We start from the raw sequence: 57,671 nt of genomic DNA on the forward strand, positions 1-57,671 counted from the left end.
GCCATTATTATGGATGGTAATGGTAGATGGGCAAAAGGTAAAGGAATGAGTAGGATTTTTGGCCATAGAAATGCATTAACAGCAGTTAGAGAATCTGTAAAAGCAGCATCTCAAATAAATGTAGAAGCTATTACTTTATATGCTTTTTCTACAGAAAACTGGAACAGGCCTAAGTTAGAAGTAGATGCTTTAATGAGTCTATTAATAAACTCACTCAAAAAAGAACTTCCTGACTTTCAAAAGAATGGCGTAAAAGTAAACGCTATTGGAGACGTAGAAAGTCTGCCGAAAAACGCACAAAAAGTATTAACGGATGTTATTTTTCAGACAAGAACTAACACTGAAATCACTTTAACTTTTGCTTTAAGTTATGGTTCTAGAGAAGAAATTGTTAATGCAATCAAAAACATATCTAAAAAAGTTGTTAATAAAGAGCTTGATTTAGAAAAAATTGATGAAAATACTATAAATAACCATTTATATACGTTTAATTTGCCCAACGTTGATTTAATTATAAGAACTAGTGGAGAACAACGCATTAGTAATTTCTTATTATGGCAAATGGCGTATGCCGAGTTATATTTTACAGATATTCTTTGGCCAGATTTTAGACAAGAACATTTCTATGATGCAATCATAGATTACCAGAATAGAGAAAGACGATTTGGAAAAACAAGCGAACAACTTACAGAATAAAATTTCTATGAAATTTCTTTCTACAACTTTAGTGCTTTTTGCACTTTTTTTTAATTTTAGCACGATAGCTCAAATAAAAAAAGACACTATTACCACCAACAAAAATACTTCCTTCGAAAAAGGAAAAGAATATATTTTGGGTGGAATTTCTGTTACTGGTTTAAAAAAATTTAGCGAAGAAACTGTAAAAATTTTTACTGGTTTAAGAAATGGACAAGCTATAAAACTACCTGGAGACAAGCTTACAAGTGCTATAAAAAAATTATATGAAAGCAAGCAATTTAGTAATGTAGATGTATACCTAGCAAAAGTAGATAGCAACACCGTTTACCTACAATTTGATGTGCAAGAATTACCACAATTAAATCAAGTAAAAATTACTGGTGTTAAAAAATCTAAAGCAAAAGAACTTGTTAAAGAGGCTGAATTAAATTCTGGGGCAATGCTTACCGATAATTTAATTGTAACCACAAAAAATTATATTACAAAGAAATACACAGACAAAGGATATCTGAAAACAAAAGTAAACCTAGTTGTAAAAAAAGACACTGCAGACCTAAATACGGTGAATATAAATGTCTTTGTAGATAAAGGTGTTCGAATAAAAATTAAAGAAATTGTTTTTACTGGAAATAAAAAATTTACAGATAAAAAGCTGAAAAAGGCAATGTCTAACACCAAAAGTAAGTTTGTTGGTCGTTTCTGGAAAGCATCAAAATATATAGAAGAAGATTATCAAGAAGATTTAGAAAATATTTTAGATAAATACAGCCGATTAGGCTTTAGAGATGCTCGTATTTTAAGTGATAAAATTTCTTGGAATGACGACAATACAATTAATCTAAATATAACATTAGAAGAAGGAAAACAGTACAAATTTGCTGATATTTTATTTGTTGGAAATAAAGAATACACCGATGATGAATTAAGAGCAGTGTTAAGAATTGATAAAGGTGATGTTTATAACGGCGCTGTGCTTAAAGAGCGCGTAAAAGGTGATGGATCTCCTAATTCTGAAGATATTTCTACCTTATACCAAGATAATGGTTTCTTATTCTCTCAAGTAAATGCTATTGAAACAAGGGTGAAAAATGACTCTATTACCGTTGAAATTAGAATTAGAGAAGATGAAAAAGCACGTATTAAAAAAGTTACAGTAACGGGTAATGATAAAACAAATGACCATGTTATTTTTAGAGAATTACGTGTTAAACCGGGAGATTTATTTAGTAGAAGTGCTATTATTAGGTCTATTAGAGAAATAGGTCAATTGGGTTTCTTTGATCAAAATGTATCACCAGATGTTGTGCCAAATTATCAAAATAAAACAGCTGATATAGACTTTACAGTAGTAGAAAAAGGTGGAAGTCAGATAGAACTGCAAGGGGGTTATGGAGGTGGTTCTTTTATAGGTACTCTTGGTTTATCTTTTAATAATTTCTCTATTCGAAATTTATTCAATAAAGAATCGTACAATCCTTTACCAATGGGAGATGGTCAAAAACTATCTTTACGTCTACAAACGAGTAGAACATTTAATACTTATAGTTTTTCATTTACAGAACCTTGGTTGGGAGGCAGAAAACCACAATCTTTATCGTTTTCTATTTACTCATCAAATCAGTATCAATTTAACTTTCAAACAGGAGATGTAGATAGAAATCAAAGTTTAGGTATTATTGGTGCCTCTTTAGGTTTAGGTCAACGTTTAAAATGGCCAGATGATTTCTTTCAATTATCGCAAACTATTTCTTATCAAAGTTTTAATTTAAATAACTATGGATTTAGAGTTGGTAGTGATATTTTAAATAATGGAACTTTAAATAACTTGTCGTATAACGCAGTTATTAGCAGAAACTCTGCAGGACCAAGTTTAATTTTTCCTACTTATGGTTCTGAATTTTCTCTTGCCGTAAAAGCAACTTTGCCTTACTCTCTATTCAGTGATAAAGATTACGCAAATTTAGACACTCAAGAAAAATACAAATGGTTAGAATACTATAAAATAACAGCAAAAGGTAAATGGTATACTTCATTTACAGATAAATTAGTATTGATGACCAACGCAGAAATGGGTTATTTAGGATTTTATAATTCAGAATTAGGTCAAAATCCATTTGAAAGATATTTTGTTGGAGGAGATGGAATTGCACAATTTCAGTTAGATGGTAGAGAAACAGTTGGATTAAGAGGATATGAAAATAATAGATTATCATCTGCTGAAGGAGGAACAATTTTTAATAAGTTTCAAATGGAATTAAGATTTTCTATAACAGATTCTCCTTCTGCCTCTATATATACACTAGGATTTTTAGAAGCGGGTAATTCTTATGACAATTTTGAAACATTTAATCCGTTTGAATTAAAACGTTCAGCAGGATTAGGTGTAAGAATTTTTATGCCGGCCTTTGGTTTATTAGGTATAGACTTTGCACATGGCTTTGACCCTTTACCTGGATTAAGGGAAAAATCTGGCTGGCAAACACATTTTATTATTGGAAGACAATTCTAGAAAAACTGTACATTTGTAATGTCAATGGGTTTTTTTGGCACGGTTTTTTCTAAATACATTATACAAATGAAAAAAATATTTTTATTAGTTTTTCTGTTATTTACAGCCACAAACTTTTGGTCCCAAAGAAATCAAATTATTGCATATATAGATATGGAGTACATTCTAGAAAATGTTCCAGAATATATGCAAGCGCAAAATACATTAGATGCTAAAATTGGAAAATGGAGAAAAAAATTAGACAAGCAAGCACGTCATATAGAAGTGCTAAAATCTGACTTAGCGAACGAAAAAGTAATTTTAACGAAAGATTTAATCGAAGAAAAAGAAGAGGAAATTACTTTAAAACAATTTGAATTAAGACGTTTAGAATCTTTATACTTTGGTCCTAAAGGAGATATGTTTTTGGTAAGAAAACAATTGGTAAAGCCTATTCAAGATCAAGTTTTTAATGCGATACAAGGGATTGCAAAAAGAAAGAAGTACGATTTTGTATTTGAAAAATCTAGTGATTTGATTATGTTGTATTCAAATAAAAAATACGATATTAGCGAACTTGTTTTATCTACAATAGATAGAACAAGATTAGCAAGCGAAAAAAAGGAGCAAAAAAGAAAAAAAGCGAATGCTCCTGGCAAAGAGTTAACGGAAGCACAAAAAGAAGTTATTGCTAAAAAAACTGCAGATAAAGAATTAAAGCTAGCAGAAGCGAAGAATAAAAAAGTGCAGGCAGTTGCTAAAAAAGTAGCAGATAAAGAAGCGAAGAAAAAAGCAATTGCAGAAAAAAGAGCCGCTCTTATTAAAAAACGAGAAGAACAAAGAAAAGTTTTAAGAGAAAAGAAAGAAGCCCTCAGAAAGAAAAAAGAGGAAGAACGAAAGAAGAAAGAAAATAATTAAATAAAGTCAAGAATAATAATTAAATTAAAACAAGAATGAAAAATTTAAAAACGTTACTATTAATTGCTGTGTTTACTTTAGGAGTAGGTGGTGTTGCGAATGCACAAAAGACGGGTCATATAGACTTTGAAAAGTTAGTAGCTGAAATGCCTCAAACAAAACAGTTGAAATTAGATATTGAAAAGTTAAGTAAAACTTATCAAGATGAGATTGAGGGAATGGCGCAGAAATTAGACAGTAAAATGAAAAAGTATACTGCAGAACAAAATGCACAGACAAGAGAAATAAACGAGTCTAGAGCTCAAGAAGTACAACAAGAGAGAGCTAGATACGAACAATTAAGACAAACTGCGTTACAAGAAATGCAGAAAAAACAGGCAGAAGGCTTAAACCCAATTATAGAAAAAGCGCAGAAAGCTATTGAAGAAGTAGCAGCTTCTAAAGGTATTTTATACATTTTAGACGCTTCTGTCGGTAAAGGCTTACTAGTTAAAAAAGGTGAAGATATTTTTGCAGCTGTAAAAACGAAATTAGGCTTCTAAAAACAAACTTTTAAATAAGATTCTAAAACCTACTTTTTTAAGTAGGTTTTTTTATTTTTACATATATATGAAATTAACTAGTTTTCCAATTGGTATTTTTGATTCTGGAGTTGGTGGCACTTCTATTTGGAAAGAGATTAAGACACTTTTACCAAATGAAAACACCATTTATCTTTCTGACAGCAAAAATGCTCCTTATGGAGAAAAAAGCAAACAAGAGATTATTGATTTATCTATAAAAAATACAGAATATTTACTTCAAAAAGATTGTAAACTAATTGTTGTAGCGTGCAACACTGCGACCACAAATGCCATAAAAATATTAAGAAAAAAGTATGCTATTCCTTTTATTGGTATTGAGCCTGCTATAAAACCTGCAGCGATTCAAACTAAAACAAATAATATTGGAATACTGGCCACCAAAGGAACCTTGAACAGCGCGTTATTTGAAAAAACGACAAACACTATTACTAAAAAAATAACAACTATAGAAACAATAGGAAAAGGCTTAGTTGAATTGATTGAAAACGGGAAAATAAATTCTTCAGAAATGAATGAATTACTTTCTTCTTATATCACACCAATGCTAGAGGAGGATATTGACTGTTTGGTTTTAGGATGTACACACTACCCCTATTTAATCCCTCAAATTAGAGAAATCACTGGAGAGAAGATTCAGATTATAGATTCTGGAGAAGCAGTTGCAAAACAAACCAAAGCGATCTTAGAAAAACATCATCTTTTAAATAATAATGCAAGAAAAGGAAAGCATCAGTTTTACATCAATAAAAACAAACAAGTTTTAAAAATGCTCATTTCTAATGACAATAATGAGCTAGTGAAAATTGATGAAAGGGAGTTTTAAAATCGTCTAACAGAGGAATTAATGTTTGGACAAGCAGCAGCTCTTTGTTCTCTAGTCCATAAATTTATACCCACAGAAATTTGATGAAATCCAGATGTTGTTAAAACAGTCTCATTCATTTGGTTTGTGTATGTATAAGAAAACATTAAGTTATCATAATTTAAACCAATAATTGGAGATACAAATTGTGCGTTTTCGATAGCGTTAACATCAAAACTTTTTCGATATGAAAGTGCCGCCCAAAGTTGTAATTTTGAAAAATCCTTGTACACTTTCATATTAAAATCTGCAATTCGTTCTCCTGTACTCTCTCTAATTTGGAGCATCAAAGATGGTTCAAATTGAACAAAAAGATCTTGGCCAAAATAATATCCAGTAGAAAAAATATAATTTCTTAAATCTAAAGGTTCCTGAACATTTAAATTATTCTTAGCCGTTAATAATAAATTTTTTACTGTAAAATAGGAAGAAAAACCTCCCAAATGATAAGCAACACTAAAATCTGCGTTATAATAGCTTGTACTTTCTACAACAGCAGCAATTGCTCTATCTCCGGTAAAAGTTCTTTGGTCTGATTGATTTTGAACAAAGGTAAAAGCCAATCCAAAAGAAAGTTGATTAAACAGTCTCCCATCGGACATTGGCAAATGATATGCATAAGAACCTTGTATTCCTTTTTGAGAATGGAAACCGTTTTTATCATTGAATAAAACAAATCCATAACCGGCATTAGATTCTTCACTAATTTTGGTATGAAAACTCAAAGTTTGTAAAGCTGGTGCATTGGGTATTCCCGCCCATTGTTGTCTTGCAGTAAATCTTAATTTACTAGAATTACCAATACCTGCAGCCGATGGGTGCACTAAATATACATTATCAGAAAGATAATCTTGGTATATCGGCAACGTCTCTTGCGAATTAATTTTTAATGAAAAAAAGCATAAAAATAGTACGCAAAATCTAAAGTATAAAAACTTCATTCAAACACTGATTAATTTAAGTTATCAAATATATTCATTTTACAAGAACAAATACTTATCACCTGAAGTTTTAACACTATAATTAAACTAAAAAAAGAAAAATCTATTGCAATATTAATAATCAATGATTTTTAATTTTTACATGTTTGCACCTATACAGTATCCTTAATTTGAAACCCTAAATTAGCTTTTAACCAACTCTAATTCTAACTCTTCTAAAGATTTTCCTTTCGTTTCAGGTAATATTTTCACCAAAACAAAGAATCCTACTAACGCAATTATTCCAAAGATAAAAAAGGTAAGTGCATTTCCTAAATTAGATAACTCCCAAGGAAAAACTAACTGCACTAAAGAACTTATTAACGAATTTATAAAAGCAATAATACCAATTGCTAATCCTCTATATTTTAATGGATATAATTCTGACAATAATACCCACATAACTGGACCCAGTGAAAATGCAAAACAGGCTATAAAACCTAAAATTCCGATTAATATTAAAGTAGCATTAATCGTAGTTGCTGCTTCCAAAATAGCGCCATCATTCTTACTATATATTTTATTCCCTAAAATCGCTTTTACATCGTTCTTAAAATCAATATCATTATCATATACTTTATCTACAAAAGGTAGTAATTTTTGGGATTCAGAAAATTCTAATTGATTAATTTTTTCTGCTGATAATTGATATGTTGCCTGGTTAAAACCATAAGCACACAATAATAAACTAACTGCAATTCCCGCCGTACCGAACAACAATAAAGGCCTTCTGCCTGTTCTATCAATTAAATAAATAGCAACAAAAGTAAATATAACTGAAATCGAACTTAATAAAACTCCGGATGAAAAAGCAGCATCTGTTCCTATTCCTGTTTGTTTAAAAATAGATGTTGCATAGAAATACACTGCATTTATACCTGTAATTTGTTGCAAAACTCCAACAATTAAACCAACAACTAAAATAAAGCGTAATGATGATTTTAATATATCTTTAATTTTTAATGCTTCTTTGTTTTTCTCAGCATGTATATTTTTTTCGATAGCAGCAATTTCTTCCTCTCCTCTTTCAGTACCATGAATTTTATTCAAAACTATTTTCGCTTCCTCGAAATTCCCTTTTAAATATAACCAACGTGGACTTTTAGGGATAAAAAACAAGAAAATAAAATAACCTACTGCAGGAATAAACTCGACCCCTAACATCCATCTCCAAACGTTTTCATCGGTTAAAAAAGTACTTTCTGATGTATTATATTTATTAAAAAAATAATTACTTAAAAATGCCGCAAAAAAACCAAAAACAATGTTTAGTTGCTGCAAAGAAACTAACTTTCCTCTATTTTCTGCTGTTGAAATCTCTGCAATATAGATCGGTGCTAAAACCAACGCTGCACCAAAAGCGATACCGCCAATAATTCTTGCAACATATAGCATTTCATAAGATGATGCCATGGCAGATAAAACAGCAGAAATAGCATATAAAAAAGCTACAAAAATCAATGTTTTTTTTCTTCCAATAACATCACTCAACCTTCCTGAAAATAACATCGCAAACATGGCCGCAAATGAAGGGGCACTTACCACCCATCCAGATTGAATTTCGCTTAAATCAAATTCTGGCCCCGCAAAAGACATGACTCCGGAAATAATGCCGGCATCAAAACCAAAAAGGAATCCGCCTAATGCAACTATAAAACTTATAAAAATGGTGTATGCCTTATTATTCATAATTCATTTTGAATTTTAAAAAAGTAAATTTAGTAAATTATTGTTTGCATTGCACGTGGTGCTATTTCTAATACAGTTTCACTTTCACCAACAATAAGTTTATACCCTATTTTAGTATCTGTTTTATTCATCACTACGGTTACAATTTCCCCGTTTTTATTTTTAAAAGACGTACTTTCAATAGTGGTTCTGCTTGTTGTTGTGCTTACTCGCAAAGCTCCTGGATTTATGAATTTTGAAAAGTGACCAATATAATAATAGGTTGGTGTAAATGTCAATTCTCCTGTTTTTGTATCTGCATGAATTGGTGCAAAGCAAAAATTCTGAACATGATTTGGACCACCTCTTTCATCTAGTAAAATATTCCAATCTGTCCAACCAACAACACCGCTATTAAAATCGTTTATCATAGAATTTCCGTACCGTTCTGCATTTGGCCAAAATTGTAATTTTTCCGAATTAAATCCTTCTGCACAACCTTCTGTAAATAGCATATTCTTAGATGGAAAAGATTCATTTATGTTTTTTAGATTATCATATTTTGGCAAACCTCCAGTCCAAGTTTCATACCAATGAAAACCGATACCCCAAGCATATCTTGACGCCTCTGGATCTTCAAAAATAGTATTTGCTCTTTCAGAAATTAAATCTCTATTATGATCCCAAACAACAATTTTTTTATCTCCTAAACCTTCTTTTTCAAGTGTAGGTCCTAAATAATTTTTTAAGAAATCACGTTCTTCGGTAGCCGTATAAATACAAGACTCCCATCTTTGAACAGCCATCGGTTCATTTTGTATGGTTAAACCCCAAACAGGAATCCCTTCTTTCTCATACGCTTTAATAAACTTCACATAATAATCTGCCCAAGATTGACGAAATTCTGGAAGTAACTTACCTCCTCGTAACATATTTTTATTGCTTTTCATAAAAGCTGGCGGACTCCATGGACTTGCATAAAAAACGACATCATCCTTAATTAGTTCAATCGCTCTTTTTATAAACGGAATTCGTTTCTGTTTGTCTTTTTCAATTGAAAAAGTCTTTAATGCTGCATCACCCTCTTCAATATAGGTATGACTTCCTAAACCAAAATCACTACTATGAATACTCGTTCTAATAATATTATAACCAATACCTTCTTTACCATATAAGGATTGCAATAATTTATTTTGCTGCACATCATTTAACGTTGAAAAAACTTCAGCCGAAGCATCTGTAATAGCGCCACCAATGCCTAAATATTTCTGAAAAGTCTTTTTTGGGTTCACAAAAATAGCCACTTCGGTTTCTAACGGCTGTACCTTATTTTTAAAAGTTTGTTCACTTGTTTTTGTTAGTCTTAGCTCTGTATCTTTTGCTGTTGTATACACTCTCAGCGTTTTATTCTTGTAATTTTCTATAGAAGAAGTGGCCAAGTTTTCAGTTTTATTTACTTCTTTAATTTCTGAATCTGAACAAGATACAATTACTAGTAAAAAAAATAGTATGCTGCAATTTTTTAAGGTCATGTTTATAAAAATTAGAGATAGATGATTTTTCAAATATAATATTTAAATAAGATTAATCTAATAATTTTCGAAATTCATGTTTTACCCAATCAACTTCTAAAACCCATTCCCCTTTCATGGGTGCATCTGTGATTTTGGCGAAGTTTAAGATAGCAAACATCTTTTCGGGGTAAGTATCCCCCTCTCCAATATTTCGGTATATTTCTGTATCATCAACTCTATAAACGAGATCACTAACCTCCCACTCTACAGAATATTCGTGATAATCATTTAAAGTAACATCAAATCCTTTGCGTAAACTCCACCAATCACCTTTATCACATTCTCCTAAATTTTTAATAGCTCCGGCTGTGAAATGATTTTTCTGATGATCTCCATGATGTTCAAAAATATCGATCTCACCAGAACCGGTTAAAGGCCAGCAAATGTTTTCATCAGCTTCTTGAACTGGGGATTCGTTATTCTGCGCACCAAGAATCCACCAAGCAGGAAACATACTTGGTTCTCCATTGCTCTCAAGCTTTAATCTTGCTGTCCATTTTCCCTTTATAAATTCTTTTTTATTTTTTGATACTACTCTACCCGCCACATATTGGGTTTCTGGATGTTGTTTTCCATGTTTGTCAAAATTATCACAAGGACGTTTTGTGCCAATATTTATAACCTTTAACTTTAAGGAGCCATCACTAACTTCTCTAGTTCCGAATTCATTATCAGGAACATAACAATGTGTTTCGTTATTTACCCAAATACGCTGGTCTTGCCAATTTTCGGTATTAAAAACATCAAAATTATCCAAGAAATCTAATTCCCAAACATTAGACCCTACTATTTTTATTGGGTCTTTTTTATCTTTTATTTTACAAGATATTGTAAGAATCCCTATTGCAAAGAAACTTAGTATGTAGTAGAAATATCTATTTTTCATTTGATCTGTTTAATTGAATTATTTTAAATATTTTGATTTATGTTGTCCTAAAAAAACTGTATCCTCCTCTATACTCTGCTGATTCTTTTAGATATCTCAAAAGGAAGTGATAAACTTAAATACAGAATGGTAAAAGAATTAGGTATTTTCTTCCAGTAATTGTCTGTTTAATTTTTTATTAGTTTCTTTTGAAAACTTCCTTGATCCGTCTCTAAAATTAGAAAATAAATCCCAGAATTTAAATTAGATAAATTATAAACATTGTTTATTAAATTAGGTTTTAACTTTTGCACCAAACGTCCATTCACATCAATAATCTTTAGCTTCTTAATATTTTGTTGGTTATTTAATTTTACATAAAACCTCGCTGAAATAGGATTTGGAAAAACTACTACCTTATTATTTTTTGCTCTATCAAGACTTAAACTATTTACAAATTCGAATTCAAACCAGTTCATATTAAAACCAGCTTTTAAAACCTCCATTTTTAAAGTATAAACCCCTGCGTCTAAAACGGTTTTTGTAGATGTTGTTTGCCAAGATTGCCAACCACCTGTAACTGGCAAATCTATTTGAGAGATACTTTTAGTTGTTACATTATTAATTAATTTAAATTCAATTTTTCCTGCATTAGATTGCGCGGCTGTTCGCACATTTAGATTATAATTACCCCTGTCAGAAATATAAATTAAATACTCTGCATAATCACCAATATCTGTATAACCAATATTTTGTCCTGTTCCAATATCCGTTGTATTTTCTGTTTGCAGTCCAACTTGATTGGTGAACTCTTCGGCTTGTATTTTTCCTGGCACTAATAGTCTAGCTATTAAATTATTGTTGACAGTTAGATTTTCAAATACATCTAAATTTGAGTTGTATATTGATGTGATAATAGTACCGTTATAACTTACTTTAATTTGATCTTGATAGAATACATAATCTACCAACTTTATAGTAATTATTCTGGTATTAGAAGCATCTATTTCTGCTGATTCTATGGTTCTCAAAGTATTGTTTACTTTTACTTCAAACAAATCATTTGTGAAGGTAGATTGGCTGGCTGGATGGTTTAAAACAATTTTTATAGATTTTTCATCCTCATTTGTACTCGCACTTAATACATCAAATATTGGAATTGCATCTGATGATTTTAGAAACTCAATACTACTCATATTAAATTCTGAATTCCCATTAATCTGCACTTTTAAAACATGTTTACCAGCTTCTAAATATGAATTTTTTATAGAATGATTTACAAAATTGCTCCAACCTCCGCTATTTCCTAAATTCACATTACCAGAAATATCAACCTCGTTAATAAAAAAATTTACTTTAGCCCCAGATTGCTCAGTTGCATATCTAAAATTCATATTATAGAAGCCCGTTTCTGTTACTTCAAGGGTATATTTTAACCATTCTTTATTTTTCGTATACCCAATATGATAACCATTGCTGTTTATATTATCTGAATTTGTTTGAATGTCTACACCATCATTTCTATAGTTCCAACCAGAATTCCATGGCTGATAATCTTCACCTGTAGACAACGTGTAGTTTGCATAATCAACATCATAATAAGCAATACCATTAGTTCCCAAATCATAATCAGACAAATAAACAATTCCTGGTAAGGTATGATTGGCATATGGAATATGTGTCTCATCTTGAGGCTGTCTTAAAACTGCATCTACAACATCTTTAAAATACACATTATTCTCTAACAATAAATCTGTGGTTAATTGGCTTAAACCCTCCACAGCGTCAGCAACAGATGGTTGTGCACCTTCATTTTTCCAATATTTAATAATCGCTTCGTAATTGGCATTGGAATTTATTGAGTATGGACATACAATCGTAGAAATTCTTTTCCAAGGCCACCAAGCCCAACCAATATCATTATCTTCTAGCAAGTTTATAGCTTCTGTAAACCAAACATTAGAATTTTCACCAGATTCCCCAAGCCAAAGAGGCACATTATGCTGTGCTCTAAGATCAAGCACCCATTGAATGGAAGCGGTGTCATTAAAAGTCCAATATTTATGCGGACTATATACCAAATTTGAATCCCAAGGAGGCGTTAAACCACTAAAATCATTGGCAAATCCATTTCCTTCAATAAAAAGGATATGATAAGAATCTACTGCTCTAATTTCATTTGTAATTCTTATATATAAATCACGAAGTACATTTGTTCCTAAAGGCCAATTCACTTCGTTTAATAAATCATAACCGCCAATCCATTCTTTATCTTTATAACGTTCTGCCAATTTTCTCCACAAAGCAACTGTTTTACTTTTGTTGAATTCGCTTTCCCATAGAGATGGTTTTGTATCGTCATAATCTGAGATTGCTGCATCTTTTCCTTGTCCTCCAGGCGCTGCATGTAAATCTAAAATCAAATAAATTTGATTGGATTCGCACCAAGTTAAAAGCTCATCTACCATGTCAAAACCAGTATTTAGCCAAGTATTTTCTCCTTCTACAGATTCCTGTTCTATAGGCAAGGTAAATAAGTTGTAATGCATTGGCAATCGTATACTATTATATCCCCATTTTGCTATAGAATCCACATCTTGTTTTGTAACAAAGTTCTTTCTCCAATTCGTGTAAAATTCTGCTGTTTTCTGCGCTCCAATTAATCTTGTTAGTTTTTCTATAAACTCATGTTGAGTATCTACTACTCCAGAAGAATTCATCATATACCCTTCTTGCAACATCCAACCACCTAACCCAACTCCTTTTAACAGCACCTCATCACCATTGGAGTTTACTATCTTTTTCCCAAGAGCTCTTAAACCTTGTGAACTTGCAGAAACTGTAAAAATCAGAAGTACATAAAAACAATACTTTTTTATAAAATTCATTTATTACTTGTATTATAGATTATCTAAACCGAATAATGTTATTTCTGAGCCTACCGTTATTTGAGTGCTCCCATAATTAGACGTAATCTCGAATTTGAGGTATCTAAATTCTTCTGACGTATTTGCTAAACTAAATTCGTGACCATCTATTGCTTCTTGAAAAGCTGCTGTTGGTATATTTCCTGAAGCATCTCTTGGATCACCAATATCAAATTGACCAAGTAAATTCCAAGTTTGAGAATCTGAACTAGCATATAGATTAAAAGACTTTATATTTTCTTCTTGATAATGATATGTAATACCACCTCCATTATACCAAAAAGCTCTTTGCCAAACTTTAAACCGTTGAATTTTAACATTCTTATTAAAATCGATAACAATGTCTAAAGGAAAATTTAAACTTCCTCCATTATTCTCTCTGGTAGCAATAAAATAGCTATTATCTGCATCCGTTTCAACAGTATCTACAACATCATCCCAAAAGTTTACGGTTCTTCCTTCATAAGCATCTCCATTTATAGATTGTCCACTTACTAAAGTCCAAGTCGACTTATCAATTTTCTCTTCAAATAAAGGAGTGTATTTTCCTTTTTCTTCTAGTTCCGTGATGTTACCATCAAAATCTTCAACTTTCGTAGAAAATGCCAGTTCTGAAGAGGCTAAACCTCTGATAAAAATACTTTCTTGTGCGTTGTTTGATGATAATATTCTAATGGTTTCATTTGCTCCATCCAAAATATGCACGTAAACAAAAACTGTTTTTGAAGCAATGTTATCCCAAGTAATTTTTACACCTCCTAAATCTGGATTTATTGCGATACTCTCTTGCACTAAAAAAATAAAGGACTTTAGTGGGATGAAATCAATTTCAACAGTCTCTGATCTATTTTCACTTTCATCTACCACATATAATTTCACTTTAACAGCCGAAGTTTGGTTTAATCCGTTTACCTCTAAAAAAGTATTATACTTGCTAGAAACTCTAAAAACCTCTTCATCTTGTGAATTAAAATATACCGCTTTCACATACAATATATCGTCATCAGAAGGAAGTGAATAATTTATGATTCCTCCGCCATTTGTTGGCGTTACAGAAATATTAGATAGTATTCCTGGAGGTGTTGTGTCAAAATCCTCATTATTAGAGCAAGCAATAAGTGTAGCTAAAATAAAGATTGAAAAAAGCAGTACTTTGTTTATTTGTTTTTTCATAATGATATATTTTTTTACCAACCTGGATTTTGGATTAAATTAGGGTTCCTAGACAACTCTGTAAAACTTATAGGTTGTAAATAATCTCTAGGTGAATTAAAGGATCGTTGACTTACATCCTTAATTTGATAATAATTAGCCTCTGTTTCTTCATCTACAGACCATCCTTTAATTGGGGTTGTAAAATACTTTTCTGCTAATTTCCATCTTCTAACATCGTAATATCTGTGACCTTCAAAAGCCAACTCTATCATTCTTTCTTGTTGAATAATTTCTCTTAAACCTTCTTTACTCGTGTGCTTATTTGGTGTTGCGGCAAAAGTTGCATTGCTCCAAGCATCTTGCACCGTTGGTATTCCTGCGCGTTCTCTAATTTTATTTAAAGCTTCATAGACTTCCATAGAAGGTCCACTAAATTCATTTAAAGCTTCTGCATAATTTAAATACAACTCACTTAATCGCATCATTGGCCAAGGATACGTAATTGCTTTATTATATGCATCTCCTTCAGAATCTTGATGCACTAGCTTTTTAAGTGCATACCCTGTTACTAAATAGTCTCCTGTGTTTGCAACTCTGCCATGCAGCTCTCCTTCGCGCATTTTAAGATTCCAAAGACTTCCCCAGGTTCTGTTCAATCCTCTATCAAATCCTAAAGATGCATAAAAACGAGGCTCTCTATTTAAGTTTAGTTTTGCAGTTCTATTTGCAAATTGGGCATAAAAACGTTGATTAAAAGCTATGGTGGTTGTGTTGTATCGATCAACATATTCAAAAGATAAATCTTCGTTAATCGGCAATCCATTTTTAGTGTAATAGGTTTCTACCATTCTTAAACTTGGCGCTAGCCATTGCCAAGAAGCTTCTACAGAAGAAGATGTTGGGTCTTTCATTAATGCTGGTGACTGAATCTGCCAATATTGTCCGTTTGTTACAGGACTAGAATTTCCCCAAATTAATTCAGAATTCCAAGGATCTGTAATTGCAAAACGATTATTATACTGATCTCTTACCAACTCAAATTGAAAATTATTCGTATCAAAAAGTGGAGGTGTTTCTGTATAATAATACATACTAGCACCTTGAGTAATTGCAGCATCTAAAGCTTCTTTTGCTGATTCAGCTGCTAATTCCCATTTAGAATCATCTTTATTTTGATTGAAAAAATGCTCTCCATTCACATTTACAAAACTTCCATATAAAGAAGTATTACCATTAAATAATGGACTTGCACTATACAACAACGCTTTTGCTTTAATAGATTTAGCAATTACCTGATCTATTCTTCCGATATCATTATTTCCAATAATTCTCTCAGGTAAATCAACAATAGCAGCGTCAATTGTTTCAATTATATAACTAAAACATTCATCAACCGTTTTTCTATCTAATCGCACAGCTTCGTCTGAAGCAGAAATTGGCAAATTCTCATCAACAATTGGAATTGGTCCGTAATTACTAACTAATAAAAAATGATAATACGCCTTCAAAAATATCACTTCAGCTTTCCACTGATTTTTCTCTTCCTGAGTCATGTCAACCACTAAATCGATATTTTCAACTAGCGTGTTACAACTTCGTATTCCTTCCCACAAAGAACCTTGCCCTCTTCCTATTGCAGAAAAACCAGACCAATAACCCATTATTGGTGAAGAAACATTTTGTTGGCCTTTCATTAATTTAATAGCGTTCGGTTCTTTAGGAATTGGCACTGCTAATTCATCACTTAGTAAAACATAACTTGCATATGTACCATCATTTTGCGGTAAATAACTATAACAATTTGCTAAAGCATTATAAGCTGTTTCTTTTCTATTAAAAAGTAAACTTAACTCTTGCGTTCCATCTGGCACAATATCTAAATAATCTTCGCAGCTTATAAATAGTGATGCACTACATAAAATAATTGCTAAAAATTTGTTTTTTAAATTCATTTTTTACTTTTTAAAATTTTACTTGAGCCCCAATATTAATAACTCTTTGAGGTGGATACCCTAAACCATTTCCTGCCGATTCTGGATCCCATAAATCGAATTTTGAGAAATGCAGTAAATTTAACCCTGTAATATAGATTCTTGTTTTGGCATTTGCGAAAATTTTTCCTGTAGTTTCTGGGATTGTAAAACCAAATTCTACACTTTTTAATCTTAAAAAATCACCATCTCTTAGCCACCAAGTAGATGGTTTTTGATTGTTTTCTATCTCATAAGTTGATAATCGAGGCCAAAAAGCATTGGGGTCAGGATTGTTTTCTGACCAGTGATTGTCAGCAATAATACTCAATGCGTTTCTTTCATTTACAAAAGGAGAAATATCATTAGGATTTATAAAAAACGACGATCTTGCAGAACCTTGCATAAATATTGAAAGATCGAAATTCTTATAGACCGCAGATACCCCAAATCCATAAACAATTTCAGGTACATTTGGCTTACCTATAGGTGCTTGATCTAATTCGTTTACAACCCCATCTTGATTTATATCTGTATATTTTATGTCTCCAGGCAGATAAGAGTTTGTGGTTGAAAATCCATTAAATTGCTCAGGAGAATTATTGATATCTTCCTCGTCTACAAACAACCGTTCGGCGATGTAACCCCATTGTTGATTAACAGGATGTCCAATTCTACTCAAGTTTTCATTTTGAAATTCTGGCTCTCCATTTACTAGTATCTCGTTTGTTGAATACGTAAAATTACCTCTAGCAGTTATATAAAAATCACTGTTAAAAGCATGATTATAATCAATAGATAAATCAACTCCTTTTGTTTTAACTTCTCCTATATTACTGCTAATTGTGGTTGTTAAACCAGCAGTTTCTGGAATATACTGACGTTCCATATAGATATCTTTACGATGTTCTGTAAAATAATCTGCTTGTAAATTTAATTTATTAAATAGCCCTAATTCTAAACCTATATTAGATTTTGTGGCAACCTCCCAAGTAACACTTTCATTTGCATACCTATTAATAATATATCCATTATAATAGTTGTTATAATTTGAGCCAAAAGAATATCCCGTTCCTCCATTATTGAGATTTACGTCAGATAGATAAAAAAAACGATCACTTGGGCCTGAAATACCATCATTACCAACTAAACCATACGTATATTTTAATTTTAATAAATTAATAGATGGAATATTTTTCTCAAAATAAGCTTCATTAGAAACTATCCAACCTAATCCTACAGAAGGGAAAAACCCAAATCTATTCTTTTCGGCAAATTTTTCTGATCCATTATATCCAAAATTAAATTCACCAAAATATCGACTATCATAACTATAAGAAGTTCTTCCGGATATACCCATATTTCTGGATGGTAATGTGGAAAAAGCAGTATTACCGCCTATTGTATTTAAAGCTTCCTGAAAATAACTTACCAATAAACCACCTACTTCATGTTTCTCTTTGATGGTGCTGTTGTATTCTAAAACAGCTTCATAATAAAAATTACTATTACCGTAGTTATTCACTGTAGGGTTATTTAAAAACTCTGTACCTTCTTGAATTTGATAAAGTTCATTTACAACTCCTTGTGGCGTTAGCGTTTCATTCGCGCCATAGTAAAAAGGTGTAAAACTACGTTCGTTTTGATTCTCTGTAAATGTTCTTACAGAAGCCATAGCTCTTAACTTTAAGCCCTCTGTAATAAAACTTAAATCCTGTTTAATTTGAAATTGAGCTAATGTTGTATTTGCAAAACGATCTTTATAACCTCTTACACTTTCTGCATATGGGTTTGCAAAACTACCATTACCTTTATTTCCAAAAAGAATATGGTTGAAGTTCGCAGTTGCTTCATCTGGTTCATAAGCTTTTGGGAAATTCGCTGGATTTGCTTGTGCTACTTGATAAAAAATATCTGAAGCACCTATAATAGGTCCGTTATAGCGCTCGAATAATGAATAAAATTTAGCAGAAACTTTCGTTGTTTTAGTTAAATTGATATTAATATTCGCTCTTAAATTAGATCTATTAATATCAATATTATTATTAAAATTATTTAGAGGGTCTACTTTTAACAACCCTGTTTCATTTGCACTTGTAACCGATAAATAATATTGAGCAACTTCTCCACCTCCATTGATATTTACATTCAATCTTTTATTGAGGGCAAAATCTTTAAATAATTCATTATACCAATCTACATCCGGATAAATATTTGGATTAAGACCATTTCTTGTTCCTTCTATTTTTTGCTTTGAATATAATAAGGTTGCAGACTGATCTCTAGATCTCTGCGCTCTGTTATACAACTCCATATAATCTACAGCTCCTAAAAAACTATTTATTTTAGAAGGACTTGATAATGAACTTTCATACCGCACAGATACTTTCGCCTTTCCCTTTTTTCCTTCCTTTGTAGTTACTAAAACGACACCATTTGCACCTCTTGCTCCATACAAGGACGTAGCTGTTGCATCTTTCATAATTGAAAAAGAGGCAATATTATCGGGTTCTAAACGTGCTAAATCTGAGGCAGTTATTTGCAGTCCATCTAATAAAATTAAAGGACTATTATTAAACCCAAATGTCGTTACACCTCTAATAAAAAAAGCGGCGTTATCAGCTCCTGGCTCTCCAGATCTTTGATAAGAAATTAAACCAGATATTTTACCTGCCAATGCATTTGTTATATTAGAAGTTGGTTGTTTTAATTCTGCAGCTTTTAATGTAGTAATGGAACCAATAACACTGTTTTTCTTTTGTTTTGAAAATGCAACAACCTGAATTTCATCTAATTGATCTAAACTTTCTTTTAAGATTACATTGATTATCTTATTTGTTAAAACCTTTATCTTTTGTTTTTCAAATCCTAAATAGGCAAATAATAGCGTTGCATTTGGAGTCTTTATATTAAGAACATATTTACCATCAAAATCTGTTGTAGTTCCATTAGTCGTTCCTTCTACTAATACTGAAACTCCAGGGAGGAGATTTCCAAAGCTATCTATAACTTCTCCTGATACTATTGTGGTTTGAGAGAAAGAGATAGTAGGACAAAAAAGGGTAATAATAAGTATTAATTTTAAAAATAATGCCGTTAGTTTGTTCATGCTTATTTTTTGTAAAAAGCATAACAGAAGAAAAATCCTCTGTTACGCTTAGATAAATATTATTCTTTAATTAGCTTTCTAAATTGACCGTTAATTTCTAAAAAATAAAACCCTCGTTTTAAACTACCAATAGACAACTCGTTATTTTCAATAGTCCTTTTAAGAACTTGTTTAGAATTCACATCAAAAATTCTAATTTCTTTTTTCCCGTCTATATTAATAAAGGTTATCAAATCTTTTGTAGGATTTGGGAAAAACTGAAAACTAGTTTTATCAAAATCATTTGTAGAAGCTGTACCTTGTAATTGAGGTCCTTTTACATCATCTATATAAAATGTAGTATCTGTTGTATCTCCCCTGCCTAAGAAAATAAATAAATGATCAAAACTTACATTATCTGCTAATTCAGATGTATTTAAATACACTGTTTGCCACTGATTTTCTACAATAACTTCTTCATCAGTTTCAAATTGAGCGGTAATATCTCCATCCTCTTTTGCATCTGCTAACTTAAATCTTATACCTGTTTTTATTGAAGAATAGACTCTAAAAGAGAATATATCATCTTTAGACGCATCAAAAGGTCCATTTAATTGAAAGTGAATTCTTTCCCAGCCTCCCCATGAGTTTCCTTTATCCCATTTGGCAACCATATTGCTTCCTCCTGCTGGATCTGCAACTGCAGTGTAAGACCCTGCTGGATCTCCCATCGTTTCTGAAACCGTAGTTAAAGATGTACCGTCAAAATCGTTATAAGTGACCATTGTTGTAGCTATAGCCGTCGTGGTAAATGTTGCAGAAACTCCGGTAATAGCGGTATCATTTTCTTTATACTCAATCGTATTATCTTTAATTCCGTACCAATATGTGGTATTTACATTTAATATATCTGAAGGACTTATGACAATCGTAGATTTATCATCACTTAAAAGAGCATTCATAGAAACGACAGTACCCGATGCATCATTTTCTCTTAACTCTACAAAACTGGAAATATCGGTTATCGTAGTATCGTCTAAATTTCTAAATTGAAAATTTGACGAAATAGTTGGTTTTTCAAATTGAGAAACATCTGTAGCTCCGTTTTCAGGTGTAAGCGTATTTTCTATAGCCGGCGCAACATTACTTTTTAAGTAGTCATCAAAATAATATAGGTCTCCTACTGAAGAATTTCCCGCTCCATCTTTATCAAAATAAATTTGAACTCTATCGTAATTTGTTGCGGTAATAGCTCCGTAATTAAAGACCAATTCTACCCATTTATTGGTTTCTGTAACTTCTATTTTTTGCTCCTGTCCCTGTCCCCAATCAGGATAATTTTGAGCTTTAATAGAAACTGCGACAGGCTTATTTACCCATACTTTTACTTTAATAAAAGGTGTTTCAGAAAAATCAAATGGAACTAATGGAGTTGCTCCATTTACTAAGGAATTCTCTAAACCAGCATCATTACCATTATAGGTATATTGAGCTACATTATCTGAAACATTAATTCCAGTCTTGTCAGGGTTATCAATTTTTGCAAAACCAACACCACCCCAAGATTCAAACCCAACATCTTCATTGGTAGTATCAAAATCGAATAAAACTTCGTTAATATCGCCTGTCACTGCTGCTTTTGTTTCAAAGCTTGCAGAAACTTCAGTTACAGCAACACCAGTTGAATATTCTATAGAATTATCTACGACACCATACCAATAGGTTGCAGAATTCTCTAAATCATTTATTGGGTCTATTATAATTTTATTTTTATCACCATTAATCGATGCCGTAAAGGCAACATCCGCACCATTTGAATCGCCTACTTTTAAGGCAACTTTAGCCGTTAAATCTGTAATCTCAGAATCGTCTAAATTTCTAAACGTACCATTAGAAGTAATTTCTAAATTTGTTGCAATAGAAACATCTGTTACACTATTTGCAGGGTTGTATTGCTGTGCAGGACTTGCATATAAAGCTGGTCCTGTAATTTCATCAAAGAAATAGATATCTCCTTGTGATGTATTTGCACCACCAATTTTAATAACAATATTGTTCATATAAATATTAGATGATGCACTGCTAAAATCGAAAGTTAACTCTGTCCATTTGTTTACATCAGCAGCTCCAATAAATGCAGCAACTTCAATATTATTTCCCCAGTCAGGATCATTCTCTAAATGAAAAATAACATCAATTTCTTCGGTAGAAAATACCTTCATTTTAAAAACTGAATTAGATTCTAAATTAAAAGGTGATGCAAATACCGTTTTTGCATCTATAACTCCAATTCCAATCTCATTATCATCACCAACTGTAAACTGACCTACAAAAGAAGATCCGTTTAAAGCATCTGGTGCTGGGTTCGTTATTTTAGTAAAAGTGGAAGAAGTATTCCAGCTGTTAAAAACAATGTTTTCGTTGTTTGTGTCAAAATCAACATGAGTGACTTCTTGAGCGTTTATAGCACTAAAAGTTACTAATAAAAGTAAGAGTAATTTTTGTTTCATAATAAATGATTAATTAAGTTAAAATAACATAGAAACTAGTCAATTATAAGGTTGTTTGATTTGTAACAAATTCTTAATTTTATATAAAAATTGCAGTACTAGAAAAAACAATTATAATTTTAGTTGATAACAAATTTGAAGTAAAATTCCTTATTTAACAATTTTTTAACCTCTACAAAAGTTAATAAAAGTAAAAATACACCTCTACAAAACCTTTGTTAAAAAATATAAGTAATTGATTATTAGAGATAAAATTTTTATTTAAATTTTTTGAATGTAGTTTACAAGATTTACATCTTTACCTAAATTAAATTTTTTACGAAGTCTATAACGACTTTGTTCTATACTTCTAATTGCTACATTCATTAAAGAAGCAATTTCTTTTGAAGAAAGATTTAGTTTTAAATAAGCACATAACTTAATTTCATTGGAAGATAAATCTGGATGTGCTTCTCTTAAATTTTGAAAAAATTGAGAATGAGAATTACGAAAGTGAAGCTGAAAGGATAACCAATCTTCTTTATCTATTAATTGATTATTAATTTTTTTAATTACTTTTTTTAAGGAGTAATGTAATGCGCTATTTACTATCTCTTTGTCAATTTTTTTAAGATCATTTATCAAATCGGTTAGCAATTCATTTTTCTTAATGTTATTTAAGGTAGAAGAGGCTAATGCTGAGTTTTTCTTTTTGATTTCAAGATTTAAATTCTCTTCTTTTAAAATAAATAGCTCCTTATCTGCTGCCATTTTTTGTAATTCAAACCTTTCTTTTTGGCGCACTCTTTTTTGTTTTTCTAACTGTTTTAATCGAATTACATATTTTTCATTTTTCTTTTTTAAATAAGTTCTATACCCAATAAAAAAAAGCAGGAAGGATACTAAATAAATTGTTTTTGCCGTATTATTTATATACCAAGGATATTCCATGTAAAATGGAATTTCTACCATCTTAAACTCACTATCTACCTCTCTTTTTGTTCTTAATTCTAAAACATAACTTCCAGAGGTTAACCCTGGAAATTTAATTTCGGGTTCAAAAACCCAAGATGACCATTCATTATCTAAACCATTTAACCTGTATTGATACTGTCTAGAATTACTTAAAGGAACATTTGGTAAAGCAACTTTAATTTTTAAGAAATTATTATTATGTGGAACTTTTAATTCATTGTTAATATCAATTGGAGCATTTATAGTATCCGTTGAACTTATAAATTCCATTAATTTAACGGTAGGTGCATTTTTTAAAGAAGCTCCTGTTTTAGCACTAATACTATGAAAAACGATACCATTATCTATACCAATAGCATAATTAGCATTGTTAATTTTCTCAACTTTATTAAAGTCTTTTAAGTGTTTGTCCCAAACGGTAAAAAAAGGTTCTTGGTATTTCTGAAAATCGTTTCCATCTCTTAAAATATAGCCTAAAAAATTAGCTGTAGCATACCAGAACACGTTTTCATTTTGGTGCACATAATTTATATTTTTTAAGCCTTTAAATATTTCTGAAGGATATTTTGCTTTTGAAAACGAATTATCTATGGCATCATAATAAAAGAACCCTTTTGGATTGTAAAAAACTAAGTTTCCATCAATCTTACAAATGTATGCGTATGCTTCGATGTTTGAATTTTCTACTCCATAAAACTCTACCTCGTTAATTGTTAATCCATTTTGAGACAATCTTAATCTATAATATCCTTTTGAAGGATGTGCAACCCAAATTTGCCCATATTGGTCAAACTCTATAAACCGTGATGATTCTCCAAAATCATCAAACTTCTTTAGAAATTTCCATTGCTTATTTTTTTTCTGAAAAACAGCTATTCCAGAATAAAAACCTACATACAATAGGTTATTAATCTTTGGGTGTGTTTTAAAAACCCATCCTCCACCTTCAACATGAATCGTTTTCAGAGAATTATTTTCTAACAAGGAAATTCCTTTGTTACTGCCCACTAAAATCTGGTTATCAATTTTATCAATTTCCCAAATTTGCTCTGCACTTTGATCAATTAACTTTGGTTCTGAATTCGCTTTGTTGATGTTTTTATAGAATAATCCTTGGTTGGTGCCTAAATACAATATTGAATCATTTAAAAAACTTGTATAGACCGTCCCAAAATTACTTTTTGTATCTAATAAATATTTTGTCTCACTCTTTACTTCAGCATAGCAAATACCAGATTCTGTAGCCAACCAAATGTTGTTGTTGTTATCTTTAAATACATTACGAATAGCATTGTTCTCGATTCCATTGTTTTTATTAAAATGAGCTACTTTCTTGCCATCCTTAGAAATAATATAAAACCCATTTCTTAAAGTTCCTACAATAAAATTACCTTCCGTATATTTTTTAACATCGGTAATGATATAATTTTCAACTTCCTTGTTAATCTTCCATTCTTTTTTTCGCAGAATTCCGTCTTTAGCATGCCAAAAGCCATTATTTTTTGTGGCTATTAGCAATCCTTTTTTATCCTCTTCAAATACCTCAATAATGTCTAAAGAAGTATCTTCAGTACCTTTAATTATTCTTTGTTCTGAGTTTATTATTTCAAATAAGCCAATAGAAACATCTTGAACAAATGCTCTGTTATTTGAAGAGAAAAGAGCACTAAACCCTTTAGTTGCAGTTATTATATTTATTTTTTTAGTAAGAGGATTGTAACTATGTATTTGCTGAAAAGATTGAAATAAAATCTTTCCATCTACCGCCACTATATTTGAAAAAACAGGCAATAAAGGTGCCGTTTTACTTGGATGTTTAAAAAATAAACTTGAATAGTCTAGAATACCTTTCTTATTTTTAGACCAGTATCCAAAACCACCATGACCAGAAGTGTAAATGTGCTGATCGTCTGCATATAAAACTGATCGAAGATCTGTTTCTTCTTTTAAAGAATAATTCACCCATCTAAAACCATCAAATTCTAATAAAGATCCTGAGGTAGCAAAATACATTTCTCCATTCTTATTTTGAGAAATATCAAAAGTTCTTAAATCTATTTTAACCTGTTTTTTTGAAAAATTTTTAATAAAAGGATTTCCAAATTGGTCGTTTATTTGACTATGGGTATTCTTAAAAAAAAACAAAAACAATATAGAAAGCAAAAATAATTTTGTTCTTTTAAAGTGTTTAAATAAAATGTTGTTTTCCAAGCCCCTTACTTTTCTTACCAATTATTAAAATTATAATTAAAGTAAATTTACATCAAAAATATTATTTATTTTTTTAGGCATCAACTCTTTAGATAATAAAAACTTAAATTATAAAAAATAGCGCCACCACAAATATCAAATCTTTTTAAATTTCATGCAGATGTTTTAAGATTGGCTGCGTTTCTTTAATCAATAACTTTTAAGGGTAAAACCAAAAGACAACATACTATCTTCTTGTTTTTGATTTTCTATAACAATACTCTCGCGTGAATGCAGATAATTTATTTTAAAGTTTAAAAACTTCCAGAGCGGCAGTTCTAATCCAATATCTGCTTGCCAACGAAAATTATTACTATGCCCAAGAGAAGGCTGAAAATAAAGTTCATGATTTACAATTACTTTTTTCTCGAACAATTTATAGGCACCATTTACCCAAAAAGTACTCCGAAATGTATTGATTGATTGTCTTCCATTATACTCAGAAAGGTTAAATCTTGTTTTAGCAAATTTTGTCTGTTCATATTCACTAGAAATCGAAAATTTAAGCCAATGCTCTTTATGATTCAAAATTTGGTAGGTAACTCCTGCGCCCACCAAAGATCGTAATTCGATTTCCCTCCTAAAATTGGTGCTTACAAAACCCAATACCAACGGATATATTTTTCGATCTGGATTAAAATATAAAAAATTAAGACTTAAAATATCTTCATCTGCCTTGTCCTTTCCAAACTCCTGATAAACGTAAGAATTTTTGGTTTTGAAAACCCATTTCTCATGAAGTTTTAAACTCAAATCTGATTTTGCTCTAAAAATTAAGGTTTCCACATTTCCTCCTTGCCAAAAGCCGGTTAAAGAAAGATTTGCCTTTACCTTTAACGTATCACTTTCGTTGATTTGGGCAGAAAGAAAGATAGGGAAAAACAAAAAATAAAATAAAATTTTTTTCATTCTAATTTGCAATTATATTACTCTTATTAAGATGCTCGAAAGATACTTATTTATGAATTAAGAACAAAGAATTTAAAGATTCTCAAATCAATGAGCCTGCAAAAATCGATGCTTCTGATCAATAGAATAGGGCAATAATATCAGTTACAGTATGTTTCCGAAAAAATGACCAACTACAATTTAACAAAATACGAAGTAACACTTTAAAAAAATCTATTTGATGTATCTTGCTGGCCTATCTAAAGGTGAAAATTATGGAAGATACTAAGATGCTCAATTATGTTAAAGATGTATTAGAAAATATGCCAACTGATTGGCTGAATCTAACAACACATCGACTAGATATTTATGATGAAAATTTGGCTAAAACTGAATTCTTAGAACAGTTTGAAACCTTATGTAACACCAATAATTCTGATGTCACTGCGCTCCATGAATTGCAAACTGCTTATGACTATATTCGATTAGGACATCCATTATCTTGTATACTCGAGTGGGCAATTGCTCACTTAAATAATATAAAACCAGAAAATGTAATTAGTTTTTCTTCAAAGACAATTCCTATTCTAGCCATTCTAAGAAAAAACTTATTAGATCATAAAAATACCCAAATTGTCTATACAGGTGAATTACCAACTTTTTTTGATGCTGAATTATTAAGGAATATTTATGGGTATCAATTTGAACTAAAACATATTAAAAAAGTCGCAGATATTTCTGAGTTTAATGGCAGCACCATTTTTGTTTCACAAGAAACTACAATTAATGCGAATGACCTCAACTCAAATATTGACTTTTTTATCAACATATATGAGCACCTTGGAAGTGTTTTACTAGTAAACGGTGAACAAAATGAACGTTATATTTCAGAAATTCAGCATGTAAGAAGAAGAGAAACGATTGCCATGACGCCAGCCAATTCTCTTACTGCATTGCAGTCTTTAGTTAACAAATCTCCTCTTAATATTCCAACAAACGATCTAGAGACCAACAAAAAAATTGTTTTAGATACAATTACAAGCATTACTGGTGCTGATACAAAACCATTAGTGGGTTCTAGTGGCCTCTCCATACAATATGCTATTATGATGGGGCTTATTGATGATGCCCAAGAAAATCATCCCGGAAAGGCTATTAAATTTATTGTTCCGCCAAATTGTTATGGAGGTACAAATGACCAGGCAAGACGCGTTGCTGCTTGTATTGAGAATGTTGAAGTGGTAGATTTACCAGTTGATGGCGACAATGATATGGTGCAAAGTATTGATACCATTTTGGCTAAAATTGCTATCGAAGATGCTGTTCCTTATATTATTGCAGAAATTCCTACAAACCCAAGAGTTGAGGTACCAAACCTGATACAATTAAAAGAAGTTTTAGGTAAAGAACGAACAACTAAAACTGGTAAAATTGCAATGGATCCTGTTTTTATTTTAGATCAAACATTTTGTCCGAATGTTCACTTTTTAGGTGAAGGTGAACTACTCTCAACCGTTAGTGCTATTTCGTATGCTAGTGGGTCTAAATTTCCAAGTGGCGGGCAGTGCACTGCTGGCTATTGTGTGGGAAATAAAAAAACAGGATCTATGATGAATAAAATAGCCAACCATCTAACACTTTGTGACAACGAGGCTACCGAACTACAATATAAAATCCTGGCAAAACAATTGCCTTCTATGAACCAACGCATAAAAGATGCCTATATAAATACACGAGACTTTGTAAACTTTATTAAGGATAATTTGCCAACTGCAAAAATAAATTTTGTGTCTGAAGAGTTAGCTGCAGAGGGCTTTACCCCATCTGTATTTTCATTAGATCTGCCTACTAAAGGAACTACAGATGAAGAAAGAGAAGTCTACAAAAGAGCATTAAATCTTACTTTAATCAATTTAATGATTACAGAAATACCCAACGAAAGTAAGTTCTGTGTGAGTTATGGACAGTTAAAAGGGTGTTATTGGACCATACCTGCTACCTCTACGCAAGGCACCACCAAAGAAGGCGACAAAGATTATATTGTCCGTGCATCTCTATCTCCCAAAATAAATCTTGAACTCCATAAAAAAGTCTTTTTAGATTTTGTGGCAAACATTTAATTTTAAAGAGCTATTAATAAAAACACGAAACTTATTTATACTATCTAGCAAATATATTCGCGCCAATACACGCCTTAAAACCAACGCAACCTTTTTAAAGTTGTGTTGGTTTTTATGTATTGGAATAAACACTTTCAAATAGAGGTATACTTTATTCGAAATTAAAATTTTACACTGACATAGGTCATTTTAATGTAAGCACCTTCTTACTACTTTAGCCTTGCAAATATTGTTTAACTTAATACCACAAAACTATGTCACTCGTAAAATTTAAAAGAAAACCTTGGGGGAATTTAATTACATCAGACTTTTTTGATACTGACGATTTTTTTGAAAACCGTTTATGGAAAAAGAAAATGGATGAGCCCGCTTTGAATGTTAAGGAAACGGATGAAGCCTTTGAAGTTGAACTGGCAGCGCCAGGCTTCGCAAAGAAAGACTTTGAAGTTACTATTGATGATGACTGCTTAAATATTTCAGCAGAAAAATCAGATTCAAAAGAAGAAAAAGAAGAAAACTATACTCGTAAAGAGTTTAGCTATAATTCTTTTGAAAAAAGATTGCAATTGCCAGATTCTGTAATAGATGAAGGTATAAAAGCAAGGTATAAAGATGGTATCCTTAGCTTCAAACTTGCTAAAAAAGAAGAAGCCAAAGCTCAAGAACCAAAATTAATTGAAGTTATGTAGCGGCAAGCTTCCGCAGTATTTCAACCATAACAGCCCTCTTACCCTTATTTTCAAATTCAAAAGATAGGGTAAGAGGGTTGTTTATTTTCACATCTTTAAACAAACTACGATGCCAGAAATAATTGCACATCCTTTTGCTTTAGACCTAAAAACCCTGGTAAAAAGGCTAAAAAGTTCTATTGACAAAGGTTTAACACAAGAGAATGCGGGGTTTCTTATAAATGAATTTGGAAAAAATGATATTACTGTCTCGAATAAAAAACCAACTTGGCACATTCTACTTGATCAATTTATTGATCCAATTATTTTAATTTTATCACTTGCTGCTCTTTTTACTTTTTTATTTACAGACGATTGGCCAGAGTGTATTGCGATACTCGCGGTTATCTTCACTACCATTATCATAGGTTTTGTAATGGAGTTAAAAGGAATACGCTCTCTAGAAGCACTTCAAAAAATGGCTTCCACAGATTGTAATGTGCTGCGCGATGGAAAAATAAAAACCATAAAATCTACATTCCTAGTCCCGGGAGATATCATTTTAATAGAAAAAGGTGATGTTATCACAGCAGATGCTCGATTAATCACCAGCGATAATTTATTAATAAAAGAAGCATCCCTAACAGGAGAAAGCAATGCTATTCAAAAAGAAATAAAGCGCTTACCCAAAAACACCATACTACCCGAAAGAACTAATATGCTCTTTAAAGGAACATCAATGGTTCAAGGCAGTGCCAAAGCAATTGTTGTACATACTGGATTTGAAACGCAGCTCGGTAAAATTCAAAAAATGGGGCTTGACATTGATGAGCAACGCACACCTTTAGAAAAAAAATTAAACGCCTTAAGCAAATGGCTAATTTGGCTTACATTAATCTTTGCAATTCTTATCATTCTTACAGGATACCTTAGAGGTATAGCGCTGCTTATCATTCTTAAAACAGCTATAGCGTTGGCCGTTGCGGCGATACCAGAAGGCCTGCCAATAGTTGCAACAATTGCCTTAGCTAGAGGGATGCTAAAATTATCAAAAAGACAAGTAATTATTAAAAAGATGGAGGCTGTTGAAACGCTGGGTGCAACAAATATTATTTGTACAGACAAAACAGGAACGCTCACCGAAGATAAAATGCAAGTGCATACACTAGCCTTTGAAGATGAAACCATATCGGCTGTTCACAACAAAAACAATCTATACTTTGATAATTTACGAGATCAATATGCATTCAATAAAATGATGATGGTAAGTATTTTATGTAACAATGTACACGTAGATTCAGAGCAAATGCGAGGAGATAGTGTTGAAGTAGCCCTAATTCAGTTTGCTGAAAAATTAAAATTTGATATAAAATCCATTAAAGAAAAGTATCCTGAGGCCATGGAGATTCCTTTTGATGCCCAAAGAAAATTCATGGTTACGCTGAATAAAAATGGCAACAAACGTTTTAATGTCTTTGTTAAAGGAGCCTTTGAAAGCATACTACCGTATTGTGATAAAATCTTGCTTGGAAATGAACAAAAGAAATTTGAAAATAAAGAGGCTTGGTTTCATCGTGTTGATAAATTAGCCTCGCAGGGTCTAAGGGTTTTGGCGTTTGCATATAAAGACCTTGCCGTAAAACCAAAAAAAGAAGCGTTGTCATCTAAACTCACCTTTGTAGGAATTATTGGGTTTTTAGATGCCGCTAGAGATGATATAAAGGCTACAATACAAGTTTATAAGAATGCCGGAATTAAGGTTGTTATGATGACTGGAGATCATGCTGGTACCGCAAGAAAAATAGCTGAAGATGTAGGTTTATTTACTAATCACTTAGAAACTAACGGGGTTATTCACGGACGAGACTTAAAATTTGAAGAAGGACTTGATGCTAATATGAAAGAAAAAGTATTAAATGCTGCTGTTTTTGCCAGAGTATCACCAGAACAAAAATTGAAATTAGTACAATTTTATCAGGAAAACGCGAATACGGTAAGTATGTTTGGAGATGGTATAAATGATATACCTGCGTTACGAAAAGCAGATATTGGCATTGCCATGGGTATTAGAGGAACACAAGCTGCCAGAGAAGCCGCAGATATCATTTTAAAAAATGATAAGTTCACCGCTATGGAATTAGCCATAAAGCAAGGGCGCGCCATTTTTGATCATATTCGTCAATTTGTAGTTTACCTATTATCTTGTAATCTTGCAGAGGTAGTGTCCGTGGGTATTGCGGCATTACTTGCTTTACCAGCACCTTTACTGCCATTACAAATTTTATTTTTGAATCTTGTTACAGATATATTTCCTGCATTAGCATTGGGCATGGGCAAAGGAGAAGTTGATATTATGAAACGTGCGCCTAGAAAACCTAATGAGCCTATTATGACACCTCAGCTTTGGTCTTCCACTATTGTTTACGGATTATGTATTACCGCGGCTGTAGTAGGAATTACAGCCTATGCGCATTTTACATTACAATTATCACCCATTAAAATAAACAATATGGCCTTTTACACCTTGGTACTGGCTCAATTGTTTAATGTATTAAACATGGCTAAAAACAAAGTAGCCTTCTTTAATAATGAAGTTATTAAAAACCCTTGGGTATGGGGTTCTATTGCAATATCATTAGTTATTACCGCAGGTGCATATCGCATTCCGGCGATTGCCGAGGCTCTTTTCCTTACTAGTTTATCTTGGGATCAATTGGGATGGGTATTGGTCTTTGCATTTGGATCGTTAGCTTTAGCACAAATAATTAAAAGAAATGGTGGTACTTTTTAACGTTTTACTTAGCTAATTAACTTCTCTTAAAAATAGAAATTAAGGGTTTTAAAGTCAACACCTTAAAACCCTTAATTTATTAAATATTGTTTTTAAACAGCCTTCTATAATCGTTTTGTATAAATTATTAAACTGCTACAAGAAATTACCTTTTTCATCTGATTTTACTCTAATTGTCTTTTCACCATTCGTTAATTTTAATTTATATATTTTCTTGGCATCCCATTTCTTTTGGTTAAAATTTACCGTATAAATATCTTTTTCTACTTTCCATCGAGGAAATCTTTTTACTAAAGCTCTACTCACTGAAATAGGTAATTTTACATTTTTATAACGCTCAATGGTTTTAAGTATATTTCCGTCTTTGTCATAGACAGCTACCGCATAACCTTCAGGGATGTAAAAAGACACATTATAGCCATCATATTCATCGCTGTAATACTCTTGCTTTGTAACATCAAAATTTGAAACTTCAACTTCTAGTTTCTTTACATTGGAATCAGAATCTTCGTCTACAACTGCAAAAAGATATTTGTATTTAACAGGATGAATAATGACTTCGTCTAGTTCGATTATTTGAGAAAATATGGGTACTGTTAATCCAAAAAGGAATAAAATAAGGAATAAATTTTTCATAATATGATTGTTAAGAATTAATAATACTCAAAATTAACAAGCAGCTGAAACATATAAAATGATCTGTATCATCTTACTTAATTCAATCATAATAGCCTTGGATTACTAGCTTACAAATTGCAATTAAATTTCTCGCTAATTTCTTCAATAATAGAATTTATTCGTTTGTCTTATCTAGCAAATTCATGCTGATAAACCAACTATGTTACCAAATGCACTAACCCCTTTTCTAGTGGAGCGCAATTAAAAATCAATTGTATTTCTAGTGAAATAAAAAATATAAGAACTACATCATCTCTATTTGATATTTGTTGAATTTTAAGACTCCTTTGCATGAGTCAAATCATTTGTTTTTAACCGAAGCTTTTATGAGAAATATCATTTTTAAAGCTAGCTCACCTTTGTATTTTTGGAAATGTATATCTATGAAGTTAAATCATATTCGTTTTTCTTTCTATTTAATACTACTAATTGCATTGAAAGCTAAATACAAGTATGAACAAACATCAAAAACATACAGCACTACTTCAACAAATTTTTGACGCTTCCTCTCAAGCGATACTTGTAATCGATAAATACAAAACTATTATACAAGTAAATAAAGTGGCTTGCGATTTTTTCGCTTTTGAAAAAGCAGCATTAATTGGCCTAAAATTAGATGCTTTATTTCCTGCTATAAATTATAAAGAAGGAAATTATAAGGGTATTTGGATTCATAAAAAAAATGGCTTAAAAGCTTTAGTTGACCTTCGGGTGCAAACTATACATGATAATGATATTGCTGAAGCTGCTTTTTATATTACAAACATTGCAGATAATTTGATATTTCAATCGACTCATAAAATAAACCGAAACAATTTATTGAATATAGAAAGTGATGGTAATATAGGCACTTGGCACTGGATTTTTGATACAGATGAGCAACACTGGTCTGATGAGTTATACAAAATTTGCGGACTATCTCCTGGAGATAATAACCTAAACGCTCGAACAGCAGTATTATTTCTTCACCCAGATGATAGGGAACTCGCCAGAAAAACTATGAACTATGCTATTGAAAATAAAACACCTTACCTCTATGAAAACAGAATTTTAAGGCCAGATGGCACCATAAGATTCATAAGAGCGAAAGGCAAAATGGAATTTGATAGTGCAAGTAAACCCATACAAATTTCTGGAACAGTAAAAGATATTACCGAAATTAAGAAAGCTGAGATTACTATAAAAAAGGAGAAAAATTTACTCTTTAATTATATGGATACTGCATCTTCAATTTTTTTAGTTATCAATGCAAATCATAAAATTGAATTTGCTAATCGGAAAGCGCGTGAAGTGTTAAAAGTTTTAGATTCAGAAATCATTGGTAAAGACTGGTTTAATAGTTTTATACCAAAACACAACAGAAAGCAATTATCAACATTATTTGACCAAGTAATAAAGGGCGAAACTGTGCCTCCAGACACCTATGAAAATATAATCTTGGTTGAAAATGAAGAAAGGCTCATTCAATGGCGAAACGGAATTTTAAGGGATGCTAACAAAAATATTATAAGTATTGTTAGTTCCGGAATAGATATTACGGAGCAAACTTACAATCAAAAAAAATTAAAAGAACAAATTGATAAGAATGCTGCCTTACTCCGTGCTATTCCAGATATGATATTTGTTCAGGATAATGAGGGAACATTTTTAGATTTCCACGCACCAGATCCTACAAAGCTATTAACTTCTAAAAATAAAGTTATTGGAAATAACATGAAAGAAATTCTCCCAGCAAAGGTGCATAAACTCTTTCATCAAGCGCAATTGCGCGTTCTAAAAAAGAAGCAAGTAGAAATGGTTGAATACACAATTGAAGAGCTTGAGAGGACAATCTTTTATGAGGCGCGCATAGTGCCCATGAATGCAAAAAAATTGCTTACCATAATAAGAGATGTTACCGTAGAAAAAAAAAATGAAAAAGAACTGGAAGAGAGTAAGCGAAAACTAAAAATTTACTCCGAAATATTAGAGAAAAAAGTACAAAAGAGTTCAAAAGAGATAAAGGTTGCCAAAGAACAAATTGTTACTTCAAATTTAAACCTAAAAGATCAGATACAAGAAACACAAGTAGCTGAAAAAATTGCACTTGTTAGTAAATCCTTATCTACAGCTATTGCCAAGAACTTTCCTAATGGATTTATTATCGTATTCAGTATAAACTCGGAAATACTACTGAAAGAAGGGGAAGCTATATCTCAATTAAAATTAAATAAATTCATTTCTGAAGGTATGTTTGTCGATGACGTTAGTATCGTTTCCGAAAAACAAAAGAAAAAGATTAAAGTCCAAATCAGAGAGACCATAAATGGTAAACACCTTCGCTTCGAAATAAAATACAAAAAAAAACATTTCTCTGTGAATACAAAGCCTTTATTGGATGAAAATGATACTATTTCAAGCGCGTTATTTGTATACAATGATATTACTTTTCAAAAGAAAATTGAACTTAAAGTCCAAAATGCCTTAAAGAAAGAACAACAACTTAATGAGCTGAAATCACGTTTCATTTCCATGGCGTCGCACGAATTTAGAACTCCACTAAGTGCTATAAATACCTCTGCAATTCTTATTGATAAACAAAACGAACCTGGCAAGGAAGAAAAACGCGAAAAATATGTTGGAAAAATCAAGAAAAATGTAAAAAACCTGGTAGTTATTTTAAATGACTTCTTATCACTTAGTAAATTGGAAGAAGGAAATATTACAGTCCATGGAGAATTATTTGATTTAATTGACTTTTCTAAAAAACTAATTGAAGAAATAAAAATTACAACAAAAGTAGGTCAAAATATTATTTTTTCATCCCTAGAAAGTAAAGTATTCATTAAACTTGACCCAAAACTAGTTCGCCATATCCTGCTAAATTTATTGTCTAATTCAATTAAATATTCCCCAGAAAATAGTCAGATTAATTTTAAAATTAAAGAAAATAGCACGCATGTTTCTATAGAAATAAAAGATCAAGGTATTGGCATTCCAAAGGAGGAACAAAAACAATTATTCGAACGTTTTTTTAGAGCTAGAAACACATACAATATTGAAGGTACGGGGATTGGTCTTAATATCGTAAAGCAATATGTAGAACTTATGAATGGCACTATTGATTTTAAGAGCCAGATGAACAACGGCAGTACTTTTAAAGTGAAGTGGCCAAAACCTAATGAAAAATAAACTAATGAAAAAGATACTAATCATAGAAGACAACTTAGATGTTCGAGAGAATACTGCAGATATTTTAGAGTTGGCAAACTACAAAGTTTGCACCGCTGAAAATGGAAAAAAAGGAGTCCAAATAGCTAAGCTAGAAAAACCCGATATTATTATCTGTGATATTATGATGCCAGAACTTAACGGATATGACGTCTTAGAAAACTTACATAAAAACCAACAAACAGCAAGTACTCCTTTTATATTTCTTACCGCGAAGACTGAAAAAATAGATGTTAGAAAAGGAATGAACCTAGGTGCTGATGATTACCTTACCAAACCCTTTGAAGAAAACGAATTGTTAGATGCTATTGCTACTAGACTTAAAAAACATCAGCTTTTAAAAAAAGAATTCTCAAAAGATCTTAAAGGGGTCAATCAATTTTTTGATGAAGTATCATCTTACCAGGGAATGAAGGAGCTTTCCAAGGACCGTAATGTAAGATTATATAAACGAAAAGACTTTATTTTTATGGAAGGTTACCCAGCCCATAAACTTTATTTTGTGCAAAGTGGCGCTATAAAAACCTATAAAACCACGGAATCAGGTAAATGCCTGGTTACAGGTATAAGTGGACCTGATCAATTTATTGGTCAATTATCATTGATTGCTGATAAAGGTATCTATAGAGATACTGCATCAGTTATAGAAGATGCAGAGATCATTGAAATTCCTAAGACAGATTTTACAACGTTATTATATGGTGACAAGTTAATTTCGAATAAATTTATTACTATGATATCCAACGATCTTATTGAACTTCAAGAAAAATTGGTAAGTATGGCTTTTGCTTCAGTGAAACAACGATTAGCAAAAGTACTATTACAGTTGCATTCTAATGAGCCACATACTAGTCCCGAAACTAAAGGAATCCATATTTCAAGAGAAGATTTAGCGGGTCTTATTGGCACTGCCAACGAGACCGCTATTAGAATGCTTACAGATTTTAAAGATGAAGGATTAGTGATTATTGGTCCACACAGAGAGATCATAATTATAGACAAAAAAAACATAGACGAGATTGCTCAATTTGGGTAAAAAACTACAAGATAGAACTTAGCGGGTCGCAGCCAACTACTAGAGGATCTATACATTGAAAATAGCACTATACTTGGTTGCCAAAATAGACGAGATGGTCGTTAACCAAAAAGTGTTCGTTTTGAGCGAATACTGAACGGAAGTAATTTGAAAATAATTATGATTTATAACCATCAATAAAAGTTTTCCTATTAAGGAAATACTGGCCGTTTATAAATTAAATATCATCAAAATAAACACTTTTTACTAATTACAATCTAATGATTAACGAGCTGAATGGCCTCCTTACTTATTTCAAAAAAACGGTAACTTAAACACATAAAAAAAACTGGAAAAAACATGTTTTTCCAGTTTCTGGATCAGTATAAAAATTAGTTTATTTATACAAGACCCAAATCAAATCAATCCCCCAATTGATAAATTCTTGAAATTATTTCTATTTTATCTTTAGCACTTAATTATAAAAATGAAACTGGAAGCCGAAGCTTCCAGTTTCTTATGATGCAACTAGTATTACTTAATCCTGTTCAACACATTAAAAAGTTTTATTTCTAAAACTCTAAAACAACATATGGTCGTCCTAATGCAATGTCAATCGCGTCATAATGACTTTGCTTACCTTTCGGAAGACAAAAGTCAATTCTTTATAAGGAAATCGAGACACCGAAATATCTCGATTCCCTTGAAGATATCAAATGTAGTTTAAGGCTACTTGCAATCTTGAGTAACTAATACAAGAAAACTCTGCAACGCTAGACTTAAAACACGTTTGGATAACTCCAAGATTTTGAGGATACTGCTATCCCTAAAATCTATATTTTAATATTACCAAAGAACTTATTACTTTAATTATACTGCTAATGTAAAGCAACTTCTAAAGATGAAAAATGACTTATATCAGTTTCCTAATATTTAGATTAAAAAAATGATTATATATTATAAAAAAATGAAACTGGAAGCTTCGGCTTCCAGTTTCTTATGATGCAACTAGTATTACTTAATCCTGTTCAACGCATTAAAAAGTTTTATTTCTAAAACTCTAAAACAACATATGGTCGTCCTAATGCAATGTCAATCGCGTCATAATGACTTTGCTTACCTTTCGGAAGACAAAAGTCAATTCTTTATAAGGAAATCGAGACACCGAAATATCTCGATTCCCTTGAAGATATCAAATGTAGTTTAAGGCTACTTGCAATCTTGAGTAACTAATACAAGAAAACTCTGCAACGCTAGACTTAAAACACGTTTGGATAACTCCAAGATTTTGAGGATACTGCTATCCCTAAAATCTATATTTTAATATTACCAAAGAACTTATTACTTTAATTATACTGCTAATGTAAAGCAACTTCTAAAGATGAAAAATGACTTATATCAGTTTCCTAATATTTAGATTAAAAAAATGATTATATATTATAAAAAAATGAAACTGGAAGCCGAAGCTTCCAGTTTCTTATGATGCAACTAGTATTACTTAATCCTGTTCAACACATTAAAAAGTTTTATTTCTAAAACTCTAAAACAACATATGGTCGTCCTAATGCAATGTCAATCGCGTCATAATGACTTTGCTTACCTTTCGGAAGACAAAAGTCAATTCTTTATAAGGAAATCGAGACACCGAAATATCTCGATTCCCTTGAAGATATCAAATGTAGTTTAAGGCTACTTGCAATCTTGAGTAACTAATGCTAGAAAACTCTGCAACACAAGACTTAAAACACTTTTGGATAACTCCAAGATTTTGAGGATACTGCTATCCCTAAAATCTATATTTTAATATTACCAAAGAACTTATTACTTTAAATATACTGCTAATGTAAAGCAACTTTTAAAGGTGAAAAATGACCTAGGTCAGTTTGAGTATCTTTCTTAAATTATCTCTAAAAAAAAAGTCTGAAATCACCTTTTTGAACTCCAATATTTTTCCCTGTACAAAGGATTGTTATCCTCTTTCTTTCCTATTTTCAAAGTCTTGAAAAACATAGTAAGCCATTGTATTATTCGACTCATTTACTTTTAAAACCTTATTGCTGTTAACACAACATCGATTCCTAAAAGAATTTTTATAAAAAACTTAATCTACAGATGTCGCTGCTGGAGGCGTTAACAAATTAAAAAACTGATCTAATTTAGGAAGGATGATAATCTCCGTTCTACGATTAGCTGCTCTACCTTCAGAAGTTTCATTTGTTGCTTTTGGCACGTATTCTGAGCGTCCACCAGCACTCATTCGTTCGGGTTGTACATTAAAATCGGTTTGCATTAAGCGTACAATAGCCGTTGCTCTTTTAGTACTTAAATCCCAATTATCTTCGATACAGAATGTTTTAATAGGAACTGTATCTGTGTGGCCCTCAATCAAAATATCTAACTCATTATGATCATTCACAATACTTGCTATTTTTCCAATAACCTCTTTTGCTGAATCGTTTATACTAAAACTTCCCGATCTAAAAAGCATTTTATCCGAAATAGAAACATAAACAACTCCCTTTTTTATCTCAATATTTATATCCTCGTCATCGAAATAGTCTAAAGATCGTTTCAAATTCATTACCAAAGTCAGATTAAGTGAATCCTTTCTTTGCATAGAGCTCGTTAAATCTTTTATATAGGAGTTCTGTGCACCCAAAGCTTCTAAAGATTTTTTAATACTCTCGGCTCCCGACTTACTTACTACCGAAAGGTCTGAAAGCCTGTCTAAAAGATTTGTATTTGTACTTTTAAAATACTTTATTTGCTGCTCGAGCGCTTTGGATTTACTCTTTTCATTTGCTAAATTATTTTCTAATATTAGACGTTCATTAGAAATATTTTTGAGATTAGTTTCGCAAAGTTCTGCGCTGTTTTGAAGTTCTGAGTATTTTTTTTGACTCACACAAGCGGTCAATAAAAACAGCATTGTCACGCTTATTAAGGTTATGGTTTTCATCTTTTTTAACTTTAATTATTTATAATATATTGTTTTAAACAGTTGTGACTTAAAATATTCAATTTCAAACATTAACAGTAACATTGCTAAAGCAAAAGGATAATTCATTTTTAATACTGAACTATTATATTATTCCATAAGAACATAGCGCTATATGAAAATATGATTAAAAATAATTCTTTTTAATGCCTTAGGCACTTCTCCTCTAATATCCTCTATCTCTCCTGGTGAAACATATCGCTTTAACATTAAAAACGTCTTATCAATATAATCTTCAGCAATTTCGTCTAATTCAAAATCAGACATAGCGGTTTTACCATTGAACGATCTGATGAGGTCAATAAAACCCTCGATGTTTTTCACCTTTTCTTTCTTCATTTTACTAGACCACCCGTTCACATAAACAGCCTTTAAAAACATAGGAAGTTGCGCAATAAACTGCAATGACTCTTCGGTAGAAATAATATAACGTAAACCATGTAAAATAGACATCAACACACGACCTGCTCTTTCTGGGTTCTCTGAAAGACCAAGCTCTTTAGCATATTGTTTAAGAAAAGTATTTCCTTCTGCTGCATATTGATTAAAATTAAGTGCCATAATTATTCATATTTAGATACTATAAAATGTTTGTTTGATTCTTTAAGGATTTGCATTGCTTTTTTATCTAATACTGGATTAAAATTCCTGTAAAACTGACCCACTGCATTAAAATGTTTGGGAACTTCTATGCAAACAACCTCATCTATAAAAGGTGAATTATAAAGTCTATTAATAGCCGAAGATGACCCAACGGGAAACGCCACCACAATCTTTGAAGGTTCTTCTTCCTTTATTAATGATACCGTTGCCAGTATTGTACTTCCAGTCGCAACCCCATCATCAACAACAATAACAATTTTATCTTTAAGAATCTTAGGGGCAAAATTTTTATAATATTGATCCTGTCGTTGTCGTAATATTTTACGAATACGTCGTGTTTCTTCTTCTATATAACTATGTGTTGCTTCCGCCGAGTCTGCTACATATTTACCCTGAAGACTTACCGCCCCAATGGCAAACTCTTTATTAAGTGGATGACCAATTTTCTTTGTTAAAACAATATCTAAAGGAGCGTTAAGCGCTTCTGCAACTATTGCTCCTAAAGGAAGTCCTCCTCTTGGGATAGCCAAGACAACAACATTCTTGTTTTTGTAGCCAATTAATTTTTTAGCTAATTGTATTCCTGCATCTTTTCTATCCTTAAACATAATTTATAATCTTGAATCTCATTTAAAATGAGAAATAAATTCATGTTAAAGAAACGTATAGTTCTATTAAATTCAAATGATGTGGGTCATCAAACCCCTTTTTTGTTTTGTTTAATTATCAAATGGTTTCAACCAAATTAATTTCCTTTTCTGATGTATTCATATTTGCTATCCCTTTTATAATTGCATCCGAATTAAAGGAAATACTATCAATACCTGCCTTTATAAGAAAGGTCGAAAACTCTAGAAAGTCACTTGGTGCTTGTCCACACAAACCAATTTTAGTGTTCGTTTTTCTAGCCGATTTTATAGCTCTTTCAATCAACTGTTTTACGGCTTCATTGTTTTCATTAAATAAAGCTCCCATTAGTTCTGAATCTCGATCAACACCCAATGTGAGTTGGGTTAAGTCATTAGAACCAATTGAAAAACCATCAAATAATTCTGCAAATTTTTCAGCTAATAAAACATTACTAGGGATCTCCACCATTACATAGATTTCCAGCCCATTCTCTCCACGATTTAATCCATTTTTTTCCATAATAGCAATCACTTTTTCACCTTCTTCAAGGGTTCTACAAAAAGGCACCATTACTTTAATATTGGTAAATCCCATTTCTTCTCGTGCTCGTTTTATGGCTTTACATTCCAAAGCAAACCCTTCTTTATACAAAGGACTATAATATCTAGATGCTCCCCTAAAACCGAGCATTGGGTTTTCCTCTTTTGGTTCAAACTGAACGCCACCAATAAGATTTGCATATTCGTTGGTTTTAAAATCACTTAATCGCAAGATGACCTCCTTCGGATAGAAAGCAGCAGCAATGGTGGCGATACCTTGTGAAAGCTTGTCTATAAAATAATCCTCTTTATTTCTGTATGTCCTTGTAATTTTAGCAATCTCCTTTTTAGCCTTATTATCGTTTAAATTATTGAAATTTATCAAAGCCATTGGATGTACTTTTACTATATGCGTAATCATAAATTCCATACGCAATAGTCCAACCCCATTATTTGGATAGAAAGATAACTGAAATGCATTCTCCGGATCTGCAAGAATCATCTTTGCTTCAGTTACAGGCAATTTAATGGTAGAAAAATCGATTTCTTCAGCTTCAAATTTGCATTTTCCTTGATAGACGTATCCTATTCTTCCTTGTGCACAGGATATTGAAATTTCTGAGTGATCTTTTATAACTTGTGTTGCATTTCCGCACCCCACAATAGCGGGCACCCCAAGTTCTCTTGAGACAATTGCGGCGTGACTGGTTCTTCCTCCTTTATTTGTAATAATTCCTTTTACCTGTTTTAATAAAGGGTCCCAATCTGGTGTTATGGTATCTGTGACAATAATGGTATTAGAGTCTAATTTTTTGATATCTCTTGGCGATTTTAACAATCGAGCAATGCCAGTACCAATTTTAGTTCCTATCGCATTTCCTTGGCATAAGGTTTCTCCATTCTCTAATAATTTATATGCCGTATATATGCTTTTATTTCTTGTAGAATGCACCGTTTCAGGCCTGGCTTGTGTAATGAACAGTTCATTAGATATTCCATCCTTTGCCCATTCAATATCCATGGGTTTGTTATAATGTTCTTCTATGATTTTAGCCCATTTTGCCAATGTGATAATTTCCTTATCTGACAACACTTATTGCTGCTGTTTTAGCTCAAGCGTTGTTATATTTTTGATTCCCAAATCACCTGGAGCGTCTGAATAGATCATGGTTAATTTCTTATCCCCTAATTTCTTCTGAATAATTGGGTTTTTATTTTGATTCAACGTTGGTTTAAAAACGTAGAATTCGTCTGGATTAACAGTTCCTTGTACAATGTTTTCTCCCAGTCCCCAGACACCAGATAAAACAATTACATTGTCAAAACCAGACTCTGGTTCTATCGTAAAACCTACTCCCGAGCACCCTTTATCTGAACGAACCATTAACTGCACTCCAACAGAAATTGCAATATTTAAATGTAAAAAACCCTTGTCTTCTCTATACTTTATAGCCCGATTTGTAAATAAGGATGCAAAACACTTTTTAATAGCTTCTATTAGCTGTTTTTCTCCATTGACATTTAAAAACGTATCGTGCTGACCTGCAAAACTAGCATTAGGAAGGTCTTCTGCTGTTGCACTACTTCGCACAGCTGTTGCACATAATTTTCCGGCACAAAGCTCATTATACGCTTTCGTTATTTTTGACACAAAACTACTTGACAATTCTCCTGCCAAAATAATATCACGTGCCTGTTTACCGATAGTCTGTAAATTAGAATACTGTGCTCTATCAAGTTTGGTCAATACATCTTCTAATGGAGTTTGAATTTTGTTCTCTTGTAAAAACTCCCAAAAAGCTGCAGAGGTTGTAGCAAAACCATTAGGCACCAATACCCCTTTTGAAGTTAAATTATTATACATTTCACCTAAAGACGCATTCTTTCCACCTACTAGAGCTAGGTCATTTATGCCGATATCCTCATATTTTATAATATGTGCTGCCATACTGAATTGCTTTAAAGATTAACGAAGTGAATATAGCCGTTTTACATGCCAACACAAATGACCTTAGTCAGCTGACTTTCGATATATATTTGATTTTAAGCGGAGAAAGTAAAATTTCTTTTGAATTACAAAAAAAGTGACATAGCCAACCTTTAATCTTTCTAGAGTCTTCCATTTTTATCCAATTCAGAAAATTTTGGAAGCTGTTTTTTTGACAAAAACCCATTTATAACTCTGCTTTAGAAAAGTGTTGCAGGATGAAGTCTCATTCTTTAAGTAAACAAATATGTAAGCTGTAATTTTATTTAGATAGAAGATTACCCCCATTTTTGGGATTTGAGCGCAATGAAATCTTGTTTTTTTTTATCTCGATTAGCTATTCTAAATTTATACCTTAATGTTTTTATTCAGTGCTTTTAGATTTTGCTTAACAAAAATGAATCCTGATTTACAAAAAGCAAATCAGGACTCATCTAGCAATGTTCGTAATAAAATTAATTTTAACTTATTATAAAACTACTTCCAACTCATTCTCTACTTCATATACTCCAGGAGCGAAATAAGCAGTTTTTCTTGCTTCATTTTTTTCTGAAATTGAATGCACTTTACCGCGTAACTTTACAGTATGCCCTTCAACATCTACAGTAATATTTTTTGCATCAACATCTGCCATACGCTGAAAAGCTTTTTTAATTTTCTCTTTGATTTCAAATGGTTTTACGGCTTGTTTTATGGCGATTGTATTACTCACTCCGTGCACACCCAATAAATCTTGAACGGATCTCTTAGCTGCCGATTTTTGGTAATCCCATTTCACCTCTCCAGATAAGTACACCCAACCGTTTTCAACTTTCACTTTAATTTCATTTTCTGGCACAGAAGAATTCCATTTTAAAGCATCTGCCGTTGCTCTCGCAATTTCCCCATCTGTTTTTTTATAACTGTTTCCATATTTAACCGCTATATCTTCCGCTACTGCTCTTACGCCGGAGACACTTTTAACAGCCTTCTCTGCAGCAAGCTTTTTTGAGTAACTGTCTACCACACCACTTAAGGTCACAACTCCGTTTTTTACGATCACTCCAATTTGAGTTTCATCGATATTTGGTTGCCAAACTAGTTCATCTAGAACATCCTCTTTAATTTCTGAATCTGATTTCATCATTTTTATTTTTAAATATTAATATTAATAACTAAACAAAACTAGCGTACTTTATTATGTTTTAAAATGATACAGGTCAGTTTCATATTTTTTAATTACTGACCCAGGTCATTTTATTTTATCTAATCTATTTGCATCTTTATACATGTAATCCAGCTAAAAATTAGACTCATGACAAATCAGACTTTCTCATATACTAAAGGTCAACAACTTCGCAGCTCTATAAAACAAACACTTCCCAATCTACTTAAATTAAAGAGGGAAGAAAATAAAATAAAATTCAATAAATTACTGCTAGAATTAGTTCCCGATATGGAGAAATATATTGTCAAAAGAATGAGAACTGCAATACAACAAGAGCACTTTCCGAAGAACAAATACAAAGTAGATGATTTTATAGATCAGTTATTTATTGAAATCTATGATCAAATTGAACAATTCTCTAATGAATATGAGTTCTATGTATGGATTTATAAAAAAACCAACGAATTACTAGATGATGCTATTACTGAAGAAACATTTGATGATCTATTTCTAAAAAATATAGATGACTATTCAAAACAAGAATGGGATCAAATGCGAGAAAAATTTACAGCTGAATATGATGGCGATCTTATCATGAAAGAAGACCTAAACGATATATCTTATTATAAAGAGGCATATACACTTAAAGATATATTTATTGAAAATACTGAAGATTATCTTGAAGCAGAAATAGATGAAATCTTGCACGAAGAAGAGGTGGACAAGCACATTCAAATCGTACTTCATAATTTACCATTGCCCATGCAAAATGTTTTTGAGCTCTTTACAAAACAGCATCTTACTCTAGCAGAAATTGCAGAAATAAGAAATATAAGTATTGTAAAAGCGCAGCAACTTTTAAATGATGCTAGAAAATCACTAAAAATCAGCCTATTTAATAGATATACTTTCGATTCAGAAACTCTTTTTATAGATGAATCATAAAATACCTATGGCAATATCTATCCAAAAAATGCAGTTTTTGTGAATTGCTAGACTAGCGTTTTATACTTTGAAATTAAAGTACATTTAAAAGAGCATAGCGCTATAGGGAGCCAACGTTTTTTTTGATTAGGTAAAAATATTTTAAAGAAAAACACTATTGATCATCGATTGTTAAAGGAGTTAATTATTAAAACGCAAACTATGGAATTATTAATATATTCAAAGCAGTATGATGAGTCTGATGCGATTCATAATTTTATGGACTTCTATTACAGTCTGCATATGAAATACTTAGCTAGTGATTTATTAACCAAAGGATTATCTCCTAGCCAAATTACAGATGCTGTAGCAACAGCCATTAAAGTAGCGAATTCTTCAGGTGTTGAAGCGCACAAGCATTTTATGCCAGTTTATAGTGGCATTAAACAAGAAATAATTAAAGATTGTAAGCTCTCCAATTTGGGATACGGATTGGTATTGATGAATGCGAACCCAAACCTATCTATTGTAGGAGATTTTCAAGTAGATGTTTTAAAACAGTTTCTTCATTTAGATTCATAATTGAAAAAATCTATTATGGATATAGCACGAATAAGTGTTATATTTTTATGCAAGTGCACTACATTTAAAAATCATCAGCGCAATGCAATCCTCATTTTTATGCGTTTTACTCAAAAAAACTTATGCCTTTCGTTAGACTATTTAAAGAAATCACCAAAAAACAAAAGGTCTCTTCTAATATGAGAAATATTTAAACTTATTATTAATTTATTTTCTCATTATTGTCTAGCGATCTCAGTAGCTTATCGCTTCTTTTATTGTTAACTAATAATACGCTTTACGACCTTCCAAATTGCTGCTAGCATGATTGTAAGAGAAAACTCTAAATCGCTCTTAGTGTAAAAAAAACAGAGCTTTAGTCCCTCAATAAATTCATAAATATTGAAAATGGTTTCTATTACATATACTTAGACAAAAATCTAAAAAATTCTGTTTTAAGTTCTGCATATATATGTCTTTGACTGTCTAGGCGGTTTCTAAACTCAATGTGATTTTTAGCCAATGAACTATTCAATACTTCTATACCCGTTTTAGTTTGGCTGGCAATACTTATTTCATGTTTTTCAATAGCTTCCAGCAAATCTTCTATGACACCGCCGTGCAGGACAAACTCGTTTTGATAATGTTCTAATTGGGCCAGTACATACTTATCGGTCCAACGCGTTACAAGTTCGCTCAACCTGTTGTTGAAGGATTTTAATTCATCTTGCCAAAATGCAAGTTCTCTATTCCATTGTTGATGCTCAAAATGCATGTTACTATTGTATAAAACTTCCTTTTGTATTTCCATAACTTTTTAATTTTAGTTTATAATTTGTTGTTTTTATGAATGTTTCGCGAAAAAGCACAAAACATAAAAACCTTTCTTTGAAACCTCTAGATATCTGAATGCTTTATGTCTTAGCTAGTACTTTAATATTATTTATATCATCACGTTCTCCTAAAATAAGCTCTAAATCTTTCTTATGCGCTACCTCTTTCGTTAATAATAATTGCGCCAATTCTTCAAGTTGAACTCTATGCTTTGTCAGTAACTCTTTTGCTCTCTCATATTCTGAAGTTATCAGTTTTATAACCTCTTGATCGATACGTTTCCCTAAATATTCACTATATGGTTTTGCAAGAAATCGTTCATTTTGCCCCGTAGAATCATAAAAACTTAAAGGGCCAATCTCTTTATTTAGTCCGTAATATGCCACCATACTATAGGCCTGTTTTGTTACCTTTTCGAGATCGTCGATAGCTCCAGATGATATTTCATTAAAAATGACTTCTTCTGCAGCTCTACCCCCTAAAGCGGCACAGATTCGATCTGTAAATTGAGTTTTTGTTATAATTTGATTTTCTTCTGGAAGATACCAGGCAGCTCCTAAAGATTTTCCTCTTGGAATGATAGAAACTTTAACCAAAGATTCTACATTCTCTAGATACCAACTCACTACAGCATGCCCTGCTTCATGATGTGCCACAATTTGTTTTTCTTTTGGTGAGATTAGTTTGCCTTTACGTTCCAGACCTCCCACAATTCGGTCTCTAGCCTCAATAAAATCTTCTTGACTTACTTTCTTCTCCGCTTTTCGTGCTGCAATTAGCGCAGCTTCATTGCACATGTTAGCTATATCAGCTCCTGAAAAACCAGGGCTTAAAGAAGCTAAAAGAGAAATATCTACATCATTGCCTTTCACCACCGGCTTTGAGTGTACTTTAAAAATAGCCTCTCGTTCTTGTTTTGTTGGAAGTTCTAAATAAATATGCCGATCAAAACGACCTGGTCGCAACAGCGCTTTATCTAATATATCAGCTCTATTGGTTGCAGAGAGTACAATAACTCCTGTGTTTGTGCCAAAACCATCTAGTTCCGTAAGTAACTGATTCAATGTATTCTCTCGCTCATCGTTGCTACTAAAAGAATTTGCTTTTCCCCTTGCCCGTCCAATAGCATCTATTTCATCAATAAAAATAATGCTGGGTGCTTTCGCTTTGGCTTGTTTGAATAGATCACGCACTCTTGATGCTCCAATACCAACAAACATTTCAACAAATTCAGACCCCGATAATGAAAAGAAGGGCACTTGTGCTTCTCCTGCTACCGCCTTTGCTAATAATGTTTTACCTGTTCCAGGAGGCCCAACAAGCAGTACCCCTTTAGGAATTTTAGCTCCTAGCTTAGTGTATGTTTCGGGGTTCTTTAAAAAATCAACAATCTCCATGATTTCAATTTTGGCTTCTTCAAGACCAGCAACATCATCAAAGGTTACCTTGCTTCTTACATCTTTACTTGCTAGTTTTGCTGTAGATTTACCGAAATTCATAATCGTACCAGTACCAAATCTACCTTTACCCTGTCTTCTGAGTAGGAACATCCAGAATAGCACAATCAAAAAGACTGGAAACATCCAAGAAAATATATTGCTAAGATTCGTACGACTTATATATAATATTTCAATACGATTGCTTTTCAAAAAACCTTCCTGTGCTTTTTCCAGTTTATGCTCAAAGCTCTCTAAAGATCCAATCTGCATTGCATAATGAGGACCCGATGCAGTGGCCAACTTATTTTTGTTTGCGGCTTGATATTTGGCGTCTACAAGGCGATCTTCTTTTATGTAAATTTCAGCAAACTCTTTGTTTACAATAACAATTTTTTCAACATCCTGTGAAACCAACATTTTTGTTTCAAAAGTGAGCCAACTTATTTCTTGTGTTTTAAAAAGTGAATCAAATAAAAAAGGAGAAAAGATTAAAAAAAGAAAAAAAACATACAACCAGTAAGGATTTATCCTCATTGGACGTTTGGTATGCTTCGGTAATTTTCTTTTTTCTTGATTCATTAATTATTAACTGCCTTAAATTGTTCAAGAGCCTCCATTGCCTCGCATCCATATACGAGTGCTGGACCTCCTCCCATACAAATAGCGACTCCAATAGTTTCTAAAATTTCTTCTGATGTTGCACCATTCTCCAAAGCATCGTGCACATGAAAAGCAATACAACCTTCACAGTTTGCAGCGATGGAGATACCCAAGGCAATTAGTTCTTTTGCTTTGGCGGATATTACTCCGCTCGCCATGCTAGCCTTATGAAGTGCGCCAAAACCACTCATGGTTGTTGGTATTTTTCCTCCTAGTTTCTCCATGCGTGTTAAAATATCTTCATATTTTTTGATGTAGTTTTTCATAATACTTTATAGTTTGGTAAAAGAAAGCGTTTGTTATAACTCCAAAATTATTCTAAATACATGGTCTTTAAAATGACTTGGATCATTTCAACTCTATTATTATCACGGTTTCTTTGTAATCTAAATCACAAATTATGAGAAAGTATGTTTTTTTATCAATAATAATTTTGATAACGAGTGCGCCACTTTTAAAAAGCTGTGGTCCAATTATTATATCGCCATTACCGCAATCACCTCCACCAGTATGGTTTTATCCCGGTAGAATAGAAACTGTGCGTTATGTTTATTTTCCAAACTACGTTATCTATTATGATCTATCTGCAAGAAATTACCTGTACCTAGAGAATAATATTTGGAGACGAGTAACCGTGCTTCCTCCTAAATATCAAAGTATTAATTTAAAGAGGAGTAAATTTGTGCGAGTTAAAGGTTTTAGAGAAGATAAAATAAAAACATACCACAGAGAAAACTACCCTAGCAGTCCTAGAGCGAGCAGAACCCCTAAAACAATGGGAAGGAGAAATTAGTTTACTACTTGATTCGGTTACTCAATTTTATGGTGATATAAATGACCTTACTATTTGGTTTATAGGACAAACATGCTAGCTATATTTTAACGATGTCCGTGGGAGTTTCTACTAAGATCGTTGTATCTCCCCTTAAAGCAATGGGTTGTTTCATAATCCCTGGTTTATGCTGTATCATTTTTATCCAGTCTGTTGTCGAGAAATTATGATGTTCAAAATTTGATGTATAGGTCGGATGCTTTTGGTTTATAAGATCAGCAACTAACAGATTCAATCTCTCCGCAAGTTCTACTATTTGAGTTCCCGTAAGTTTTGTTTTTAAAATATCAATTTCTTGAATTGGCAATCCTTCTGCCTTAGCATATGCCAAAGTTTGTTTTGCTCTCGAAGACTTTGAGCTATAAAACAATGTTATTTGTCTATCCGATACAGCAATCTCCCCCATAATATTTAATTTATGCTGATTTACCTTCAGAATGATGCTTCAGTAATTCCTTTAGACTTTCTAAATATTCCTTCATGGCAATCTTATCAACATGCGGGTGATTAGTGGTTGCAAGGGTCATTGGATTTTCATCTAAAGAACGATAGAGTTCTGGATAATTCGTTTCAATGTCCGTTGTAATTTCTGAAATCTCTTTCAGGATGCTCTGTAAATTTTTCATCTTTATATTTTTTATGTTATTCATAGCGTAAGGCATCTATTGGATTCAGTTTTGCTGCCTTCCGCGCAGGGAAATAACCAAAAGTAACCCCTATAAGGGCAGAAAAACCAAAACCGATTGCTATTGAATAGAAAGCTGTAGGAATATAAAAACTAGTTACTTTATAAATAATTTGATTCCCAACAATTCCAAATACAATACCTAATAAACCACCCACCAAACTCAATACAATCGCTTCGATTAAAAATTGTGTCAAAATATCGCTTTCTCTTGCGCCTATTGCCAATCGCGTACCTATTTCCCGTGTTCGCTCGGTCACGGAGACCAACATTATATTCATAATACCAATACCTCCAACGATTAGTGAAATACTCGCAACAGCTCCCAATAGGATTGTCAAAATTCCGGTAATATTACCCGTAATTTCCTGAAGTTCAATTTGGGTGGTAATTTCAAAATCATCTTCATCCTCATCCTTAATCTTATGTGATTCTCGCAACAATTCTGTTGCTTCTATTTCTGCATTGGTAATATGATCTTCGCTCAGCGCACTGGCCAATATCATATTATAACCTCTTTGATGACCAAATAATCTGTTTTGAATCGTGGTATACGGAGCAACTATGATATCATCCATATCTTGACCCATCCCACCCGATCCTTCCTCTTTTAATAAACCCACCACGATAAAAGGCACTTTATTTATTCGAATCTGTCTCCCAACAGGATCTTGTCCTGGAAATAATTCTTCTCGTATTGTTTCGCCGATAATGCAATATTTTTTGGCTGTTCTTACGTCTTCTTCCGAAAAAAAACTTCCAAGTTCTATCTCTCTGCTTGTAATCATAAAATAATCATATGAAACTCCATAGACAGTTGTAGACATATATCCATTAGCTCCAATAGCTTGAGCTCCCAGAGCCATCAAAGGAGATAATTGTGGCATCCAAACAGAATTCTTTTGTAACATATCAAAGTCCTTCTTATCTATTCGTCTTCCCATTCTTACGTTGATACCCGCTTTATGCTCAGTCTTGGTTTGAATCATCAATAGATTTGTTCCTAAACCAGATATTTGGTTTTGAACTTGCAATGTTGCGCCCTCTCCTGCAGAAATTGTCATAATTACAGCACCAACACCAATAATAATACCGAGCATGGTCAACAAGCTACGAGTCCGATTCTTATTGATGGACTGAAAGGACACTTTAACTATTTTTAAAAACCTTCTCATTCTTATTCTTTTATACTGTTACAGGTTTTTCTAATTCCTTGATTGCAAATTCTTTGGTACTTCTGTTTTCTATCATTTTATCAGAAATTATTCGCCCATCTCTTAGGTAAATCATCCGTTTTGCAAACTGAGCAATCTCAGGTTCGTGGGTAATCATAACGATGGTCTTTCCTTTATTATTTAGCTGTACAAAAAGATCTGCAATATCAAAACTAGACTTACTATCTAAATTTCCTGTGGGTTCATCTGCAAGAATTAGAGCCGGATTATTCACTAAAGCTCTGGCAATAGCTACCCGTTGCTGTTGTCCTCCAGAAAGTTCATTGGTCTTGTGATGCATCCGATCTGACAAACCAACTTGTTCCAATGCTTTTTTAGCAAGTTCCTTAGAATTTGAAAATTGCCCTGTTCTATTATAGATTAAAGGCAGTTCTACATTTTCTAAAGCGGTGGTTCTAGACAGTAGATTATAACTTTGAAAAATGAAACCTATTTTTTGATTTCGAACATCTGCCAATTGATTTTTGTTTAATTCATTTACTCGCACACTATCTAAATCATATTCCCCTGAAGTAGGACTATCTAAACAACCAATAATATGTAATAATGTAGATTTCCCTGAGCCAGATGCCCCCATAATAGCAACAAATTCACCTTCATTTATAATCATATCTACATCGGTAAGTGCACGCACTTCAATCTCTCCGTTTTTAAAAATACGGCTCAATTTTTTAGTTTCAATGACTTTCTTTGAAGGCATTCCTTTTATTTTTTATATTTAATTCCATTGATTGCTTTACTTTTCTCCAATAAATCTGAACCATCAAGAAATCTTTTAATTTCTGATTGTAGTCCTGTTTTGATTCCTATTTCTATGAACTTAAAATCTAACTTTCCTTGCTCGTTTTTATAAAAGAATCCATCGATGTTCTTAGGTAAATTTCTCTTAAAATTAGCAGGCGTATAAAGCTCTTCATTATTAATGGTTTCATTAAATTTTACCTGCAACGAGTCCGGGAGTATTTCTGTGGCTTTTTGCTTCAAAATCGGTTTGATTTTCTGTAGCATGTCTTCATTGGGTCTAAATCGTAATGCCGAATTATTGACTAATAGTACATCTTTAGCAGCATTTGTTATAAACTCAAGATTCGCAGTCATTCCAGGCAACAACAAGCCCTTTTGATTATCAACATCAACTACTACTTGATAGTTCACCACATTATTTATCTTTATGGGCTGCAGTCTAATTTGGCTTACCAATCCGTGAAATTTTTTTTCGGGATATGTTTGTACCTCAAAACGAACGCGCATACTATCTTTAATATATCCAATATCACTTTCGTCCATATCTGCCAAAATTTGCATTTTTGAGAGGTCTTCTGCGATCACAAACATGGTAGGTGTTGAAAAGGATGCTGCTACTGTTTGGCCTTCTTCTACACTGCGCTCAATAACAGTACCCTTAATAGGAGAAGTAATATGACCATACCCCATACTTACTTTTATATTACTTATTCTTGCTACGGCAGCTTTTTTAGCACTTACCGTTTGTATATAAGCATATTTGGAGATATTATATTCTTTTGTTGAAATAACCCCTTTTTCATAGAGCTTTTTATTTCGATCAAATTCATCTTTGGCTTGATATACTTGTGCCTCACTCACGCCTAAATTAGCTTCTGCACTATTTAAATTTGTCTTTAATAATTTTAAATCCATTTCTGCAAGAATTTGACCTGCTGTAACTTGGTCATTATAATCCACATAAATTTTTTCGATAGTACCCGATAATTGTGTTCCTATCTCTACAGTATTTATAGCTTCTACAGTACCTGTACTAGACACATCTGCCTCAATATTTCCTTTTTGTAAAGAAGTGAAAGTATAGTCTAACTTTTTAGACTGCAATTTAGGTTTTACATAAAAATAGCCTATTACCGCAACTATAAGAATCAGAATTATGAACCCTCTATATTTTTTCATTTTATGCCAATTTATAGTAGTAAAATTATGTAATTGTATTGATTCTTCTTATGACATTGATCAGTTTTGGAATGAAAAAAATCGCAGTGAAATAGGCGTAATATGCTATGTTCTCTGCGATTCGTAAAATTGGATTTAAAGATGTTATTTAGGCACTAAATTTAGCTGTCGTACCAATTCTTCTCCAGCAACTATATGTTCTGTAATTGTAAAGACTTCTTTTCTGTTTTTTCTAAAGTCTTTTAAAAACTGAACAAACTCATCTTCAAGAGTTTCGTGTTCCGTTCTAAATTGATGTGAATCGTATTTAAAAGGATCCTCTATCAACTCGGCTAAATGATGTAAATGCTTATTTGTTCTTGCTAACAAGGAAGAACATTTTTTATCAACTTTAAGCAAATTAATTTCAATATTCTGCATCATATCAATATTTTCCTTTTTTGAAATCCATAGAAAATACTTATCGATCAGATGATGTAAAAATCTTAAATCGTCTTTGTAAAAGGAAAGATCTGATTTCCAATGTTCTGTTAGTATATATAATTTTTGCCAATCAGCTTTCTGAATATAATTGTCTTTTGGTCTGTTTCTGAAATCATTCATCCTATAAATTCTAGGAAGTAAATGTACTAATGCCTTTAAAGGAATAAAATGATCTAGATCATTTTAAATAAATTAAGTGTGATACATATCCCATGAATCCTCAAGCGTTCTTTGCTAAAATTTTAGAGGCAAGTAGGATGCTTTTTATTTCTTGTTTTCATCTGTATATGAGTTTTAGAAGTATGCTTTTATTATCGCATAAAAAGAACAGCCATCCATTTTCCAATATATAATTTAGATACTAGATAGCTGTTCTCTTCAAGGCCTATGCCGTAGCTTCTTCTTTTACATTTCTATTTTGAGCAAATTTTTCGATAAGATCTGGTAATTTTTCAAATACCGCAGCGAGCCCTTGTGATTTACCAGCAGACAAGAACGAAATTTCGTCTCCTTTGCTTACTAAAAAACCTATAGGTTCTATACCTACACCGGCACCAGCGCCCATACCTTCTCCTTTACTTCCTTTGCGCTCTGTACCTTCGCCGCCTCCAGAACCAAATCCCATCCCTACCTTAATAACTGGTACGCACTTAAATTCGCCTAAGTCGAACTGCTGCCCAACAACCGTTTCTGTTTTAGCTTCCGTTTTAATGAAGTCTGTAATTTTTCCTAATAATTCTTCAAAATGTAATTCCATAATTCTAAGTTTTAATAATTAATAAATGATCTAAGTATTCTAATGGGCTTATTTTCTATGTGTACTAATAGCTTAACACGCCCGTCGAAGTTGATATTGAAAGCTCCATACTTATACTTTAGTAAAGCAAAAAGAGGATATAGTTTTGCATTCATTAAACAGTCACCAGTGTCCATGTCTACATAAAAGCTAGTTACCTTAAAAGACTGTACCACCCGAAGTACTTTTGTTAAACCAGGACTCTTTTTCTGTTTGGACTTTAACTTTTGCGGCTTTTTTTTATCATGTTTCTTTTGCCGTAGTGGATAGAAATAAAAATCTTTGAAAAAAACATGTACTTTTATTTGTAATATTTCCGCTTTATCTGCTTCAATACCAATTGTAACCAACCCCTTTAATTTGATATAATAGAGCGCTTTGTCTGTGTCGATACAGATAAGAATAGGCATAAATAATAAAAACCCTATTAGTAGCACAAAGACGGATAATACAAGTATAATAAGCATCTCTTATTTTTAGATAAAGAAACGATGTAAAATATCACAAAACAATGATGCAGATCAGTATGTACCTTATATAGCGTATCAAATTATGCTACCCTTTTGAAGAAAAAGAAGTTCTTTCATGATCAAAATCGCATCATTATGCAATAGACATACCTCCATCGATTACTTGGGTGGTTCCTGTTATGTATTTGCTGTCTTCCGAAGCCAAGAAAACCACCAGTTGGGCAATTTCTATAGATTCTGCATAGCGTCCAAAAGGGATGCCTTCCTCAAATCCCTTTTTAACTTCATTGGGTGCTTGTGGCGAAATATCTTTTTCAATATCGCGCATCATACGTGTGTTCACTGGTCCAGGGTGCACAGAATTTACCCGGATATTCCTTGCTGCAAATTCTAATGCGGCAGTTCTCATAATTCCGACAATTCCATGTTTACTTGCAACATAAGCTCCTAATCCACTAAAACCCTTAAGACCCGCCACTGAAGAAGAAATTATGACACTACCGCCATCATTCATTTCAGGTATCACGTGCTTACATCCTAACCAAACGCCCTTCAAATTTATTGCAATTACTTGATCAAAAACCTCATCAGGATACGCTGTTATTTGTGAAGATTTCCCCTCTATGCCAGCATTATTAAAAAAAATATCTATTTTCCCAAACTTAGATACTGTTTTAGATACATATGCCGCTGTTTCGGTGGCATTTGAAACATCTGCAACACAATAGGAAACATTGGAATCATCGAGCTCTTTAGTAGCAGCTATGAGCCTGCTTTCAGTTCTTCCTATTAACATCACTTTAGCCCCTTCTTTTAAAAATAATTTTGCGGTAGCTTTTCCAATACCACCAGCACCACCAGTAATAATGGCAACTTTATCTTTCAGTTTTTTCATTTTTTATAATTTTTAAGGTTGCCACAACTTATCCTATTGTTCGATAAAAAGAAATGACCCTCGTCAGTTTGCTCACCTTTATAAATCATTTACAATTATTGCCATCCAGTCAACCATTCCTATAAAGTTTATTGTAAAAAAGATCTAAAGCTTCGCTATTCTATGGCGTCTAGATTGACCTAAGTCATTTTATAAGAAACCGATACGTCTTACTTTTGTGGTTCATCAAATCAATGCTCATGAACGTTTATAAAAAAATTGGTATTGCATTGCTCATAATTCTTGGTTTGCTAATCATATTAGGAACTTGGTACAAGTATGAATTCTCAATGAAAGAGGCCAATTCTATGGAAATAAACGACGCTAATCTAGCGCGTAAAATTCTTATCGCTACCCAAGGGAGCGTTTTTAAGGATAAAGTAACACTTAGTCTTATTGAATATTACAAACCTCAATCTGTATTTATAAAAGTGATAGATACTAAATTGCTAGCGGACATACTCCCCAAAGAATTTGATGCCATTATAGTGGTTCACACTTGGGAGTATGGAAAGCCTCCAATAAAAGTAAAGCGGTTTATAAAACAAAATGAAGCAGTGAAAAATAAAATTGTAGTACTGACCACTTCTGGCGAAGGCAGCTTCAAAATGGATGGTGTAGATGCATTGACGGGTGAATCCAATTTAAAAGATGCTGAAGAATATTCTGATAAAATTATTCGCAAAGTAGAAGCCCTGCTAGCGAAGAATCCAAAATTAAAAATATAATTCTTATCAAATAAATTTATAAACTGCTTGAAGATTCATAAAAACTTATCGTTGCCTTTAGAAAAATGAGGAAGTGTTCTTGGAGCAACACAAGAAGTAATCAAACCTACAAGGATATCATAGAAAACGTGACCATAAAGAGCATTTAAATTTCACATTTACTCCTGAAAATATTTTTATTTAGTCCCAATTTCGAAATGAATTTCGATTGTTGCCAAAAGAAATACCCCTTAATTTCTCAAGGAGCTTTTTAGTAGATAACTCTATTGAAATATCGAACTTAAGTTTTACTCCAAGAGAATTGATTGACACTCATCATATAATGACTCTTATTGTGAAAAGTTCAACTTAAGTTTTACACCAAGAGATTTTTTAGAAACAATTTTAATAACAAGGACCAT

At 32.2% G+C, this 57,671-nt stretch carries 41 protein-coding genes and 1 pseudogene (1 of these 42 cut by a window edge); 14 read left to right on the forward strand and 28 right to left on the reverse strand.

Annotated elements, in window-relative coordinates; all coding sequences use genetic code 11:
* From ATE90_RS10775 to murI, 5 genes are all read left to right on the forward strand, one after another.
* Positions 1-696 carry the 3' portion of an isoprenyl transferase gene (locus ATE90_RS10775; RefSeq protein WP_101451389.1) on the forward strand. 48 nt of this gene lie to the left of the window's left edge, so only the last 696 of its 744 coding nucleotides appear in the window; its start codon lies beyond the left edge, outside the window; its stop codon occupies positions 694-696.
* 7 nt (positions 697-703) lie between these two features.
* Positions 704-3,208, forward strand: coding sequence for an outer membrane protein assembly factor BamA (gene bamA / locus ATE90_RS10780; RefSeq protein WP_052107591.1), 2,505 nt, complete (start codon positions 704-706; stop codon positions 3,206-3,208).
* 66 nt (positions 3,209-3,274) lie between these two features.
* On the forward strand, positions 3,275-4,105 hold the full coding sequence (locus ATE90_RS10785; RefSeq protein ID WP_036788054.1) for an OmpH family outer membrane protein: 831 nt from the start codon (positions 3,275-3,277) through the stop codon (positions 4,103-4,105).
* A gap of 35 nt (positions 4,106-4,140) precedes the next feature.
* On the forward strand, positions 4,141-4,647 hold the full coding sequence (locus ATE90_RS10790) for an OmpH family outer membrane protein (protein ID WP_036783973.1): 507 nt from the start codon (positions 4,141-4,143) through the stop codon (positions 4,645-4,647).
* Between the two features lie 67 nt (positions 4,648-4,714).
* The gene (gene murI, locus ATE90_RS10795; protein WP_036783976.1) at positions 4,715-5,512 is read left to right on the forward strand and encodes a glutamate racemase; all 798 of its coding nucleotides are present in this window, start codon (positions 4,715-4,717) and stop codon (positions 5,510-5,512) included.
* Here murI and ATE90_RS10800 read toward each other — a convergent pair.
* From ATE90_RS10800 to ATE90_RS10850, 11 genes are all read right to left on the reverse strand, one after another.
* Positions 5,509-6,492: a PorP/SprF family type IX secretion system membrane protein gene (locus ATE90_RS10800; RefSeq protein WP_036783979.1), complete on the reverse strand. Its 984-nt coding sequence runs from the start codon at positions 6,490-6,492 to the stop codon at positions 5,509-5,511. The two genes, murI and ATE90_RS10800, sit on opposite strands and share 4 nt — an antisense overlap.
* Positions 6,493-6,675: 183 nt before the next feature.
* Positions 6,676-8,220, reverse strand: a complete 1,545-nt coding sequence (locus tag ATE90_RS10805) for a sugar porter family MFS transporter (RefSeq protein WP_036783981.1) — start codon at positions 8,218-8,220, stop codon at positions 6,676-6,678.
* A gap of 29 nt (positions 8,221-8,249) precedes the next feature.
* Positions 8,250-9,731, reverse strand: coding sequence for a glycoside hydrolase family 30 protein (locus tag ATE90_RS10810; RefSeq protein ID WP_036783985.1), 1,482 nt, complete (start codon positions 9,729-9,731; stop codon positions 8,250-8,252).
* A 52-nt stretch (positions 9,732-9,783) separates the two neighbouring features.
* Positions 9,784-10,659, reverse strand: coding sequence for a glycoside hydrolase family 16 protein (locus ATE90_RS10815; RefSeq protein ID WP_180335202.1), 876 nt, complete (start codon positions 10,657-10,659; stop codon positions 9,784-9,786).
* A 167-nt stretch (positions 10,660-10,826) separates the two neighbouring features.
* Positions 10,827-13,526 carry a carbohydrate-binding protein gene (locus ATE90_RS10820; protein WP_052107493.1) on the reverse strand — a complete coding sequence of 900 codons (2,700 nt, stop codon included), beginning with the start codon at positions 13,524-13,526 and terminating at the stop codon, positions 10,827-10,829.
* A 12-nt stretch (positions 13,527-13,538) separates the two neighbouring features.
* Positions 13,539-14,738, reverse strand: coding sequence for a DUF4959 domain-containing protein (locus ATE90_RS10825; protein ID WP_036783987.1), 1,200 nt, complete (start codon positions 14,736-14,738; stop codon positions 13,539-13,541).
* Positions 14,739-14,752: 14 nt separating this feature from the next.
* Positions 14,753-16,672, reverse strand: a complete 1,920-nt coding sequence (locus tag ATE90_RS10830; RefSeq protein WP_036783989.1) for a RagB/SusD family nutrient uptake outer membrane protein — start codon at positions 16,670-16,672, stop codon at positions 14,753-14,755.
* Between the two features lie 10 nt (positions 16,673-16,682).
* Positions 16,683-19,799: a SusC/RagA family TonB-linked outer membrane protein gene (locus ATE90_RS10835; RefSeq protein WP_101451390.1), complete on the reverse strand. Its 3,117-nt coding sequence runs from the start codon at positions 19,797-19,799 to the stop codon at positions 16,683-16,685.
* 59 nt (positions 19,800-19,858) lie between these two features.
* Positions 19,859-22,288, reverse strand: a complete 2,430-nt coding sequence (locus ATE90_RS10840) for an Ig-like domain-containing protein (RefSeq protein WP_101451391.1) — start codon at positions 22,286-22,288, stop codon at positions 19,859-19,861.
* 261 nt (positions 22,289-22,549) lie between these two features.
* A complete protein-coding gene (locus ATE90_RS10845; protein WP_254712316.1) occupies positions 22,550-25,453 on the reverse strand; it encodes a hypothetical protein in 2,904 nt (967 codons plus the stop codon).
* Positions 25,454-25,642: 189 nt separating this feature from the next.
* Positions 25,643-26,401 carry a DUF481 domain-containing protein gene (locus ATE90_RS10850; protein WP_036783994.1) on the reverse strand — a complete coding sequence of 253 codons (759 nt, stop codon included), beginning with the start codon at positions 26,399-26,401 and terminating at the stop codon, positions 25,643-25,645.
* Positions 26,402-26,655: 254 nt separating this feature from the next.
* Between ATE90_RS10850 and ATE90_RS10855 the strand changes: the two genes are divergently transcribed.
* From ATE90_RS10855 to ATE90_RS10865, 3 genes are all read left to right on the forward strand, one after another.
* Positions 26,656-28,500, forward strand: coding sequence for a cystathionine beta-synthase (locus ATE90_RS10855; RefSeq protein WP_036783995.1), 1,845 nt, complete (start codon positions 26,656-26,658; stop codon positions 28,498-28,500).
* Between the two features lie 254 nt (positions 28,501-28,754).
* Positions 28,755-29,189, forward strand: coding sequence for an Hsp20/alpha crystallin family protein (locus tag ATE90_RS10860; RefSeq protein ID WP_036783998.1), 435 nt, complete (start codon positions 28,755-28,757; stop codon positions 29,187-29,189).
* A 109-nt stretch (positions 29,190-29,298) separates the two neighbouring features.
* Positions 29,299-31,959, forward strand: a complete 2,661-nt coding sequence (locus ATE90_RS10865; RefSeq protein ID WP_254712317.1) for a cation-translocating P-type ATPase — start codon at positions 29,299-29,301, stop codon at positions 31,957-31,959.
* Between the two features lie 135 nt (positions 31,960-32,094).
* Here ATE90_RS10865 and ATE90_RS10870 read toward each other — a convergent pair whose 3' ends face one another.
* Entirely contained in the window at positions 32,095-32,595 is a 501-nt protein-coding gene (locus ATE90_RS10870) for a hypothetical protein (RefSeq protein WP_036784003.1), read from the reverse strand.
* A 495-nt stretch (positions 32,596-33,090) separates the two neighbouring features.
* Here ATE90_RS10870 and ATE90_RS10875 point away from each other — a divergent pair, with 495 nt between their 5' ends.
* Both ATE90_RS10875 and ATE90_RS10880 read left to right on the forward strand, forming a co-directional pair.
* Positions 33,091-35,808 carry a sensor histidine kinase gene (locus tag ATE90_RS10875; protein ID WP_101451393.1) on the forward strand — a complete coding sequence of 906 codons (2,718 nt, stop codon included), beginning with the start codon at positions 33,091-33,093 and terminating at the stop codon, positions 35,806-35,808.
* A gap of 4 nt (positions 35,809-35,812) precedes the next feature.
* Complete coding sequence (locus ATE90_RS10880; protein ID WP_101451537.1) at positions 35,813-36,883, forward strand: response regulator; 1,071 nt, start codon at positions 35,813-35,815, stop codon at positions 36,881-36,883.
* A 2,080-nt stretch (positions 36,884-38,963) separates the two neighbouring features.
* Here ATE90_RS10880 and ATE90_RS10885 read toward each other — a convergent pair.
* The 5 genes and pseudogenes from ATE90_RS10885 to ATE90_RS10905 form a co-directional block, all read right to left on the reverse strand.
* Positions 38,964-39,821 (reverse strand): OmpA family protein, encoded by an 858-nt coding sequence (locus ATE90_RS10885; RefSeq protein ID WP_101451394.1) that lies wholly within the window; start codon positions 39,819-39,821, stop codon positions 38,964-38,966.
* A gap of 150 nt (positions 39,822-39,971) precedes the next feature.
* Positions 39,972-40,421, reverse strand: coding sequence for a DUF2267 domain-containing protein (locus ATE90_RS10890; RefSeq protein WP_036784010.1), 450 nt, complete (start codon positions 40,419-40,421; stop codon positions 39,972-39,974).
* A 2-nt stretch (positions 40,422-40,423) separates the two neighbouring features.
* Entirely contained in the window at positions 40,424-41,071 is a 648-nt protein-coding gene (locus ATE90_RS10895; protein ID WP_036784013.1) for a phosphoribosyltransferase, read from the reverse strand.
* A gap of 118 nt (positions 41,072-41,189) precedes the next feature.
* Positions 41,190-43,580, reverse strand: a pseudogene (gene ppsA, locus ATE90_RS10900) (phosphoenolpyruvate synthase).
* 508 nt (positions 43,581-44,088) lie between these two features.
* Positions 44,089-44,742, reverse strand: a complete 654-nt coding sequence (locus tag ATE90_RS10905; protein WP_036788063.1) for a BON domain-containing protein — start codon at positions 44,740-44,742, stop codon at positions 44,089-44,091.
* Between the two features lie 171 nt (positions 44,743-44,913).
* On the opposite strand from ATE90_RS10905, the gene ATE90_RS10910 reads away from it, so the two are divergent.
* Entirely contained in the window at positions 44,914-45,711 is a 798-nt protein-coding gene (locus ATE90_RS10910; RefSeq protein ID WP_052107497.1) for an RNA polymerase sigma factor, read from the forward strand.
* A 201-nt stretch (positions 45,712-45,912) separates the two neighbouring features.
* Positions 45,913-46,272 carry a hypothetical protein gene (locus tag ATE90_RS10915; RefSeq protein WP_101451395.1) on the forward strand — a complete coding sequence of 120 codons (360 nt, stop codon included), beginning with the start codon at positions 45,913-45,915 and terminating at the stop codon, positions 46,270-46,272.
* Positions 46,273-46,669: 397 nt separating this feature from the next.
* Here the strand turns inward: ATE90_RS10915 and ATE90_RS10920 are convergent, their stop codons facing one another.
* The 3 genes from ATE90_RS10920 to ATE90_RS10930 form a co-directional block, all read right to left on the reverse strand.
* Positions 46,670-47,062 carry a hypothetical protein gene (locus ATE90_RS10920; RefSeq protein WP_235317686.1) on the reverse strand — a complete coding sequence of 131 codons (393 nt, stop codon included), beginning with the start codon at positions 47,060-47,062 and terminating at the stop codon, positions 46,670-46,672.
* Between the two features lie 103 nt (positions 47,063-47,165).
* Positions 47,166-49,058, reverse strand: a complete 1,893-nt coding sequence (gene ftsH, locus ATE90_RS10925) for an ATP-dependent zinc metalloprotease FtsH (protein ID WP_235317687.1) — start codon at positions 49,056-49,058, stop codon at positions 47,166-47,168.
* Positions 49,059-49,102: 44 nt separating this feature from the next.
* On the reverse strand, positions 49,103-49,450 hold the full coding sequence (locus ATE90_RS10930; protein ID WP_036784020.1) for a carboxymuconolactone decarboxylase family protein: 348 nt from the start codon (positions 49,448-49,450) through the stop codon (positions 49,103-49,105).
* 134 nt (positions 49,451-49,584) lie between these two features.
* On the opposite strand from ATE90_RS10930, the gene ATE90_RS10935 reads away from it, so the two are divergent.
* Complete coding sequence (locus ATE90_RS10935; RefSeq protein ID WP_036784023.1) at positions 49,585-49,977, forward strand: hypothetical protein; 393 nt, start codon at positions 49,585-49,587, stop codon at positions 49,975-49,977.
* Positions 49,978-50,056: 79 nt separating this feature from the next.
* Here the strand turns inward: ATE90_RS10935 and ATE90_RS10940 are convergent, their stop codons facing one another.
* The 8 genes from ATE90_RS10940 to ATE90_RS10980 form a co-directional block, all read right to left on the reverse strand.
* The gene (locus tag ATE90_RS10940) at positions 50,057-50,422 is read right to left on the reverse strand and encodes an arsenate reductase family protein (RefSeq protein ID WP_036784026.1); all 366 of its coding nucleotides are present in this window, start codon (positions 50,420-50,422) and stop codon (positions 50,057-50,059) included.
* A 10-nt stretch (positions 50,423-50,432) separates the two neighbouring features.
* Positions 50,433-50,642, reverse strand: a complete 210-nt coding sequence (locus tag ATE90_RS10945; RefSeq protein WP_036788066.1) for a hypothetical protein — start codon at positions 50,640-50,642, stop codon at positions 50,433-50,435.
* Between the two features lie 16 nt (positions 50,643-50,658).
* The gene (locus ATE90_RS10950) at positions 50,659-51,801 is read right to left on the reverse strand and encodes an ABC transporter permease (RefSeq protein ID WP_052107498.1); all 1,143 of its coding nucleotides are present in this window, start codon (positions 51,799-51,801) and stop codon (positions 50,659-50,661) included.
* An 85-nt stretch (positions 51,802-51,886) separates the two neighbouring features.
* A complete protein-coding gene (locus tag ATE90_RS10955; RefSeq protein ID WP_036784032.1) occupies positions 51,887-52,636 on the reverse strand; it encodes an ABC transporter ATP-binding protein in 750 nt (249 codons plus the stop codon).
* A gap of 5 nt (positions 52,637-52,641) precedes the next feature.
* The gene (locus ATE90_RS10960; protein ID WP_052107499.1) at positions 52,642-53,859 is read right to left on the reverse strand and encodes an efflux RND transporter periplasmic adaptor subunit; all 1,218 of its coding nucleotides are present in this window, start codon (positions 53,857-53,859) and stop codon (positions 52,642-52,644) included.
* A 144-nt stretch (positions 53,860-54,003) separates the two neighbouring features.
* Positions 54,004-54,462, reverse strand: coding sequence for a hypothetical protein (locus tag ATE90_RS10965; protein ID WP_101451396.1), 459 nt, complete (start codon positions 54,460-54,462; stop codon positions 54,004-54,006).
* A 265-nt stretch (positions 54,463-54,727) separates the two neighbouring features.
* Positions 54,728-55,099: a GerW family sporulation protein gene (locus ATE90_RS10970; protein WP_036784037.1), complete on the reverse strand. Its 372-nt coding sequence runs from the start codon at positions 55,097-55,099 to the stop codon at positions 54,728-54,730.
* 642 nt (positions 55,100-55,741) lie between these two features.
* Complete coding sequence (locus tag ATE90_RS10980; protein WP_036784043.1) at positions 55,742-56,503, reverse strand: SDR family NAD(P)-dependent oxidoreductase; 762 nt, start codon at positions 56,501-56,503, stop codon at positions 55,742-55,744.
* A 233-nt stretch (positions 56,504-56,736) separates the two neighbouring features.
* On the opposite strand from ATE90_RS10980, the gene ATE90_RS10985 reads away from it, so the two are divergent.
* Positions 56,737-57,270 carry a hypothetical protein gene (locus ATE90_RS10985; RefSeq protein ID WP_036784046.1) on the forward strand — a complete coding sequence of 178 codons (534 nt, stop codon included), beginning with the start codon at positions 56,737-56,739 and terminating at the stop codon, positions 57,268-57,270.
* Positions 57,271-57,671 lie beyond the last annotated feature (401 nt).

This window comes from Polaribacter sp. Hel1_33_96, assembly GCF_002846595.1.
GTDB lineage: Bacteria > Bacteroidota > Bacteroidia > Flavobacteriales > Flavobacteriaceae > Polaribacter.

Excerpts from the sequence above, each read along its gene's own strand:
- bamA (WP_052107591.1), top strand. The coding sequence starts at position 704 with ATGAAATTTCTTTCTACAACTTTAGTGCTTTTTGCACTTTTTTTTAAT.
- ATE90_RS10785 (WP_036788054.1), top strand. The coding sequence starts at position 3,275 with ATGAAAAAAATATTTTTATTAGTTTTTCTGTTATTTACAGCCACAAAC.
- ATE90_RS10790 (WP_036783973.1), top strand. The coding sequence starts at position 4,141 with ATGAAAAATTTAAAAACGTTACTATTAATTGCTGTGTTTACTTTAGGA.
- murI (WP_036783976.1), top strand. The coding sequence starts at position 4,715 with ATGAAATTAACTAGTTTTCCAATTGGTATTTTTGATTCTGGAGTTGGT.
- ATE90_RS10800 (WP_036783979.1), bottom strand. The coding sequence starts at position 6,492 with ATGAAGTTTTTATACTTTAGATTTTGCGTACTATTTTTATGCTTTTTT.
- ATE90_RS10805 (WP_036783981.1), bottom strand. The coding sequence starts at position 8,220 with ATGAATAATAAGGCATACACCATTTTTATAAGTTTTATAGTTGCATTA.
- ATE90_RS10810 (WP_036783985.1), bottom strand. The coding sequence starts at position 9,731 with ATGACCTTAAAAAATTGCAGCATACTATTTTTTTTACTAGTAATTGTA.
- ATE90_RS10815 (WP_180335202.1), bottom strand. The coding sequence starts at position 10,659 with ATGAAAAATAGATATTTCTACTACATACTAAGTTTCTTTGCAATAGGG.
- ATE90_RS10820 (WP_052107493.1), bottom strand. The coding sequence starts at position 13,526 with ATGAATTTTATAAAAAAGTATTGTTTTTATGTACTTCTGATTTTTACA.
- ATE90_RS10825 (WP_036783987.1), bottom strand. The coding sequence starts at position 14,738 with ATGAAAAAACAAATAAACAAAGTACTGCTTTTTTCAATCTTTATTTTA.
- ATE90_RS10830 (WP_036783989.1), bottom strand. The coding sequence starts at position 16,672 with ATGAATTTAAAAAACAAATTTTTAGCAATTATTTTATGTAGTGCATCA.
- ATE90_RS10835 (WP_101451390.1), bottom strand. The coding sequence starts at position 19,799 with ATGAACAAACTAACGGCATTATTTTTAAAATTAATACTTATTATTACC.
- ATE90_RS10840 (WP_101451391.1), bottom strand. The coding sequence starts at position 22,288 with ATGAAACAAAAATTACTCTTACTTTTATTAGTAACTTTTAGTGCTATA.
- ATE90_RS10850 (WP_036783994.1), bottom strand. The coding sequence starts at position 26,401 with ATGAAAAAAATTTTATTTTATTTTTTGTTTTTCCCTATCTTTCTTTCT.
- ATE90_RS10855 (WP_036783995.1), top strand. The coding sequence starts at position 26,656 with ATGGAAGATACTAAGATGCTCAATTATGTTAAAGATGTATTAGAAAAT.
- ATE90_RS10860 (WP_036783998.1), top strand. The coding sequence starts at position 28,755 with ATGTCACTCGTAAAATTTAAAAGAAAACCTTGGGGGAATTTAATTACA.
- ATE90_RS10865 (WP_254712317.1), top strand. The coding sequence starts at position 29,299 with ATGCCAGAAATAATTGCACATCCTTTTGCTTTAGACCTAAAAACCCTG.
- ATE90_RS10870 (WP_036784003.1), bottom strand. The coding sequence starts at position 32,595 with ATGAAAAATTTATTCCTTATTTTATTCCTTTTTGGATTAACAGTACCC.
- ATE90_RS10875 (WP_101451393.1), top strand. The coding sequence starts at position 33,091 with ATGAACAAACATCAAAAACATACAGCACTACTTCAACAAATTTTTGAC.
- ATE90_RS10880 (WP_101451537.1), top strand. The coding sequence starts at position 35,813 with ATGAAAAAGATACTAATCATAGAAGACAACTTAGATGTTCGAGAGAAT.
- ATE90_RS10885 (WP_101451394.1), bottom strand. The coding sequence starts at position 39,821 with ATGAAAACCATAACCTTAATAAGCGTGACAATGCTGTTTTTATTGACC.
- ATE90_RS10890 (WP_036784010.1), bottom strand. The coding sequence starts at position 40,421 with ATGGCACTTAATTTTAATCAATATGCAGCAGAAGGAAATACTTTTCTT.
- ATE90_RS10895 (WP_036784013.1), bottom strand. The coding sequence starts at position 41,071 with ATGTTTAAGGATAGAAAAGATGCAGGAATACAATTAGCTAAAAAATTA.
- ATE90_RS10905 (WP_036788063.1), bottom strand. The coding sequence starts at position 44,742 with ATGAAATCAGATTCAGAAATTAAAGAGGATGTTCTAGATGAACTAGTT.
- ATE90_RS10910 (WP_052107497.1), top strand. The coding sequence starts at position 44,914 with ATGACAAATCAGACTTTCTCATATACTAAAGGTCAACAACTTCGCAGC.
- ATE90_RS10915 (WP_101451395.1), top strand. The coding sequence starts at position 45,913 with ATGGAATTATTAATATATTCAAAGCAGTATGATGAGTCTGATGCGATT.
- ATE90_RS10920 (WP_235317686.1), bottom strand. The coding sequence starts at position 47,062 with ATGGAAATACAAAAGGAAGTTTTATACAATAGTAACATGCATTTTGAG.
- ftsH (WP_235317687.1), bottom strand. The coding sequence starts at position 49,058 with ATGAGGATAAATCCTTACTGGTTGTATGTTTTTTTTCTTTTTTTAATC.
- ATE90_RS10930 (WP_036784020.1), bottom strand. The coding sequence starts at position 49,450 with ATGAAAAACTACATCAAAAAATATGAAGATATTTTAACACGCATGGAG.
- ATE90_RS10935 (WP_036784023.1), top strand. The coding sequence starts at position 49,585 with ATGAGAAAGTATGTTTTTTTATCAATAATAATTTTGATAACGAGTGCG.
- ATE90_RS10940 (WP_036784026.1), bottom strand. The coding sequence starts at position 50,422 with ATGGGGGAGATTGCTGTATCGGATAGACAAATAACATTGTTTTATAGC.
- ATE90_RS10945 (WP_036788066.1), bottom strand. The coding sequence starts at position 50,642 with ATGAAAAATTTACAGAGCATCCTGAAAGAGATTTCAGAAATTACAACG.
- ATE90_RS10950 (WP_052107498.1), bottom strand. The coding sequence starts at position 51,801 with ATGCTCGGTATTATTATTGGTGTTGGTGCTGTAATTATGACAATTTCT.
- ATE90_RS10955 (WP_036784032.1), bottom strand. The coding sequence starts at position 52,636 with ATGCCTTCAAAGAAAGTCATTGAAACTAAAAAATTGAGCCGTATTTTT.
- ATE90_RS10960 (WP_052107499.1), bottom strand. The coding sequence starts at position 53,859 with ATGAAAAAATATAGAGGGTTCATAATTCTGATTCTTATAGTTGCGGTA.
- ATE90_RS10965 (WP_101451396.1), bottom strand. The coding sequence starts at position 54,462 with ATGAATGATTTCAGAAACAGACCAAAAGACAATTATATTCAGAAAGCT.
- ATE90_RS10970 (WP_036784037.1), bottom strand. The coding sequence starts at position 55,099 with ATGGAATTACATTTTGAAGAATTATTAGGAAAAATTACAGACTTCATT.
- ATE90_RS10980 (WP_036784043.1), bottom strand. The coding sequence starts at position 56,503 with ATGAAAAAACTGAAAGATAAAGTTGCCATTATTACTGGTGGTGCTGGT.
- ATE90_RS10985 (WP_036784046.1), top strand. The coding sequence starts at position 56,737 with ATGCTCATGAACGTTTATAAAAAAATTGGTATTGCATTGCTCATAATT.